The 57,671-nt window shown below is 39.2% G+C and carries 45 protein-coding genes and 1 pseudogene (1 of these 46 cut by a window edge); 23 read left to right on the forward strand and 23 right to left on the reverse strand.

The features are described 5' to 3' along the window. The first annotated feature begins 74 nt into the window (after positions 1-74). The 3 genes from rodA to BTO22_RS14390 all read left to right on the forward strand — a co-directional run bounded on the left by rodA (position 75) and on the right by BTO22_RS14390 (position 3,436). Entirely contained in the window at positions 75-1,154 is a 1,080-nt protein-coding gene (rodA, locus tag BTO22_RS14380; RefSeq protein ID WP_105056072.1) for a rod shape-determining protein RodA, read from the forward strand. A 127-nt stretch (positions 1,155-1,281) separates the two neighbouring features. Next, positions 1,282-2,505: a sodium/glutamate symporter gene (gltS, locus tag BTO22_RS14385; protein ID WP_105056073.1), complete on the forward strand. Its 1,224-nt coding sequence runs from the start codon at positions 1,282-1,284 to the stop codon at positions 2,503-2,505. Between the two features lie 265 nt (positions 2,506-2,770). Continuing rightward, positions 2,771-3,436: a DedA family protein gene (locus BTO22_RS14390; protein ID WP_105056074.1), complete on the forward strand. Its 666-nt coding sequence runs from the start codon at positions 2,771-2,773 to the stop codon at positions 3,434-3,436. A gap of 86 nt (positions 3,437-3,522) precedes the next feature. Here the strand turns inward: BTO22_RS14390 and gnd are convergent, their stop codons facing one another. The 6 genes from gnd to lolC form a co-directional block, all read right to left on the reverse strand. Beyond that, entirely contained in the window at positions 3,523-4,971 is a 1,449-nt protein-coding gene (gnd, locus tag BTO22_RS14395; protein WP_105056075.1) for a decarboxylating NADP(+)-dependent phosphogluconate dehydrogenase, read from the reverse strand. Positions 4,972-5,004: 33 nt separating this feature from the next. Further along, positions 5,005-5,727 carry a 6-phosphogluconolactonase gene (gene pgl / locus BTO22_RS14400; protein WP_105056076.1) on the reverse strand — a complete coding sequence of 241 codons (723 nt, stop codon included), beginning with the start codon at positions 5,725-5,727 and terminating at the stop codon, positions 5,005-5,007. Further along, a complete protein-coding gene (zwf, locus tag BTO22_RS14405) occupies positions 5,724-7,226 on the reverse strand; it encodes a glucose-6-phosphate dehydrogenase (RefSeq protein WP_105056077.1) in 1,503 nt (500 codons plus the stop codon). Before zwf ends, pgl begins: the two co-directional genes overlap by 4 nt. Before the next feature lie 160 nt (positions 7,227-7,386). Further along, on the reverse strand, positions 7,387-8,631 hold the full coding sequence (lolE, locus tag BTO22_RS14410; RefSeq protein ID WP_105056078.1) for a lipoprotein-releasing ABC transporter permease subunit LolE: 1,245 nt from the start codon (positions 8,629-8,631) through the stop codon (positions 7,387-7,389). Continuing rightward, positions 8,631-9,347: a lipoprotein-releasing ABC transporter ATP-binding protein LolD gene (gene lolD / locus BTO22_RS14415; protein WP_105056079.1), complete on the reverse strand. Its 717-nt coding sequence runs from the start codon at positions 9,345-9,347 to the stop codon at positions 8,631-8,633. Before lolD ends, lolE begins: the two co-directional genes overlap by 1 nt. After that, positions 9,340-10,548, reverse strand: a complete 1,209-nt coding sequence (gene lolC / locus BTO22_RS14420; protein WP_105056080.1) for a lipoprotein-releasing ABC transporter permease subunit LolC — start codon at positions 10,546-10,548, stop codon at positions 9,340-9,342. Before lolC ends, lolD begins: the two co-directional genes overlap by 8 nt. 172 nt (positions 10,549-10,720) lie before the next feature. Here lolC and BTO22_RS14425 point away from each other — a divergent pair, with 172 nt between their 5' ends. The 5 genes from BTO22_RS14425 to BTO22_RS14445 all read left to right on the forward strand — a co-directional run bounded on the left by BTO22_RS14425 (position 10,721) and on the right by BTO22_RS14445 (position 16,994). Next, positions 10,721-11,290, forward strand: coding sequence for a PilZ domain-containing protein (locus tag BTO22_RS14425; protein ID WP_105056081.1), 570 nt, complete (start codon positions 10,721-10,723; stop codon positions 11,288-11,290). Between the two features lie 15 nt (positions 11,291-11,305). Beyond that, a complete protein-coding gene (mfd, locus tag BTO22_RS14430) occupies positions 11,306-14,761 on the forward strand; it encodes a transcription-repair coupling factor (protein WP_105056082.1) in 3,456 nt (1,151 codons plus the stop codon). Positions 14,762-14,845: 84 nt separating this feature from the next. Beyond that, a complete protein-coding gene (locus tag BTO22_RS14435) occupies positions 14,846-15,742 on the forward strand; it encodes a peptidoglycan binding protein CsiV (RefSeq protein ID WP_105056083.1) in 897 nt (298 codons plus the stop codon). Positions 15,743-15,860: 118 nt separating this feature from the next. Next, entirely contained in the window at positions 15,861-16,484 is a 624-nt protein-coding gene (locus tag BTO22_RS14440; protein WP_181044659.1) for a thiol:disulfide interchange protein DsbA/DsbL, read from the forward strand. A gap of 81 nt (positions 16,485-16,565) precedes the next feature. Beyond that, complete coding sequence (locus tag BTO22_RS14445; RefSeq protein ID WP_374954024.1) at positions 16,566-16,994, forward strand: FKBP-type peptidyl-prolyl cis-trans isomerase; 429 nt, start codon at positions 16,566-16,568, stop codon at positions 16,992-16,994. 91 nt (positions 16,995-17,085) lie between these two features. Here the strand turns inward: BTO22_RS14445 and BTO22_RS14450 are convergent, their stop codons facing one another. Further along, positions 17,086-17,691, reverse strand: coding sequence for a class I SAM-dependent methyltransferase (locus tag BTO22_RS14450; RefSeq protein WP_105056086.1), 606 nt, complete (start codon positions 17,689-17,691; stop codon positions 17,086-17,088). Positions 17,692-17,956: 265 nt separating this feature from the next. Between BTO22_RS14450 and BTO22_RS14455 the strand changes: the two genes are divergently transcribed. The 9 genes and pseudogenes from BTO22_RS14455 (at position 17,957) to BTO22_RS14495 (ending at position 28,801) form a co-directional block, all read left to right on the forward strand. Continuing rightward, complete coding sequence (locus BTO22_RS14455) at positions 17,957-18,571, forward strand: thioredoxin domain-containing protein (RefSeq protein WP_105056087.1); 615 nt, start codon at positions 17,957-17,959, stop codon at positions 18,569-18,571. A 138-nt stretch (positions 18,572-18,709) separates the two neighbouring features. Then, complete coding sequence (hutC, locus tag BTO22_RS14460; RefSeq protein WP_105056088.1) at positions 18,710-19,414, forward strand: histidine utilization repressor; 705 nt, start codon at positions 18,710-18,712, stop codon at positions 19,412-19,414. Positions 19,415-19,697: 283 nt separating this feature from the next. Next, a complete protein-coding gene (hutI, locus tag BTO22_RS14465) occupies positions 19,698-20,924 on the forward strand; it encodes an imidazolonepropionase (RefSeq protein WP_105056089.1) in 1,227 nt (408 codons plus the stop codon). After that, the gene (hutG, locus tag BTO22_RS14470; protein WP_258132604.1) at positions 20,914-21,897 is read left to right on the forward strand and encodes a formimidoylglutamase; all 984 of its coding nucleotides are present in this window, start codon (positions 20,914-20,916) and stop codon (positions 21,895-21,897) included. Before hutI ends, hutG begins: the two co-directional genes overlap by 11 nt. Positions 21,898-21,939: 42 nt before the next feature. Further along, positions 21,940-23,628, forward strand: a complete 1,689-nt coding sequence (gene hutU, locus BTO22_RS14475; RefSeq protein WP_105056091.1) for a urocanate hydratase — start codon at positions 21,940-21,942, stop codon at positions 23,626-23,628. A gap of 102 nt (positions 23,629-23,730) precedes the next feature. Beyond that, a complete protein-coding gene (gene hutH / locus BTO22_RS14480; RefSeq protein WP_105056092.1) occupies positions 23,731-25,263 on the forward strand; it encodes a histidine ammonia-lyase in 1,533 nt (510 codons plus the stop codon). Between the two features lie 173 nt (positions 25,264-25,436). After that, a pseudogene (locus BTO22_RS14485) lies at positions 25,437-26,746 on the forward strand (MATE family efflux transporter). Positions 26,747-26,761: 15 nt separating this feature from the next. Beyond that, a complete protein-coding gene (locus BTO22_RS14490) occupies positions 26,762-27,007 on the forward strand; it encodes a DUF2164 domain-containing protein (protein ID WP_105056093.1) in 246 nt (81 codons plus the stop codon). 165 nt (positions 27,008-27,172) lie between these two features. Continuing rightward, positions 27,173-28,801, forward strand: a complete 1,629-nt coding sequence (locus BTO22_RS14495) for a methyl-accepting chemotaxis protein (RefSeq protein ID WP_105056094.1) — start codon at positions 27,173-27,175, stop codon at positions 28,799-28,801. A 77-nt stretch (positions 28,802-28,878) separates the two neighbouring features. On the opposite strand, the gene copI is transcribed toward BTO22_RS14495, so the two are convergent. The 5 genes from copI to BTO22_RS14520 form a co-directional block, all read right to left on the reverse strand. Further along, positions 28,879-29,430, reverse strand: a complete 552-nt coding sequence (copI, locus tag BTO22_RS14500; protein ID WP_105056095.1) for a copper-resistant cuproprotein CopI — start codon at positions 29,428-29,430, stop codon at positions 28,879-28,881. A gap of 102 nt (positions 29,431-29,532) precedes the next feature. Continuing rightward, entirely contained in the window at positions 29,533-32,658 is a 3,126-nt protein-coding gene (locus BTO22_RS14505) for an efflux RND transporter permease subunit (RefSeq protein ID WP_105056096.1), read from the reverse strand. Then, complete coding sequence (locus BTO22_RS14510) at positions 32,655-34,124, reverse strand: efflux RND transporter periplasmic adaptor subunit (protein WP_105056097.1); 1,470 nt, start codon at positions 34,122-34,124, stop codon at positions 32,655-32,657. Before BTO22_RS14510 ends, BTO22_RS14505 begins: the two co-directional genes overlap by 4 nt. Before the next feature lie 10 nt (positions 34,125-34,134). Continuing rightward, on the reverse strand, positions 34,135-35,469 hold the full coding sequence (locus BTO22_RS14515; RefSeq protein ID WP_105056098.1) for a TolC family protein: 1,335 nt from the start codon (positions 35,467-35,469) through the stop codon (positions 34,135-34,137). Positions 35,470-35,572: 103 nt separating this feature from the next. Continuing rightward, positions 35,573-36,001, reverse strand: coding sequence for a hypothetical protein (locus BTO22_RS14520; protein WP_105056099.1), 429 nt, complete (start codon positions 35,999-36,001; stop codon positions 35,573-35,575). A gap of 190 nt (positions 36,002-36,191) precedes the next feature. On the opposite strand from BTO22_RS14520, the gene BTO22_RS14525 reads away from it, so the two are divergent. Then, positions 36,192-37,217 (forward strand): acyltransferase family protein, encoded by a 1,026-nt coding sequence (locus BTO22_RS14525; protein WP_105056100.1) that lies wholly within the window; start codon positions 36,192-36,194, stop codon positions 37,215-37,217. Positions 37,218-37,269: 52 nt separating this feature from the next. On the opposite strand, the gene BTO22_RS14530 is transcribed toward BTO22_RS14525, so the two are convergent. Next, entirely contained in the window at positions 37,270-38,118 is an 849-nt protein-coding gene (locus BTO22_RS14530) for an alpha/beta fold hydrolase (RefSeq protein ID WP_105056101.1), read from the reverse strand. A 208-nt stretch (positions 38,119-38,326) separates the two neighbouring features. On the opposite strand from BTO22_RS14530, the gene BTO22_RS14535 reads away from it, so the two are divergent. The 4 genes from BTO22_RS14535 (at position 38,327) to BTO22_RS14550 (ending at position 43,352) form a co-directional block, all read left to right on the forward strand. Continuing rightward, the gene (locus tag BTO22_RS14535; protein ID WP_105056102.1) at positions 38,327-39,511 is read left to right on the forward strand and encodes an NnrS family protein; all 1,185 of its coding nucleotides are present in this window, start codon (positions 38,327-38,329) and stop codon (positions 39,509-39,511) included. Positions 39,512-39,668: 157 nt separating this feature from the next. Further along, complete coding sequence (nagE, locus tag BTO22_RS14540) at positions 39,669-41,132, forward strand: N-acetylglucosamine-specific PTS transporter subunit IIBC (RefSeq protein ID WP_105056103.1); 1,464 nt, start codon at positions 39,669-39,671, stop codon at positions 41,130-41,132. 212 nt (positions 41,133-41,344) lie between these two features. Beyond that, the gene (locus BTO22_RS14545; protein ID WP_105056104.1) at positions 41,345-42,022 is read left to right on the forward strand and encodes a response regulator transcription factor; all 678 of its coding nucleotides are present in this window, start codon (positions 41,345-41,347) and stop codon (positions 42,020-42,022) included. Then, the gene (locus BTO22_RS14550) at positions 42,003-43,352 is read left to right on the forward strand and encodes a sensor histidine kinase (RefSeq protein ID WP_105056105.1); all 1,350 of its coding nucleotides are present in this window, start codon (positions 42,003-42,005) and stop codon (positions 43,350-43,352) included. The genes BTO22_RS14545 and BTO22_RS14550 overlap by 20 nt, the downstream gene beginning before the upstream one ends. A 6-nt stretch (positions 43,353-43,358) precedes the next feature. On the opposite strand, the gene BTO22_RS14555 is transcribed toward BTO22_RS14550, so the two are convergent. The 5 genes from BTO22_RS14555 to cmoM form a co-directional block, all read right to left on the reverse strand. Continuing rightward, positions 43,359-43,976 carry a DNA-J related domain-containing protein gene (locus BTO22_RS14555; protein WP_012535632.1) on the reverse strand — a complete coding sequence of 206 codons (618 nt, stop codon included), beginning with the start codon at positions 43,974-43,976 and terminating at the stop codon, positions 43,359-43,361. Between the two features lie 112 nt (positions 43,977-44,088). Next, positions 44,089-48,561 (reverse strand): chromosome partition protein MukB, encoded by a 4,473-nt coding sequence (gene mukB, locus BTO22_RS14560; RefSeq protein ID WP_181044660.1) that lies wholly within the window; start codon positions 48,559-48,561, stop codon positions 44,089-44,091. Then, a complete protein-coding gene (gene mukE, locus BTO22_RS14565) occupies positions 48,558-49,301 on the reverse strand; it encodes a chromosome partition protein MukE (protein WP_060993849.1) in 744 nt (247 codons plus the stop codon). Before mukE ends, mukB begins: the two co-directional genes overlap by 4 nt. Continuing rightward, positions 49,282-50,619: a chromosome partition protein MukF gene (mukF, locus tag BTO22_RS14570; RefSeq protein WP_105056106.1), complete on the reverse strand. Its 1,338-nt coding sequence runs from the start codon at positions 50,617-50,619 to the stop codon at positions 49,282-49,284. The genes mukE and mukF overlap by 20 nt, the downstream gene beginning before the upstream one ends. Before the next feature lie 25 nt (positions 50,620-50,644). Next, positions 50,645-51,424 carry a tRNA uridine 5-oxyacetic acid(34) methyltransferase CmoM gene (gene cmoM, locus BTO22_RS14575; RefSeq protein WP_061030411.1) on the reverse strand — a complete coding sequence of 260 codons (780 nt, stop codon included), beginning with the start codon at positions 51,422-51,424 and terminating at the stop codon, positions 50,645-50,647. A 135-nt stretch (positions 51,425-51,559) separates the two neighbouring features. On the opposite strand from cmoM, the gene elyC reads away from it, so the two are divergent. Further along, positions 51,560-52,423 carry an envelope biogenesis factor ElyC gene (elyC, locus tag BTO22_RS14580; RefSeq protein WP_060993852.1) on the forward strand — a complete coding sequence of 288 codons (864 nt, stop codon included), beginning with the start codon at positions 51,560-51,562 and terminating at the stop codon, positions 52,421-52,423. A 109-nt stretch (positions 52,424-52,532) separates the two neighbouring features. Here elyC and kdsB read toward each other — a convergent pair whose 3' ends face one another. The 5 genes in view from kdsB to BTO22_RS14605 are tightly spaced (at most 34 nt apart) and all read right to left on the reverse strand, a layout consistent with a single transcriptional unit that may run on beyond the window. Next, positions 52,533-53,300, reverse strand: coding sequence for a 3-deoxy-manno-octulosonate cytidylyltransferase (gene kdsB, locus BTO22_RS14585; protein WP_105056107.1), 768 nt, complete (start codon positions 53,298-53,300; stop codon positions 52,533-52,535). Next, positions 53,282-53,479, reverse strand: coding sequence for a Trm112 family protein (locus BTO22_RS14590; protein WP_105056108.1), 198 nt, complete (start codon positions 53,477-53,479; stop codon positions 53,282-53,284). Before BTO22_RS14590 ends, kdsB begins: the two co-directional genes overlap by 19 nt. Next, on the reverse strand, positions 53,460-54,467 hold the full coding sequence (gene lpxK / locus BTO22_RS14595; RefSeq protein ID WP_105056109.1) for a tetraacyldisaccharide 4'-kinase: 1,008 nt from the start codon (positions 54,465-54,467) through the stop codon (positions 53,460-53,462). Before lpxK ends, BTO22_RS14590 begins: the two co-directional genes overlap by 20 nt. Then, positions 54,467-56,215 (reverse strand): lipid A ABC transporter ATP-binding protein/permease MsbA, encoded by a 1,749-nt coding sequence (gene msbA, locus BTO22_RS14600; RefSeq protein ID WP_060993856.1) that lies wholly within the window; start codon positions 56,213-56,215, stop codon positions 54,467-54,469. The genes lpxK and msbA overlap by 1 nt, the downstream gene beginning before the upstream one ends. Positions 56,216-56,249: 34 nt before the next feature. Continuing rightward, positions 56,250-57,671 carry the 3' portion of a DNA internalization-related competence protein ComEC/Rec2 gene (locus BTO22_RS14605; RefSeq protein WP_105056110.1) on the reverse strand. Its footprint extends 885 nt past the window's final position, so the window shows 1,422 of its 2,307 coding nt (coding positions 886-2,307); its start codon lies off the right edge, out of view; its stop codon occupies positions 56,250-56,252.

A 57,671-nucleotide genomic window follows, 5' to 3' on the forward strand; every position in this document is an offset into this window, starting at 1 on the left:
CACTAATTTTTAAAACTCTTATGCATTTAAAATAGTAAATGTGTTTTCTTCCCCGTTATAAAGAGCACTGACTTATGTTCAAATATACCCCCCGAATTGACTATGCTTTACTCGTTGCTATTCTACTCTTAATGCTATTAGGTACCTTAACGGTATGGAGCGCAAGCGGTTTTAGTGAGCCTATGCTAGAGCGACACCTCATCCGGGCCTTAATTGCGGTTGGCTGTATCATTATCATGTCATCAATCTCACCACGCACTTACGAGCGAATAACACCTTACTTATATGTATTAGCCGTTATTCTTCTATTAGGTGTCATTATCGCTGGTGATAGTACTAATGGTTCTCAACGTTGGTTAGTTATTGGGCCAATCCGATTCCAACCTTCAGAATTGGTTAAGGTCGCTATCCCATTAATGGTTGCTTGGATTTTAGTTGCTGAAGCTGGCCGTCCTGATATCAGAAAAATTATTATTTGTTTGCTTGTTACGGCAGTTCCTGCTGGATTAATCTTTATTCAACCAGACCTTGATGGCGCTATCTTTACCATTATCTACGCCCTGTTTGTTCTCTATTTTGCAGGGATGAGTTGGAAAATCATAGGCTCGTTTCTTGGCGGAATTGCAGTCATAATCCCTATATTGTGGATTTTTATAATGGAAGCGTATCAAAAGAAACGAGTAACTCAATTTCTTGACCCTGAATCTGATCCACTTGGCGCTGGCTATCAAATAATTCAATCTTTAATTGCGATAGGATCAGGTGGTATCCGTGGTAAAGGTTGGACAAACGCCACTCAAGGTCAACTTGGCTTCATACCTGAAAGCCATACCGACTTTATTTTCTCTACTTATGCAGAAGAATGGGGTTTTTTTGGGTGTGTACTACTATTAAGCCTGTATCTATTTATTACCGGTCGAGTAATTTGGCTAGCTTATCAATGTGATTCTTCATTTAATCGCCTAGTCAGTGGCACTTTTGCTCTGAGTTTCTTCTTGTACGCTTTTATTAATATGGGAATGGTAAGTGGTATTCTTCCTGTTATGGGAAGCCCTTTACCTTTCTTCAGCTATGGTGGAACGGCAATGATCACTCAAGGGATCTGCTTTGGTATTATTATGTCTTTATGTCTAAATAAGTCCTATAAACCTTAATTGATTAAAAAGCTATTAGAATATTTATTATGAACATAAATATTTATAGTGACATTATCAATAAGTTATCATAATCTCGATCTTCCTAGTCACACCCATTGGTTTGATATTACATTTCGAGCTACCTATGACAAACACTATATCTATCGGCGCATTAGAATCATTTCTAATCGCCATTTCAGTGCTTTCCCTTGGCCACTTCATCAACTCTAAAATTGGGGTATTCAAAAAATACAATATCCCAGAGCCGATTGTTGGTGGCTTAATTGTTGCTTTTTCTATTACTGTTTTGCATTTTCAGGGGATCAGTATTGAATTCTCTCTGCCATTGCAGAATACGTTTATGCTAATGTTTTTCAGTACCGTAGGTCTTGCCGCTAACTACACTCAGTTAATTAAAGGCGGAACGAAGGTTTTCTTATTCTTAGCTGTCGCCTCTTTTTATATCTTAATTCAAAATGCCGTAGGTGTAGGTCTTGCCAGCGCAATGGGATTAGATCCGTTATTAGGTCTAATTGCGGGTTCAATTACATTATCTGGCGGACATGGTACTGGTGCCGCTTGGTCACAAACCTTCGCAGAAAACTATCACTTAAATACACTAGAGTTAGCTATGGCCTCTGCTACGTTTGGCTTAGTAATGGGTGGTTTAATCGGAAGTCCTATTGCTCAAAAACTAATTCAAAAACACAACTTAGAATCAGAATACGGCACAGGAGTTGATACACATACTCGTTTTCCCGAGCTAGTGACCTACAACGAACGTGAAGAAGATAAAGTAACGGCAAAGAAAGTTATTGAAATGCTATTTATCATGTTGTTATGCGTTGCTGGTTCACAACATTTAAGTAGTTTTGTGAATAGCTTTGGTATCACTTGGCTTAAGATTCCTGATTTTGTTTACGCTCTATTTATTGGTGTTTTCATTACCAATATTTTTGAAATAACAAAGGTTCGTAAAATTGATACTGATACTGTTGATATATTAGGTACAGTCTCTCTATCACTCTTCTTAGCCATGGCGCTTATGAGTTTAAAATTATGGAATATCTTTGATCTCGCTATCCCATTCTTGATTATTTTAACCATACAAACCGGAGTGTTAGCGCTGTTCTCTTACTTTGTTACTTTCCGTGTGATGGGTTCAAACTATGATGCAGCGGTCATGGTCGGTGGTCATTGTGGATTTGGATTAGGAGCAACGCCTACTGCTGTAATGAATATGGGATCACTCGTTTCTAGATTTGGCCCCTCACCTCAAGCCTTCATGGTTGTTCCTATTGTTGGTGCCTTCTTCATTGACATTACGAATCTAATTATTCTTCAAGCGTACATTAGTTTTATTGGGTAAAAATAAAATAAGCTAATTTATTGTCCATATAGTTAACGCTTTCTAAGTGAATGATTTTTAATTAAAGATCATTCACTTTTTTCTTTTTAAAATATATATATACCTGATTAAAAAGAAAAAAACGAGATTAGTGATGAGCGTCAAATACTTAATATGAACTTTTTATGACAGTGATTTTTTATAGTGACTTTACCAACCACTTACCTTACTCTCGATCATTCTTATTCAACAAGTTAACTACTTGAATTTCGTCTGGAGAATGACGATGTTTGATTCATTTATTTCGATTTTAACGGCTCTTTGGCAACAAGATTTTACTATTTTACAAAATCCAAACAGTGCAGCGATGATTTACTTCTGTCTAATCTTATTTATTTGGCTAGAAAGTGCCTTTATCCCTGCTGCGCCACTTCCTTGCGACAGTGTTGTTATCCTTTCTGGTTCTTTAGCTGCCGCTAATGTGATTAGCTATCCGGTGATTACTGCAGGCCTCATTATGGCAGCTGCTATTGGTAGCCAATTAGCATTTATTCAAGGACGCTGGCTACATAAATTTCCAACCATTCAAAAATGGATTAATGCAGTACCACCACATAGATTGCAAACTGTCGATTCTTTACTTGCTAAGCATGGCCTTATTGCTTTGTTTGTTGCTCGATTTATTCCTGTTGTTCGTCCCCTCTTACCATTAATGATGGGACTAAGAATGCAAAAAGCGGCTCGCTTTCATTACTTTGCTTGGATGAGTGCCATTATTTGGATTTTATTGCTTACTGGTTTTGGTTACTCTCTTTCTTTTTTACCTGAAAAGCTGTCTAAATACATTACGATGGCTTTAATGGCAGCTCCCGTAATTACCTTAGCTATCGCATTAGGTAGTTTTGTTAGTGGCTATTGCTTAAAGAGATATAGACGTAAAAAATTGTATTAAAATCTACCTTTATATAGATAAGTAAAACAAGCCCTTAACTCATTATAAGTTAAGGGCTTTTAAATTAGTAATTAGGTAAATTTAACTTACGAATTGTAAGTGGTAGATGAAACATCGCCACCTTTTCCTGTCCAATTAGTATGGAAAAACTCTCCTCTTGGTTTATCTAAACGTTCATACGTATGAGCACCAAAATAATCACGCTGAGCTTGTAAAAGGTTCGCAGGTAAACGAGCCGTTGTATAACCATCTAGGAATGTTAACGCTGAGGTCATACAAGGCATTGGGATACCAACTTCCATCGATTTAGCTGCAACTTTACGCCATGCAGATAAACAATCTTCTAAAATCCCTTTAAAGTAACCATCTGAACCTAAAAATGATAATTCAGAGTCGATATCATAAGCATCACGAATATTGCCTAAGAATGCAGAACGAATAATACAACCACCACGCCACATAAGCGCTACGTTACCATAATTCAAATCCCAACCATTTTCATTTGACGCTTCACGCATCAACATAAAACCTTGTGCATACGAAATGATTTTTGAAGCAAGTAATGCTTGTCGTAATGCGTCAATCCACGCTTTCTTATTTCCTTCAACAGGGACGATTGTTTTATTAAATAATTGCTCTGCTTCTACCCGTTGATCTTTAAGTGTTGATAAACAACGAGAGAATACAGACTCTGTAATTAAAGTTAATGGTATGCCCATATCAAGCGCGTTGATACCCGTCCATTTACCTGTGCCTTTTTGTCCTGCTGTATCCAGAATTTTCTCAACTAATGGAGCACCATCAGTATCTTTATAACCAAGAATATCTGCAGTGATCTCAACCAAGTAGCTATTTAATTCCGTTTCATTCCAATCCATAAAGACAGATTGCATCTCATCATGCGTCATGCCTAGGCCATCTTTCATGAACTGATATGCTTCTGTAATTAATTGCATGTCACCATATTCGATACCGTTATGCACCATTTTCACAAAATGGCCAGCACCGTCGTTACCAACCCAATCACAACAAGGTTCATTACTCTCTGTTTTTGCAGAGATAGCTTGGAAGATTGGTTTTACAAATGGCCACGCTTCTGGTGAACCGCCAGGCATGATTGAAGGACCAAAACGCGCACCTTCTTCACCACCAGAAACACCGGTACCGATAAAGTGAATGCCTTTCTCACGAAGAGCAGCAACACGACGGTTAGTGTCTGGGAAATTCGTGTTACCACCATCTATAATGATATCGCCTTTGTCTAGAAGCGGGACAAGCTTGTCGATAAAGGCATCAACAACATCACCAGCACGAACCATTAACATAATTTTACGAGGAGTTTCTAGCTTCTCGACTAACTCTTCTAAAGAATAAGCCCCTACAATATTGGTTCCTTTTGCTGGACCCTCTAAAAATTCATCTACTTTTGCAGCCGTTCGGTTATGAGCAACGACGTTAAAACCATGGTCGTTCATATTTAAGATAAGGTTTTGGCCCATTACTGCTAAGCCGATTACACCGATATCACCTTTCATATATTTCTCCAAAATTTGTCTTGTGCAAGCACTCTATTTATTAATGATTTGCGCTGCTGCATCTAAATCTAAAAACCACTCAGTTTGACCCATTGTTGATTGGATCTTTGCTGCCGGATATGACAACTGCTCTGCTGGTGTTGTACTAATCTCGTGTACGATGTCTGCCTTGCCTTTTCCTAGAACTAAATAGCTAATACGTTTTGCGGCTTGCAATACTTTGGTTGTTTTTGAAACTCGACGCTGACCTGATTCTGGATGAACAGCAACAAGGCTAAGATTTGAATCACTATAGTCGGTAACGTTTGGAAACAAAGAGGCCGTATGTCCATCAGCACCAACACCTAGTAAGATCCAGTCAAATACTGGAATACCGCCTTGTTGGGGAATAACATCACGCATTTCTTGTGCAAAACGAACCGCTTCTTTTTCTGGATCATTTTCACCTTGAATTCGGTGAATATTGTCTTCTGGGATTGTAATATGTGAAAACAACAACTCATTTGCTTCCCCATAATTACTTTCAGCATCATCAGGGGCTACACAACGTTCATCCCCCCACCAAAAATGGAGATTCTTCCATTGAATACTCTTCGCGTAAGGTTCTGATGCTAATAATGAAAACAGCATCTTAGGCGTACTGCCACCAGAGAGTGATACATGTACTGGTTTGCCTTGTTTACTTAACGCTTTTAATTCATCAGCAAGGCTAATCACAACTTGTTCTGGTGTTTGAAATATTTGATGATTTATCATAATTCACAATAATCCGTATCAGTTAAGTTTTTACAAGGAAAACGCCATGCTCTATTGTCTCGTTCTAACAATTGATCGGCTTCTTTGGGTCCCCACGTTCCACAGGCGTAGCCAAATAGTGATTGAGGGTCTTGTTTAAAATCTAGTATCGGTTGCACAAACTTCCAACATGCATTCACCGCATCACTGCGAGCAAAGAGTGTTGCATCACCGTTTAACGCATCTAAGAGTAATCTTTCGTATGCGGTTAACATGGTAGTTTCAGTTAACGACTGATAATGAAAATCCATTGATACGTCTTTCACTTTAAAACCAGAACCAGGCTCCTTTAAGCCAAAACGCATTTGTATCCCTTCATCAGGTTGAATACGGATCACTAATTTATTTTCTGGTGCATTTGCAGCAAACGCTGGGTGTGGCGTTTTCTTAAAATGAACAACGACCTCAGTCACGCGAGTTGGAAGACGCTTACCAGTACGAACATAAAAAGGAACCCCATTCCAACGCCAATTATTGATGAACATTTTCAAACCGACATAAGTTTCTGTTCGAGAATCATCAGCAACGCCATGTTCATCACGGTAACTTGGCAAAAACTTACCTCTTACTTCAGATTCAGTATATTGACCTAATACGAGATTATTTCTTAAATCATCTTCTGAAATAGGCTGTAAACTTTGCAATACTTTTGCTATTTCATCACGCATCGCATCCGCATTAATCGCTGATGGAGATTCCATACCAACCATCGCAAGTACTTGCAATAAATGATTTTGGAACATATCACGCATAGCACCAGAGCCATCGTAATACCCACCACGCTCTTCTACACCAAGAAACTCTGACCCCGTAATCTCTACATATTCAATGAAATTACGATTCCACAGCGGCTCAAACATGACATTAGAAAATCGTAAAACCAATAAATTTTGAACCGTTTCTTTACCTAAATAGTGATCTATGCGGTAGATCTGGTGCTCTTCAAAATGCTGATGAATTTCTTTACCTAAGCTCAGTGCTGATGCCAGATCATAACCAAATGGTTTCTCTATAATTAGACGCTTCCAACCATTTGACTCATCACTTAAACCATGAGCTGCCAAACATGATGGAATAACACCGTAAAGACTTGGTGGAGTCGCTAAATAGAAAAGTGTATTTTGTTGTTCAAGTTTATATTTTTCAGCTAAAAAATCTAACTTTAATACTAACTGAGCGTAATCTTGAACTTCTGAAGTATTTAACGCTTGATAGTGCAGATGCTCACAAAACTTAGCTAATGTGTCAGGATCCGTCTTCTCCATCTCTTGCAGAGAGTTCTTCATTTTTTCTCGATACGACTCATCATCATATTGAGTTCGGCTAACGCCTAAAATAGAGAAAGAATCAGAAAGTTGATTGCTAGCGTATAAATGATATAAAGCGGGAATAAGCTTTCGATAAGTTAAATCACCAGAAGCCCCAAAAATTACAATGGTATTGTTGTCCGATATTGTCATTATTTTTCTATCCGGTAGACATCAAAGTATTTATCTATGATAGAAACAATAACGTAATTTTACTAATCAGTTTTAGTTATTATATTGATAGGCAAAACCTAACAAATACAAAAAAGGCCTCTAATCGTTTTAGAGACCTTTTATTCAAACAATGCTTTCTCTACTTAGAACTCAATACCGTAGCTGGATGTAATCGACTTGCTCGTCTAGCTGGGTACCATGTTGCAATAGCACTGAGAACAATTGCAGTTCCTGTTACGATAGCAACATCACTCCACACCAATTCTGATGGTAAAAAATCAACGAAATAGATATCACCAGATAAAAACTGGTGCCCTATTAATGATTCTAACCCTTTAATCATCGGCGTTAAATTTAAAGCAACAAAGGAGCCAAGTACCGACCCCGCTAAACTTCCTGTCACACCAGAGAAGATCCCTTGGCATACAAAAATACGTTTAATTAACCCATCATTCGCACCCATGGTTCTTAATATCGCAATATCCCCAGAACGATCTTTCACTGCCATCATGAGAGTTGATACGATATTAAAACAAGCAACACCAATAACGAGCACCATAACAAGATACATAATTGAGCGAACTAATTGGATATCTCGGTATAAGTAACCGTATTTCTGAACCCAGCTGCGTAGGTAAACATATTCCGTTAATGTTCCCCCTACCTCACGGACAATATTTTGAGCATCTAACACGCTACTAACTTGTAATGACACCCCAGTGACACTGTCACCTAAATTAATGTACTGCTGTGCATCTTTGAGAGGAACAATAGCTAAACCATGATCAACCTGCCCACCTAATGAGAGTAACCCAACCACCTGCAAACGTTGACGCTTGGGAGAACGAAGTTGCTTACTTGCATTTTCATCTGGGATCATCGCAGTGATCCAGTCGCCAACGTTTACATTTAATGTATCCGCCACGCCTTTACCTAAAATAACGCTTTGTTTATTTGCTTCGAATTTATCCCAAGCGTCTTTATCAATAAATTGAGGTAACTTAGATACTGATGTTTCTAATAAAGGTTCAACTCCTCGAACTTCAACCGCTTTTAATTTACTCCCTCTTTCAAGTAAGGCAGTAAACCGAACATAAGGAGCTGCACCAGTAACTTTTGGGTGCTTCTTTGCTTGGATCATCATGGTTTGCCAATCTGATACTGGTTTTTTAACCCCTTCTAGCTCAGCATGAGGGATAACAGATAACACACGATTTTGCAGCTCACGCTCAAAGCCATTCATTGCAGAGAGGCCGATAATGATAACGGCTACACCAATAGCGATACCAAGGGTGGATGAAATCGAAATAAACGACACCATTTTATTACGCTGCTTCGCTCGCGCAAAACGGCCACCAATAAAAAGAGAAAGCGGTGAGAACATTACGCCTCCTGCTCTTGGCTTAACGTAGAACGAATTGTTTCGGTAATAAAACGACCGTCTTGCATGCTTAATTGCTTATCTAATTTTCCAGCTAATTCATTATCGTGCGTAACCACTAAGAAAGCCGTCCCTGATTCTTGGTTCAACTCACGCATTAAATTATAAATATCCAATGCTGTTTTATGATCCAAATTACCTGTCGGCTCATCTGCAAGAACTAAAGCAGGTTTATTAACTAACGCACGAGCAATTGCAACACGCTGGCGCTCACCACCTGACAGCTCAGAAGGACGGTGTTCGATACGATGAGCTAAACCTACTTTCTCAAGTAATTCTGTCGCACGTTGCGCAGCTTCTTTCTTATGAACACCACCAATTAACAGCGGCATTGCCACATTTTCTAATGCACTAAAGTCAGAAAGAAGATGATGAAATTGATACACAAAGCCAATATGCTGATTACGGATTTTCGCTTGTTTATTAGCACTTAATTTCGTCAGTTCATTTTGTTGAAAATGCACAGTACCAGCCGTTGGCTCATCAAGCGCACCAAGAATGTGCAGTAATGTACTTTTACCAGAGCCTGATGAACCAACAATGGCAACTAATTCACTTTCATTAATTTGAAAATCAACGCCTTTAAGCACTTCCGTTTCCATTGTGCCTTCTTGGTAAACCTTACGAATACCCTGACAAACTAATAATGGATTACTCATATCTCAATGCCTCTGCTGGTTGTACGACTGCCGCTCGATAAGATGGGAATACGGTCGCTAATAAACTTAATAAAATTGCTAGAATAATGACTACGCACACTTGTAATGGTTCAACCTGAGCTGGTAAAGAGCCACCGACAGTAAATAGAGATAAGCCTAACGTTGAAAGGATAACATTAATATTACTGGCAAATAATGCACCTAATGTACCACCAACAATCGCACCAATCACACCACTGCTTGCTCCTTGAACCATAAAGATAGAAAGCACTTGGTTACTCGTCATGCCTTGAGTTTTTAATATCGCGACTTCTGCTTGTTTTTCCATTACCACCATAATTAAGGCAGAAATAATATTAAACGCCGCGATGGCAACAATAAGACCAAGCATTAAGCCCATCATGTTTTTTTCCATTTTCACGGCTTGGAACAACTCCCCCCTTTGATCACGCCAATCACTCCACGTCATGTTGTTTTCTAAAGGCAGTTTAGCCAGTTCTGTTACTTGAAACGGGTCATCGAAAAATAAGCGCCAACCTGTGATATTGCCTTTTTTCAACTTCATTAAACGAGCAGTGTCTTGAATATTAGCAACCATAAGTTGACCATCAACATCTGAGCCTGTATTAAATACGCCCACAACTTTAAAATTACGCTGACTCGGAATACGGCCTAGTGGCGTATATTGGCTTGCATTTGTCACCATAATGCGAACCGTATCACCATAACGAACGCTCAACTCACGCGCTAACTTTGAACCAAGAAAAATGCCATATTCACCCGCTTTAAGTTGACGAACATTGCCTGAAATTAACTCATATGCAATAGGGTCATATTCATCTGGGTCAATTCCAACCAACATACCTGCACTCAAGCCTTTTGCACTTTGAATAATCGCTTCACCGCGAACCACTGGAGTAACTTGGGTAACATGAGGTAAAGCTGCTACGTAATTTCGATCATCTTCAGAAGGGGTTATTTGATCATCAACCGTCGATATAACCGCTTGTGGTAATACACCAAGGATCCTATCCTTTAATTGAGCTTCAAACCCATTCATCACTGACAGTACCGTCACTAACGATAACACGCCAATAGTAATGCCTGCGGTAGACATATAAGAGATAAAACGACTGAACCTATCACCAGAACGTCCTCTTAAATATCGTAACCCTATAAATACTGATACTGGATGAAACATAAATTCTCTCAATCATGCTTTTTGAAGCTATAATAATGAATACAGTCTATCACGTAAAATACTGGTATTTATTCCTTTTTTTGCTCTTTTGTTCATCATACTTACCGATTAAACACTTGCTGATACTCAGTGACTTCGCCATAATCAGTAAATAATAAATAGAGGGATGCTTATGTCACACGATGAATACTTTTCGGTTCACTACGATTTAACTATTAATGTAGAACCGCTTGCTATGGATGTAATACTGCCAAACATTGAAACGTTTGAACGTGAAATCCCTGCCCCATTTAGAGTTGCTCAAGAGTGTAGTTCTCTTGATGACGTCTCAGAAAGCGAACTTTCTTTCTTGAAGCTAGATGATGGTAAACGCCTTGCTAGCTATCTAAACAATCAAAATCAGAAATTGAATTTGCTGCTGTCCTATCTGTTAATTCAGCAAGATAATGAAAAATACCGTCACAAAACCTCAAGCTTTGGTGCGAGTAAGTTTACTTTTGAAAGTAAGGCAGCACTTAATTTGACTCAAAAAGCCAAAGTAAAACTCTTTCTTGAGAATCCACCGTCAGCAATTTACTGTTATGCTACAGTAACTCAATGCATCGAGACTGAAACAGGCTACAGTATTGAAATGGCTTATGAGCTTCTGCGCGATATCGATCAAGATTTACTGATCAAAGCCGCTCTGTTTCAGCAACAAAAAGTACTTAAACTTCGTGCTCAAGAACGTAACTTAACCTAATAACTGAATATCCTGATGCCTATAAAAAACTTACTGTCATTACCGTTACCAACGAAAGCCAATGATACACGCTCAATTGGTAACCTTACGGGTTCTTCTCTAGCTCTTGCTATTGCAGAGATTGAACAACAACACACTGGTCCTGTCGTGGTTGCCGTAACTGAGCCGCAATTGGCATTTCGTTTACAAAATGAAATTAACCAATTTAGCCAACACTCAGTTGAAGTCTTCCCTGATTGGGAAACGCTTCCATATGATAGTTTTTCACCGCATCAGGATATTATTTCTGACCGTTTATCACGTCTGTATCATTTACCTCAGCAAAAAGATGGCACACTAATCGTTCCTGTGAGCACCTTATTGCAACGTCAATCACCGCAATCTTTTCTGCATAAGCATGCGTTAGTGGTGAACGTAGGTGATCGTCTTTCGTTTGATAAACTAAAATTACAGTTAGAAAAATCAGGTTATTTACACGTTGACCAAGTCATGAGCCACGGTGAATACGCAAGCCGAGGTTCTATTCTTGATTTATTCCCAATGGGTAATGCTCACCCATATCGCATTGATTTTTTTGATGATGAAATCGACACTATTCGTCAGTTTGACCCTGAAAATCAGCGCACGATTGAAGAAGTAAAATCAATCAATTTATTGCCTGCTCATGAATTCCCAACTGATGAGGTTGCGATTGAAGATTTCCGCATCCGTTGGCGTCAACGTTTTGATGCTCGTCGTGAGCCCGAGTCTGTTTATCAACAAATCAGTAAAGGCGCTTGGCCTGCAGGTATTGAGTACTGGCAACCACTGTTTTTTGATGAAACAGAAACTCTATTTGATTACCTACCAGATAACACATTATTGGTTACTATTGGTGATATAGAAAAAGCAGCGAATGATTTCTTAGCGGATGCTGAATATCGCTATGACCAACGACGCGTTGATCCATTGCGCCCTCTTCTACCAGTAAACGAATTGTGGCTTCAAACCACCGATATGTTTGGCCTCTTCAAACAATATCCGCGTGTAAAACTGGCAAAAGAGCCTGAGATTGTAAAAGCAGGCCGCTTTAACCCTGATTTATTAGAACTGCCAGAAATTGCAATTCAGCACCAAAATAAAGAACCTTTTGCACAATTTCGTCAATTCTATGAGAAATTCAGCGGTCAGGTTATTTTCTCTGTTGAATCTGAAGGTCGCCGTGAAGCATTACTTGAATTACTTGCTCGTATTAAACTAAAACCAGCTATTTGTGATTCAATGAAAGACGCGGTTGCCCATAAGAATAAAGCAACCTTAGTGATTGGTTCTGCTGAACGAGGCTTTATTCTACAAAATCCTTGTGTTGCATTTATTTGTGAAAGCGATTTACTGGGTGAGCGAGTAATACAACGCCGTCGCCGCGGTGACAATAAATCAATCAACAGTAATACCTTAATCCGTAATCTTGCTGAACTTAAGATTGGACAACCAGTTGTACATTTAGATCATGGTATTGGTCGTTATATGGGTCTTCAAACATTAGATGTTGGTGATATGCCAGCAGAATACATGATGTTGGAATACTTAAACGAAACCAAGTTATATGTTCCAGTATCTTCTTTAAATCTGATCAGTCGCTACTCTGCAGGTGCCGATGAAACTGCACCAATCAGTAAGCTAGGCAGCGAAACGTGGAGTAAAGCACGTCGTAAAGCCGCTGAAAAAGTGCGCGATGTTGCGGCAGAATTGCTTGATGTCTATGCAAAACGAGCAATTAAGCCTGGTTTTGCCTTTAAGCAAGACCGTAATGCTTACGCTGATTTTAGAGCAAGTTTCCCATTTGAAGAAACACACGACCAAGAAATTGCCATCAACGATGTGTTATCCGATATGTGTCAAGCCAAAGCAATGGATCGCCTAGTTTGTGGTGATGTAGGTTTTGGTAAAACAGAAGTCGCAATGCGTGCAGCATTCTTAGCAACACACAATGAAAAACAAGTGGCAGTATTGGTTCCAACCACCCTACTTGCTCAGCAACATTTTGAGAATTTCCGAGATCGCTTTGCTAACTTCCCAATCCGTGTTGAAGTACTCTCTCGCTTTAAATCAGCCAAAGAACAGAAAGAGATTTTAGCTGCCACAGCGGAAGGTAAAGTAGACATCTTAATTGGAACTCACAAATTACTGCAAGACAGTATCAAATTTGAAGATCTTGGTTTACTGATCGTAGATGAAGAGCATCGCTTTGGTGTCCGTCAGAAAGAAAAAGTAAAAGCAATGCGCTCAGACGTAGATATTCTAACGTTAACCGCAACGCCAATTCCAAGAACCTTGAATATGGCAATGAGCGGAATGCGTGATTTATCAATCATAGCAACACCACCTGCTCGTCGATTAGCGATCAAAACCTTTGTGCGAGAAAAAGCGGATGATGTGATCAAAGAAGCGATTCTTCGTGAAATCAAACGTGGTGGTCAGGTGTATGTTCTGCACAACAATGTAGAAACGATCCAAAACGCTGCGGAAGAGATTGAAAAACTGATACCAGAAGCTCGAGTTACCTTAGCTCACGGACAAATGCGTGAACGAGAACTAGAACGTATCATGGGTGATTTTTATCATCAACGCTTCAATGTTCTTGTGTGTACAACAATCATCGAAACCGGTATTGACGTTCCAACAGCAAATACCATCATTATGGATCGTGCCGATAAATTAGGTTTAGCACAACTTCATCAATTACGTGGTCGTGTCGGTCGTTCGCATCACCAAGCGTATGCCTACCTATTAACACCTCATCCTAAAGCATTAAGTAAAGATGCCATCAAACGTTTAGATGCTATCGCATCATTGGAAGATTTAGGCGCAGGTTTTACACTAGCTACGCACGATTTAGAAATCCGTGGAGCAGGTGAATTATTAGGTGATGGTCAAAGTGGTCAAATTCAATCTGTTGGTTTTACCCTTTATATGGAAATGCTAGAGCAAGCAGTTGAAGCCTTAAAAGAAGGTAAAGAGCCATCGTTAGATGATTTATTGCGTGAACAAACAGAAGTAGAGCTTCGCTTACCTGCATTAATTCCTGAAGATTACATTCCAGATGTAAATACACGACTGTCTTTATATAAACGAATTGCAAGTGTGGTAAGTAATAGTGAGCTTGATGAACTCAAAGTAGAAATCATTGACCGCTTTGGCTCATTACCAGAAGCAACTCAAACATTATTAGTCAGCTCTGAAGTGAAAATGCTTGCTGCATCATTAAAAGTGAAAAAATTAGAAGCCCATGGCAATGGTGGTTATATTGAATTTGAACCTACTGCTGACATAAACCCTATGTTCCTTGTGTCATTATTGCAAAAAGACCCGACAGGTTTTGCTTTGGATGGACCAACTAAGATTAAATTTATAAAAGACTTAACAGAGAGACAAGTGCGAATTAAATACGTAATAGACTTGCTCAATTTGTTTTACGAAAATAGAATCTAACTATTAGATTGATAATAATATAAAATATTAAGCCTCACCTATGGATAGCCGAGACTTTATGAGAAGCATTTTACCGGAGTTTGAATGAAAAAATTTATATACGCGTTGATTTTACTAGCAAGTTGGCCTTCATTTGCTCGTCAATTTGACATTGAAGTCATCATTTTTAAGCGCAATGTTGAGCCATCCTCTTTCCAAGAATCATGGCCTGATATTCTTGCCCCTATTAACTTAGAGCGTGCTTTCTCATACCGCGATAAAAAAATGATGAGCAGTAATGGTGCATCACTGCTTCCTTCTGGTTACTACAAACTAAATGAAGCTTATACTAAACTGCAAAATCATGCTGGATTTAAACCGTTAGTACATGTCGCTTGGCGCCAAGGTGATTCAGGCTCATCTCGTTCTCCTATCTTCCACATCCAAGCTGGACAAGATTTCTCTGACCGCTTTGTTGCAGATGGTAGAACAATTGAAGATGCAAAAGCAGACTTATCACTAACCCCTCTTGATGCGCCAGAGCCAACACCGGCATTAGTTGAAGGAAGTGAAACACTTGAACCAGAAAGTGTCGCAACAGTGAAATCAGGGCCTCTTCTAGAGCTAGATGGTACGATGCAAGTTTATGTACAGCACTATTTATACGTAAATACAATCCTTGATCTAAAAGTACCCGGTCAACATGAATTTATCGTTAATACCCCAAAAGAAGAAAGTGACGAAGTAGCAACAGAAACGGCATCAATAACTTCTGACGATACAATCACTGAAAACAAAGCAGTAGAAACAGGTATTACACCAGTTGAAAATCCAAATGCGAATGTTCAGCTAGGTCTCCTAGAAGACGTAACGCCTGAAACTGAAGTAAAAGAGTTCTTAAAATCTTACCGCATGGAAGAAAAGCGTAAAATGCGCAGTGGTGAAACTCATTACATTGATCACCCATTAATGGGAATGATCATCCAGGTACGTAAAGTATAATAATATAAATTCTTTACACAATTTTACTAAAATAGGACGACATTTGTTGTCCTATTTCATTTCTACTTTCTGAAAATCATGCTATTTTCATTCATAATCATAATCAATGGAAATTTACATGAAATCAATTATCAAACCATTATTGCTCATCCTTTCTTCTTCCCTTTTTCTAACAGCGTGTGGTGATACTAATGAACCAAAAGAAGGCGTTCAGTATGAAGTGCTTTCTACCACCTTACCAACTGACTCTATTGCACCAGTAACCGAAGTTTTTGCCCTATCTTGTGGCCATTGCCGTAACATGGAAAACTTCTTACCTGTGATTAGCCAAGAAGCTGGTACAGATATAGACAAAATGCACATCACTTTTAACCAATCAGCACATGTTGCTGCTATGTTCTACTATGCTGCAGAAATGCAAGTAGAAGGCACACCCGATCACGCATTTATGGAAGACTTATTTGCAGCAACTCAAATGGGTGAAGGGACAACTCTAACCCAGCAACAAGAAGCATATTCTAAAGCATTCACTTCTCGTGGCCTTACAAGTCCTTACGAGTTTAATGAAGAGCAACGTGATATTTTGATCAAAAAAGTAGATACTGCAAAAATGCTTTCAGAACAATCAGGTATCAGCTCTGTTCCTACTTTTGTGGTTAACGGTAAATACAACGTATTAATTGGTGGTCATGACGATCCTAAGAAAATCGCAGAAACTATCCGTTACCTATTAGAAAAATAATTAACTCGAATAAGTATCTTAATATAAGGAAGTATCGTGTCTAAAATCATCATCACAATTGCAGTTATCATTATTGGTTATATGCTGTTTCAACACTTTGTAAATAACCCAAAAGCAGCAAAAGAGAACATTGAAATTGGGAACGCATTTTTAGCTGAAAATGCAACAAAAGAAGGCGTTCAAACAACGGCATCTGGTCTTCAATATCTTGTACTTCAAGAAGGTACAGGTACTGAACACCCGACATCAAAGAGCAAAGTGAAAGTTCATTACCATGGTACGACTATCAATGGCGACGTATTTGACAGCTCAGTTGAACGTGGTGAACCAATTGAATTTGGTTTAGGTCAAGTAATCAAAGGTTGGACAGAAGGTGTTCAATTGATGGTTGTTGGTCAAAAGATGCGTTTCTTTATTCCGAGTAATTTGGCTTACGGCAATCGTGCTGCGGGTTCTATTCAACCTGGTTCAGTACTGATTTTTGACGTTGAGTTATTAGACTTTAAATAATCAATACAAAAGAAACAAAAACTTATTACATTCTATAATGGCTAATCTTTTGATTAGCCATTTTTGTCTCTAAACATTAATGAAGCTAGCTTTACTTACGCATGACTATCGTAAAATCTTCATTAGTATAACCAGTAATTAATTCACTATTTGGGCATAGACTTAAACAATAATTAAGTACCAGCTCTGGATTATGTGCTTCCAACAAACTTGAAGATTCAAAATGATCACTATTCAATAAGTTAAAAATGACTGCCTCTTCTGCCTTCTCATACATAATTCTAATTACTTTTGCATGATACGTTTTATTTCTTGCTCGATAATTAAGCGAACCACTCGCCACCACGATATCAACAATTGGTAATGTGGTTGATGAAAAATCCCCTTTAATAAACTCACAATTGATTTGCTGCTTAAAATTGGCTTTTGCTTGCCTAATAAAACTACTTTGTTGATCTACCCCAATATAAGATTTCACACAGCAGCTCATATCAAGAAAGGTTTTAAAATCCCCATAGCCACAGCCCAAATCTAGTACGCGTTTATTATCAAAATTTAATGCGTTAACCATGGTTTTAAAACGTAAAAACTGAGATTCAGTTGAACTCCAACCTAAGCTTCTCGCATGGTCACCTGAAAACTGCTTCTGTCTTTCATCATGAAAAAGACGAATACTTAACCTATCTAATAAATGCATTACATTAAACTCTCTACCTTAACGTTCAAGAGTCTACTACGGCACATTAAATTTTCACAATATAACGTCTAAAACAACATGAAAAAGAATCAATCCCTATTGATACAAGGCTTTATTAGTCTAAAATCCATTCTGAATTAAACTTTCTTTACTTTTTCGCTGATAACGTTTTATAAAAATATGTTACGTTTATTGTTCTACTTCAATTTTCACGCATTTAAGCTTCGGTACTCTTTCCCCTTCACTATTATCCACGAGAGTTCCAATGAAATTCATAAAACCATTTCTACTTATCTTATCTATTAGTTTGTTTTTTTCAGCATACAGTTACAGTGGAGAACCCAAAGAAGGCGTTCAATATGAAACCCTATCTTCACCGTTAAAAAGCGAGGTATTATCCCCTGTAACAGAAGTCTTTTCTCTTTCTTGTCACCCATGTCGTAATATGGAAAACTTCTTACCCGCAATTAATCAAGAGCTAGACACTAACATTGATAAAATGCACATTATTTTCAATCAATCAACTTACATGACGGCAATGCTCTATTATGCCGCTGAAATTCAAACTAAAGGCACTCCTGATCATTCATTCATCAATGACTTATTTTCAGCTACTCAAGATTATCGCTCCGCTAAAGAGCAACAACATGCATACGAGCAGGCATTTATCTCGCGCGATCTGACTAGCCCGACTAAATTGAGTCGTGAGCAAATCAACATTTTGACTAACAAAGTAAAAAATGCAAAAGCGGTGTCGGAAAAATCAAGAATCAATGCGGTCCCTACTTTTATTGTTAATGGGAAATACACAATTATTCTCGGTGGTCACGCAAATCCAAAAGAAATCGCAGACACCATTCGTTACCTGCTAAATAAATAACCCTACCTAAATAAGAGACGGTTCTTATTGCTCCGTCCTTTTTATTATTTCGTATAGAGAACATTTCTAACATAATGAACTTGCAACTCTGTTTAAAAATTGCTTTATTTGTATAGTCAATTTAATAAGTAGACTATTATGACTCAATCGCCACGCTACCAACAAATAAAGCAATACTTAAATGAAAAGATTCAAACCCGAGCTTGGCCTGTTGGTTTTAAGATCCCAACCGAAGTTGCATTAGCGAATGAATTTTCGGTTAGCCGAATGACTGCCAATAAAGCAATTAAAGAATTAGTTTCTGAGGGATTATTAAAACGAACACCACGGCTTGGAACATTTGTTTGCCACAAAAAAGCAGAGTCTCCCCTAATGGAGATTCGTAATATTGCAGAAGAAGTCCGTCAACGTGGCCATCATTACAGTTGTAAAGTCATAAAAATAGAAACCATGTTAGCGCGTAATGATATTGCTCTCCATATCGGGGTTCGTAATGATACCAATATTTATTTTACCCAAATAGTTCATTATGAAAATGATATTCCTATCCAAGTTGAAGAACGCTGGGTTAATCCAATTTTTTCACCTAGCTATATAGAGCAAGACTTTACGAAGCAAACACCTAACGAATACCTTGTACAAGCCTATCCTCTTAGTGATATAGAGCACACGGTTGAAGCCATTATCCCACCATTTCATATTACCCAGCTCCTAGAGATGAATAACAATACACCTTGCTTATTACTCAATCGCAGAACGTGGAGTAAAGACAACCTTATAAGCATTGCGCTGTTATATCATCCAGGAGAAAGATATAAACTCACCTCTCGCACCAAGGTGTAATTATAGTATTCCCTACAAGCAGACCCTCTATGCCTAGGCGTTCAGCTATAGGCATGTTGAATAATAATGGAACCAATAATCTCATCACCTATTCGCTAATTACCTCTTAATTTCATTTTTCTAATTATTTATCATCCTCTCAATTCTTAGTATTTAGTGGTTATAAATTGCTCTTATGATCACAATTCCATTACATCCTATCTTGTCTTTCTTTTCAAAACCGACTATTAATTTGTATATACATATTAAGCTTTAATTATATTGGTCATCATAGGAAGTGTATATGGACAGACTATTTACCAACCTCAATCTCGTCACAATGCAATCACCTCTTTCTAATCCTAGTGATGGTTACCAAGTGATAAAGAATGCAATGATTGGAGTTACGAATGGAGTAATTGAGTACGTCGGTCCTGCTTGTTCTGAAATATTTCACGGTCACCCAGACATCGTTGATTGCGAGCATGCCTTAGTCACTCCAGGATTGATTGATTGCCATACACATCTTGTTTTTGCTGGTAATCGAGCTAATGAATTTGAATTACGCTTACAAGGTATCCCATATGAAGAAATAGCAAAACAAGGTGGAGGGATTTTATCAACAGTACACGCAACTCGCGAAGCCACCGAAGATGAACTTTACCATTTAGCAGTTCAGCGTCTAGAAGGGTTAAAACGTGACGGTGTAATTACTATTGAGATTAAATCAGGTTATGGATTAACGCTTGATGATGAAATAAAAATGCTTAGAATAGCCAAACGTATTGCTGAACTTCCAGATATAAAAGTCTCTGCCACATTGCTTGCAGCTCACGCCCTTCCTCCTGAATACAAAAATAACCCTGATGATTACATTACGCTAATTTGTAACTCCATTATTCCGACAGTAGCAAAGGAAAAATTAGCGGGTCATGTTGATGTATTTTGTGAGGGCATTGGGTTCTCCACTAAGCAGTGTGAACGGGTATTCAATGCTGCATTAGAGCAAGGTCTAAAAATTAAAGGTCATACTGAGCAGTTATCGAATCTTGGCGGCAGTGCATTAGCCGCTTCAATGGGCGCCTCTTCGGTTGATCATATTGAATATCTTGATGAAGATGGGGTCAAAGTATTAGCACAGAATAATACTGTAGCAACCCTTTTACCTGGTGCCTTTTATTTCTTGCGAGAAACCAAACTCCCACCAATTGAATTACTGCGTAAACATCAAGTTCCCATGGCCATTGCCACTGATTTCAACCCCGGAACATCACCTATAGCTTCGCTTCGTACCATGATGAATATGGCTTGTACTTTATTTAAATTAACCCCTGAAGAATCCTTACGAGGTGTTACTTGCAATGCAGCTAGCGCTCTTGGGTTACAACAATCCCGCGGAAGAATTGAAATTGGTATGGAGGCTGATTTCGCATTATGGCAGCTCGATTCTCCTGCAGAACTGTCATATCGCTTAGGCGTACCCGATCTTCTCGCTCGTGTCGTTGATGGAGTCCTTTTTCATGAAAACTAAGCCAATGATTGATATGTCGGTATGGCAAGGCAGAGTTGATCTGGAAGATGGAGAACTCGGTTTACGTTGGCATCAAAAAATTACACCATTTGAACATTCCAATAAACACGGAATTGTCTTGTTTGGCTTTGCGTGTGACGAAGGTGTTTTGCGTAATAAAGGCCGTATTGGTGCTTATTCCTCTCCACAAATCATTCGTAGTTCATTAGCAAATCAGGCATGGCATCATTCAGGTGATATTTTTGATGGTGGTGACATTAACTGTGATGATAAAGATCTCGAAAGAGCACAATGGTCACTTGGTAAAAATGTAGAAAATGCACTCTCACATCAAAACCAAGTCATTGTTTTTGGTGGCGGTCATGAAGTGGCATGGGGATCATTCCAAGGTATAGCTCATCATTTAACAAAAACAGAAGCACTACCACGCATTGGAATCATAAATTTTGATGCTCATTTTGATCTAAGAAACCCACCACATCAAGGGGTCGGTAGCTCAGGCACTCCCTTTCATCAAATCGCTCAATATTGTGAAGCGAATGGATGGCCATTTAATTACGCCTGCTTAGGGTTAAACCGAGGCAGTAATACTCAAGCCCTTTACCAAAAAGCGGATGATCTGGGCGTGCTTTATTTTGATGATACAGAAATGACGCATGCTAATTTTCCGGGAATCCAACGTGGTTTATCCAATTTTATTGACCAAAATGATTACCTCTACCTCACGATAGATATCGATGTTTTTCCAGCATCAATGGCTCCCGGAGTGAGTGCTCCAGCGGTTCGTGGGGTTTCGCTCGATATAATTGAACCTTTAATCTGCCATATTTTAAAGGCTAAAAATCATCAAGGTAACCCAAAATTACTCTTAGCGGATATGGCTGAGTTTAACCCTAATTTTGATATTGATAACCAGACAGCGCGCTTGGCCGCAAGGCTCGCTTGGACCATTACTCATGGAATGAAAGCGTAATGCTTTTATTTTCAGAACTATTAACTCGCAAGGAGAGCAACAATGACACATGCATCGCCATCTAACCCTAGATTGGATGAGACTCGTACTATTATTGCCCCAACAGGTACAACACTCACCGCTAAATCTTGGCTAACCGAAGCCCCACTTCGTATGTTAATGAATAACTTACATCCTGATGTAGCAGAGCACCCTCATTCTCTGGTTGTGTATGGTGGTATTGGTCGTGCCGCGCGAAATTGGCAATGCTACGAAAAAATTGTAGAAGTGCTGACTCGCCTTGAAGACGATGAAACCTTGATGGTGCAATCAGGAAAACCTGTTGGTGTGTTTAAAACTCACACTAATGCCCCACGCGTTTTAATTGCCAATTCCAACTTGGTTCCTCATTGGGCCAATTGGGAGCACTTTAACGAACTCGATAAACAAGGTTTGATGATGTACGGTCAAATGACGGCTGGCAGTTGGATCTACATTGGATCTCAAGGCATCGTTCAAGGGACTTATGAAACCTTTGTTGCAATGGCAAAGCAACATTTTGATGGCAAGGCACAAGGACGTTGGGTTCTTACTGGTGGGCTTGGAGGTATGGGTGGTGCACAACCGCTTGCGGCAACCATGGCTGGCTTTTCAATGATTGCGGTAGAGTGTGATGAGTCCCGTATCGATTATCGCCTCCGTACTGGCTATGTTGATCGTAAAGCCACCACATTAGATGAAGCTCTTGCCATTACTGAAGAAGCAAAACAAACGGGTGTGCCAATTTCAGTGGGTTTACTAGGTAATGCCGCTGATGTCTATGCAGAAATTGTTCAACGCGGCATTGTGCCTGATGTAACAACCGATCAAACCTCTGCACACGATCCTCTCAACGGCTATATTCCTCAGGGTTGGTCAATGGAACATGCTGCTGAAATGCGTTTAAAAGATGAATCAGTAGTCGTATCAGCGGCTAAAAAATCAATAGCAATTCAAGTTCAAGCTATGCTGGATTTACAAAAATCCGGCTCTGCAACTGTCGATTACGGTAATAATATTCGTCAAATGGCCTTAGAAGAAGGTATCGCTAATGCCTTTGATTTTCCGGGGTTTGTACCTGCTTATATTCGTCCGCTATTTTGTGAAGGGATTGGTCCTTTCCGTTGGGCGGCACTTTCTGGTGATCCAGAAGACATCTATAAAACCGATAAAAAAGTAAAAGAACTCATTCCTGATAACCCACATCTGCACAACTGGCTTGATATGGCGCGTGAGCGTATTCAATTTCAAGGATTACCTGCACGTATTTGTTGGGTTGGTTTAAAAGATCGTGCCCGTCTCGGTAAAGCCTTTAATGAAATGGTAAAAAATGGAGAGCTAAAAGCACCGATTGTCATTGGTCGAGATCATCTTGATTCAGGCTCGGTTGCCAGTCCAAACCGTGAAACCGAAGGCATGATGGATGGCTCGGACGCAGTATCTGATTGGCCGCTATTAAATGCTCTACTTAATACAGCTTCGGGCGCTACTTGGGTATCTCTGCATCACGGCGGTGGTGTAGGTATGGGGTTCTCTCAACATTCAGGCATGGTGATTGTGTGTGATGGCAGTGATGATGCGGCAAAGCGTGTGGGTCGAGTACTTCATAATGATCCAGCCACCGGCGTCATGCGTCATGCGGATGCCGGTTATGACATCGCAATCAATTGTGCTAAAGAGCAAGGCTTAGATTTACCGATGCTATCTGAATAAAACCAACAGACATAAACTCTACATTTCAATTTTAAAAATAATTATAAAGAATACCAACCTAGCGACACGAGTTGGTATCACAACCATAACGAGAAACGAACTATGTATTCATTAGAAATTATCCCAGGCAAGTTATCTCTAAAACAATTACGTGAAGTGAGCCGCCAGCCGACTCAACTGTCATTAAGTCCAGATGCATTACCCGATATGATCACCAGTGCCGAGGTGGTTGCTCAGGTGATCCGAGACGGTAAAACTGTTTATGGCATTAATACAGGGTTTGGTTTGCTCGCCAATACCTGCATTGCAGAAGAAGATGTAGAAACCTTACAGCGCAGTATTGTTCTCTCCCATGCTGCTGGTATCGGTGAGTTCATGAATGATGCCACCGTGCGCTTAATGATTACGCTTAAAGTAAATAGTCTTTCGCGTGGTTATTCTGGTATTCGCCCATCCGTCGTTAATGCATTAATGCAATTGGTCAATTCAGAAGTTTATCCGTGTATTCCTAAAAAAGGCTCTGTGGGGGCTTCTGGTGATCTTGCTCCTTTAGCTCACATGAGTACCGTTTTACTAGGCGAAGGGGAAGCTCGTTATAAAGGCGAAGTGATTTCAGGACAAAAAGCCCTAGAAATAGCAGGATTAACTCCAATAACACTGGCTCCAAAAGAAGGATTAGCACTACTCAACGGAACTCAAGCCTCTACTGCCTTTGCTTTAGAAGGCTTATTTGCGGCTGAAGATCTTTATGCTGCAGCCACCGTATGTGGCGCAATGTCTGTAGAAGCCGCACTTGGAAGCCGTAAGCCGTTTGATCCACGAATTCACCGCGTGCGTGGACATCGTAGCCAAATGGATGCCGCTTTAGGTTACCGTCACTTATTAGGCCAAAGCAGTGAGATCGGTCTTTCTCATCAATGCTGTGAACGAGTACAAGATCCCTATTCATTACGTTGCCAGCCCCAAGTGATGGGCGCTTGTTTACAGCAAATAAGAAATTCGGCAGACACGCTAGAAGTGGAAGCGAATTCAGTGTCAGATAATCCTTTAGTCTTTGCTGATGATGGTGACATTATCTCTGGCGGTAATTTTCATGCTGAACCTGTTGCAATGGCCGCTGATAATCTTGCTCTCGCGATTGCTGAAATTGGCAGTTTATCAGAACGTCGAATGGCGCTTCTAATTGATAGTGGTTTAAGTAAACTTCCTCCATTCTTAGTTGATAATGGCGGAGTAAACTCGGGCTTTATGATTGCTCAGGTTACCGCAGCTGCACTAGCCAGTGAAAACAAAACATTAGCTCACCCAGCTTCTATAGACAGTTTACCAACCTCAGCCAACCAAGAAGATCACGTATCAATGGCAACTTTTGCTGGCCGTCGCCTAGGGGATATGGCGGAGAATACGCGTGGTATATTAGCCGTAGAGCTATTGGCATCAGCACAAGGTCTAGACTTTAGATCACCAAATAAGAGTTCAGTACGTATTGAAGAAGCCAAAAGCATGCTGCGTGAACGTGTCGATTTCTATGATAAAGACCGTTACTTTGCACCAGACATAGCTAAAGCTAATACCTTACTGCTAGAAGCAAAGTACAACGCCTTAATGCCTGACTCTTTGTTGCCGAGTATTTAATAGATTTTTTAATTAAATATAAGGTTTCTATTCTCCGCCTCTATGAATAATTACAAGCATTTATTTTCATAGAGGCTTTTTATCATAAAATTAAAAGTAATCAGGCTCCTATTTGTGTCTTACTCTATAATCAGTACAATGGCCAACCAATAGCTAACGAGCACTTAATCATCATGCCAACCTCTTCCCTCTCAAAACAACTTTTTCAAATGACCTGGCCAATGATGTTTGGTGTACTTTCTTTAATGAGCTTTCAATTAGTTGATAGTGCCTTTATTGGTCAGTTAGGGATCCTTCCTCTTGCGGCCCAAGGCTTTACTATGCCATTACAAATGGTGATTATTGGTCTTCAAGTTGGTCTAGGTATTGCAACGACAGCAATAATAGCGCGCGTTCTTGGTGAAAAGAATAATGAAAAAGCCAGACAACTCGTGGCCTAGTCATGGTATTAGGTGCCGTCATGGTATTTACTATGTGCCTATTGATTTGGTTTTCTCGCGGAACAATACTGAATTTACTTGGTGCACAAGCGGATGTATTTCACGTAATAGATGATTATTGGCCAATATGGTTAGCAAGTTGCTGGACTGGCGCTATGATCTATTTTGCTTACAGTGTATGTCGTGCCAATGGAGATACAAAGCTACCTGGTTTAATGATGGTAATAACCAGTATTATAAATATGATACTAGATCCTATTTTCATCTTTCATTTTAACTTAGGACTAAACGGGGCAGCATGGGCAACCATTGTCTCTTTCTCTATTGGGTTCTGTATCATCCTCCCTTCTATATTTAAACGTCACTGGATCTCTTTCTCTTGGGGAAATTTACCAATACTTCACTCTATAAAAGAATTAAATTCGGTTATGTCTCCTGCAATGATGAGCCAATTACTGCCACCACTCTCTTCAATGATGGCTACTAAAATTATTGCAAGTTTTGGAGCAGCTGCAGTAGCAGGTTGGGCCATGGCTTCACGTATCGAGTTTTTTGCTATTGTGATCGTACTTGCTTTAACCATGTCAATTCCCCCAATGGTTGGGAAAATGCTTGGTGCTAAACAATTTAATGAAATTCAAAAGCTGATCAAAATTGCAGCTAAATTTGTCTTAGCTTGGCAAATCAGCCTCGCTGTCTTATTGTTTGTAATTGCCAAGCCATTAGCTAATTTATTAAGTACGGACACCAATGTAATGGCCGTTATTCAATCTTATCTTATGTGGGTGCCTGCCAGCCTTGGCTCTTTAGGTATTTGCATGCTGATGGTTTCCGTTTGTAATGCGTTAGGTGTATCAATCCGGGCTCTCACTATTTCGATACTTAGATTATTCGTCTGCTTTTTACCTATGATATGGCTCGGTTCTACATTATTTGGGCTGCATGGCGTTTTCATCGGGGCATTAATTGGTAATACAATGGCAGGGATAATGGCTTGGATAATGTACACTCAAGCGATTAATAAACTTCAAAATAACGATTAGAATTAAGGGAATATCATGACAACAATTACATTACCAAAAAACAAACGAGATGAGTTAGTACAAAAATTTCAACACTATTTTGAACAAGAACTAGATACTGAGCTTGGTCAGTTTGACGGAGAGTTTTTATTGGACTTTATAATTAAGCAAACCGGTCCTGTTTTTTATAATCAAGGATTAGCCGACGCTCAAACCATTATAGAACGTAAAACACAAGATATTGCTGATGAAATCTATGAAATTGAAATAATTGAAAATTAGTATCATTAGAACAAATACTTAACTGATACATCAATGATTAAAGGCAAAAAAAATCATAACTTGTTACAATTACTATCGACAAAACCGTGACAAAAGTCTAAAATTTTCGAAAACATGACGTAAATATTACACAATTTACTTTTCTTTCAAAAATAAGAGGCTTAAATGCAATTTTCTTTAAAAAATACGTCGATACGTATTCAAATATTATTACCCGTCATCCTTACTGCTCTAGCCTTATTCATTTCTCTAGGTTTTACTGCTTCTACCTTGGAAGAAGAACAAAACATCATTGCAAGCAACACTAATTCTTTTGTCTTTTACAAAGATCAACTTGCTAAAGTCGATGATATCGTTTATCCGTTACGTATAGGTGCTGTTTATGCTATTTATGATACAAGTCGTCGTGACAACTTTACAAACGAGCTAAAAAGTAAAGTAAGTAGCATTAATGCTTTGCTTGATGAAATGGAAGAAAGAAAAACATTCGCTCGTGACGTAAAACAAGTCCGCTCTAATATTAATGATTACGTTCAGTTTTCACATAAAATTGTTAATTACTTAAACAAAAAAGAAAGTGGCGCTACCGTTAATGAAAATTATAGCAATTTAATCTCTCAGTACCGTGATATCGGAAATCTCATGATTGAGTCTATCAACAGCCTTTCTCAACAAGTAAATAAACTTTCTGATATTGCTATGCAAGAAAGTTATAAAAAAAACACACAAGTTAAGTTTAATGCTAGTTTAAGCATTTTAGCAGTGTTTATCCTTTCAATGATCAGTGCCTGGTGGTTATCCGGCCTTATCGTTACCCCTATCAAAAAAATCCAAGTTATCATTCGTCGCTTAGCAGAAGGTGATTTAACCGTTCGCGCTGACGCTAATGGTGATAATGAAATTTCTGAATTAAGCAAAGACATAAATACAACCGCAACTCAACTACAAACGACTGTTGAAGCACTATCTCGTATCAGTGAAGATGTTGCAGCAGCATCAACTGAATTGGCAGCTGTAATGACAGAATCAGAAGTAAATTCACAAAAAGAACTCAGTGAAATTGAACAAGTTGCCTCTGCTGTTAACGAATTATCCAGCACTGCTGATAATGTAAGTGATAACGCCTTGTCAGCAGATAGAACAGCTCGTGATACAAACAAACTTGCTCGCTCTGGTTTAGATATCTTTACTCAAAGTAATCAAGCAAGCGAAGATATGGCAAATGCACTAACCGATGCTGCAGTGGTTGTTAATCGCTTAAAAGAGCAATCGGAACAAATCAATAATGTTGTCGAAGTAATCCGTGGTGTTTCAGAACAAACAAACCTTCTTGCATTGAATGCTGCCATTGAAGCTGCGCGCGCAGGTGAATCTGGTCGTGGTTTTGCCGTAGTTGCTGATGAAGTCCGTCTGCTTGCTGCTCGTACTCAAGAGTCAACTAAAGAGATTCAAACTATTATTGAATCACTACAAGAACAGTCAGGCTTAGCTAATGACAGCATGCAAACCAGTCTTGATAAACTTGAATTAAATAAAGAGTTAACAGCAAAGGCGGGTGATGCTCTAGTTAGCATCACTGAATCAATTACCGCTATTAATGACATGAATACTCAAGTTGCTACTGCTGCCGAAGAGCAATCTCAAGTCACTCAAGACATTAACCGTAACGTGGTGAATATGTCTGAGCTTGTAAATCAAAATGTGACAGGCATTAGCCAAAGTGCTAGTGCAAGTAATGAATTATCTCGATTAGCTGAGCAACAAAAAGAGCAATTGGCATTCTTTAAGTTGTAATTTTTAGATAAAGCCTTGATATAAAAAAAGCGGTAAGGCCACCCACCTTACCGCTTTGTCATATTAAACGTAACTACTTATAACGTCACTTTCTTTACCATTCCCGCTTCTGCGTGCCCTGGAATATTACACGCAAACTCTACCTTATTGTCACCATGGAAATGCCATGTAATCTGTTTTGCTTTTCCAGGTTGGACGGTTACGGTACTGCCACTGTCATGTGCATGACCCGATGTCATTTTTTTCATCATTTCACGATGTTCTAATTGCTCAGATTCATTACCAATAGCAAACTCATGGTCAATTTTACCTGTATTCATGATCACAAATTGCACGATATCATTAGGTTCAATATCGACTTCTTTCTTAAAGGTAATTTTCATATCATCAGATAGAATAACGTGTACAACTTTGTTTGGTTTCATACCTGTTGCTGGCATACCTACCGCATTCATATCCTTCATAGACATACCTTCCATCTTGTTCATATCCATGTCTTTCATATTCATTTTTGAATGGTCCATTCCTTTCATATCCATTGAACCGTGATCCATTTTGCTGTGGTCCATCTCTGCCATTGCCGAACTTACGACCAATGATAGTGCGATTGCTAATACTGTCTTTTTCATTTTAATCACCTTTTATCTAATTATTTATTGCGTGACTTATTCCCACCACGGGTACAAGTCACTCATGTTTTTATTTCAAATAGTTATATTTATGCTTTATTTTTAAAAGCCTTGGCACTGACGCTGTTTCCATAATTTGAATACCGCAGGAATAACCACTAGGGTCAATAACAATGCTGACGCCATTCCACCAATCATTGGTGCCGCAATACGTTGCATGACTTCAGACCCTATTCCTGAGCCATACATGATTGGAATTAAACCAATAATCACTGTTAATACCGTCATCATTACAGGACGAACACGTAAGCCAGCTCCTTCTTTAATCGCTTGTATTAGCGCTTGTTGAGTAAGCTCTGTATTTTTCTTTTGAGCATTACTCTGTTTTTCACTCCATGCTTGGTTCAAATACACCAGCATGATCACACCGATCTCAACCGCAACACCAGACAAAGCAATAAACCCTACACCAACAGCTATCGAGAAATTAAAGTTTAATATATGCATTAGCCACAGACCGCCAACCATAGCTAACGGTAATGTTCCCATGATAATTAACACTTCACCCATTCGTTTAAAGCTTAAATACAAAAGCAGCATAATAATCGCGATAGTTACTGGAATAACCGTCGTTAATTTCTCTTTTGCTCGTTCCATGTATTCGTATTGACCAGACCAACCAAGAGAATAGCCAGCAGGTAAATCCAATTGGTCATGTACTGCTTGTTGAGCTTCGTGAACATAAGAGCCCAAATCTCGACCATCAATATCGACAAATACCCAACCATTAGGTCGTGCATTTTCTGTTTTTATCATCGGAGGACCATCTTCATAACGAATATCAGCGACATCAGCTAAAGCAATTCGAGCGCCATTTGCTGTGATCAATGGTAAGTTCTGCAATTTAACGACTGAATCACGATACGATTGCGGGTAACGAACATTAATTGGATAGCGCTCTAGCCCTTCAATCGTTTCACTTACATTCATCCCACCAACAGCCGTTGAAATGACTTGTTGAATCTCTTTAATGTTCAACCCATATCGAGCGGCTTGACGACGTTTAATGTCTATATTCACATAACGTCCACCAGCCACACGTTCTGCATAAACCGAGGTGGTTCCTTTAATGTTATTTAGGATAGGTTCGAGATCTGCACCAATTTTCTCAATTATTTTCAAATCAGGACCTGCTATCTTTATCCCTATTGGCGTTTTAATTCCTGTCGCTAACATATCGATACGCGTTTTGATTGGCATTACCCACGCATTCGTTATTCCAGGAAATTGAATCAATTGGTCCAGTTCTTTTTTAATTGACTCAGTAGTTACGCCGTCACGCCATTCGTCTTTTGGTTTAAATTGAATCACTGTTTCTATCATGGTTAATGGTGCCGGATCGGTCGCTGTTTCTGCTCGACCTACTTTTCCCCACACGGTATCGACTTCTGGAACGGTTTTAATCAATTTATTGGTTTGCTGTAATAACTCACGCGCTTTACCAATAGAGATCCCTGGATAGGTTGTTGGCATGTACATTAAATCGCCCTCATCCAATGGAGGAATAAACTCACTGCCCATTTTAGAGATTGGGTAATAGGACGATCCCATTAATATAACCGCAACCAAAAGTATCGTTTTCGGAAAACGTAAACTCAAATTCAATAATGGTCTATATAGCGCCACTAGCGTTTTGTTTATTGGGTTTTTGTTCTCAGGCAATATTTTACCTCGAACGAAATAGCCCATTAATACCGGTACTAAGGTAATTGCTAAGCCAGCAGAAGCTGCCATTGCAAAGGTTTTTGTGAAGGCTAATGGAGAGAACATCTTCCCTTCTTGGCCTTCTAATGCAAACACAGGAACAAAACTTAAGGTAATGATAAGTAGTGAGAAAAATAGTGGTGGGCCAACTTCTTCTGCTGCTTTTCCTATTACCTTCCAACGGTTTTCATCCGTTAGTGGTGTTTTCTCTATATGCTTATGTACGTTTTCTATCATTACAATAGCACCATCAACCATTGCACCAATGGCAATTGCGATACCACCTAGTGACATGATATTGGCATTGATGCCCTGCCAATGCATAACAATGAACGCACACAGGATCCCAACAGGCAGACTTAATGCAATGACCAACGAAGAACGAATGTGGAATAAGAATAAAGCACAAACAATGGCAACGACGATAAACTCTTCAGCCAGTTTCTCCCATAAATTCGTTACTGCATGGTCAATAAGCGTAGAGCGATCATAAGTCGCTTTGATTTCAACTCCTTCTGGTAAGCCTTTTTGTAATTGAGCTAATTTCTCTTTTACATTTGAAATAACGTAACTGGCATTCTCACCAAATCGCATTACTATCACACCACCAACAGCTTCGCCTTCTCCATTAAATTCAGAGATACCACGGCGCATTTGTGGTCCAAGATTAATATCTGCGATATCACCAAGTAATAAAGGCGTTCCCTTATCGGTTACTTTGAGCGGTAATGATTCTATGTCTTCAATACTACTTAAGTAACCCGATGTACGGACCATATGCTCCGCTTCAGCGACTTCGATAACCGAAGCGCCCGCCTCTTGATTCCCATCTTTAATGGCTTTATTAATTTGTTGCAGCGTTAGATTATAAGCTCGCAATTTATCAGGATCGATTTCTACCTGATATTGCTTCACCATTCCACCTACCGTAGCAACTTCTGATACGCCATCGACAGTTTGCAGTTCATATTTTAAAAACCAATCTTGTAAGCTGCGTAATTCCGCTAAATCGTGCTTACCGGTTTTATCTTGTAATACATAACTGTATACCCAGCCCACCCCTGTCGCATCAGGCCCTAATGTGGGCTTTGCTTCTGCAGGTAATCTAGGCGCAACTTGGCTTAAATACTCTAACACCCTCGAACGCGCCCAGTACATGTCGGTATCATCATTAAAAATGATATAAACATAAGAATCACCAAAAAATGAAAAACCACGAACCGTTTCCGCCCCCGGAACCGCAAGCATGGCGGTAGTTAACGGGTAAGTCACCTGATCCTCCACCACTTGAGGTGCTTGTCCTGGGTAGCTGGTTTTAATGATCACTTGAACATCAGAAAGATCAGGCAAAGCATCAACTGGTGTATTCTTTACACTGTAAATTCCTGCAACAACTAAAGCAAAAGTCGCAACCAGAACTAAAAATCGATTTTTAATCGACCAACGAATAATGACGGGGATCATAATAATGCCCCTTCTTTCTCAATCTCAAGTAATTGATATTCATCATTTACTTTTTGAACTAGAAACTGAACCGCTTCACCTTCTTGAAAAGATGTCAAATCAATGCCTTGCTCTACAGAAAAGTTCATTTCACCCGCTTCCCAATCCCATTGTGATACGGCTTTATGATCAAAAGTAACCATGCCAAAATCTGCCATTAGCATAGTAATATTGCCAGAAACCCAAACACTGTTTTCAGGGCCATTAATTCGGCTTAGTTCTGCGGTCTTACTTGATTCAGAATCCAACAAGAATTGAGCAGATGTAACGACTTTATCTTTTTCTTTCAACCCCTTAACTATTTCTACTTTATTGCCTGCTTCACGGCCGGCGATAACTCGAGCTGAGCGATATTTGCCATTACCTTCATCTAATACTACTCGCGCCATGCCATTTGAACGTATAACTGCTTGGCGAGGAATGGTTAATACCTCTTCTTTTGTTTTAGGGTGAATAGTGATGTTAGCGAACATATTCGGTTTCAATGCACCATCTTGGTTATTAAATTTTAAACGCATACGCATGGTTCGTGTTTTTGGGTCCAAAATCGGATAAACATAGTCAACTTCACCTTCCCATGTTTTTCCAGGAACGGCATCTAATGTCATCACCGCTTTGTTACCAGAAGATAACCAGTGAGCCTGACGCTCAAAGACTTCAGCATCTACCCAGACATTGTCTAACGGCCCGGCACTAATAACGATTTGAGAGGGTGATAAATAACCCCCTTCTCGAATATTTAAACTTGCAATTACACCGCTTGAAGTGGCTTTTATCTCTATGTTTTTATTTGCTTTACCGCTTCTAACAATAGAATTAACTTGAGCTTTATCCACCCCGAGTGAATGCAAACGCTCTCTTGCACCTTTGACCAGTCCTTTTCGACCGGTTCGATACGCGTTTAGTAGTTCTTCTTGTGCTTTAACTAGTTCAGGTGAGTAAAGCGTAAATAACACATCCCCCTTATTTACCTTTTCACCTATTGCATTAATATTTAGCTTATCAACCCACCCCGCGGCACGTACGTTTACTTGCCACAACTTACTTTCATCAAACGCGATATAACCCACAGTATCTATATTTGGAGACAGGATCGTTTTCTCAACAAATGCACTTTTTACGCCTAAATTGTTCACTACGCTTGGATCTATTATTACGGTTCCTGCTGGTGACTTCTCACCTTGTGCATCGTCGGCATAAACAGGCACTAAATCCATCCCCATTGGTGATTTACCCGGCTGATCTCTACGATAATTAGCATCCATTGGAGCAACCCAATACAAAGGCTTACTGCTTGATGATCCGCTATTTTCTTGAGCCGTCATCGACATTGCGCTCATTGTGTGTCCCGAGTATAAATTCATGCTCGTTGCACCAACGACACCGCCAATAACAATTGAAAGTAATGCTATTTTAATTGGTTTCATATTCTCTTCCTTAATGCTCAGACGGGATTATTTGTGGTGCAGAAACGGTGTAATCAAAGCCATTTAAATAAAAGGCTAAGTTACTGTATGTTTTATTTAAATCACTGAATAAACGCTGTTTCTCTAACTCAATACTCAGCTCATCATTGGCTGCGGAAATCACATCATTAAATTGCGCAGTATTATTTTCATAACCTCGTTCTACCGCTTTGGTTCTTTCTTTTGCTTGAGGTAATAATGTATTGTTGTAACGAGAAAGACGTTGTTCAAAATTCACTTTATCCACCAGCAATGAATTCACTTTGGCATTCAATTGTCGCAATAACACATCACGTTGTGACTTCGCAGAGCCTACTTGATATTGTGCAGCCGCATAATTTTGGTCTTGACGTTTATCGGTAAACAGAGGGATATCCATCGTTAAATAAGCGCTGACTAAATCAGAGGCGGGTTGCCCTCCCATTCCATTCGCTTGACGATAACCGTACATGACCTCGACACCAAATTGAGGAGAGTAAGATTCATTAGCAATATCCACTTTTGTTTTAGTTGCCGTGATCGTTAACTCACTCATTTTAACGGTTGGATTTTCACCTAATAAGTCATAATACTCAGTATCTTGAGGGGATTTACTCGCTAATAGTCGATTTAAGGTAGACCACTCTAGTGGTGTTATGTCTTTTGATTTTTGATCCGCTAAGTTAGGTAGCCATTCGCTAAGCTGCGCATAAATTCGCCCTTGTAATTGACGATTTGTTTGCAACTTCTCATCGAGTCGAGTTAGCTGAAGCTGTGCTTGAAGAAGATCCTGACTTTCACTTTTACCAATGGCGTAATTGGTATTAATGTACCTTTCCATTTCAGACAAGAGCTGACGGTTTTCATGCAAAATTGCTTCTGCTTTTTGTAAGAAGCCTAGCTCTATCCACAGTTGGGTGATTGTATTTGCTACATCGAGTTCTCGAACTTGAATTTGCATCGCCATCACATCAGCTTGCTGCCCGGTTTGTTTTTGCTGTAAGTCTAAACTTGAGCCTCGCCCAAACTTCTGCATAAGTCCGACAGAAATATTAGTCATTGGATCTTCATCAAACTTAAAGCTATCGACAGGTAAGCCACCAAAGCCGACTTTGAGGGTTGGATCGGCAAGCGTTGAACTTGCAATACCCGTGGAGCGTAATGCTTGTGATTGCGCGTATATTTGCTCTCGACTTGCATCTGAAGACAATGCTTGTTCAATGAGCTGTGTCAATTGACTTTCTGCCAAGGCTTGACTTGAAAGTACGAGCGAGATCATTGAAGCTAACCACACTTTTTTAGAGCGGGTTCTTAGTATATTTTTCATGGAATCATTCCAATAATGGCATGATCATAAAGACGGATCATTACCATGATTAAACCGTAAATAAGCGTTAAAAATCTTATTTAGTTAATTGATTTAATTGGAATTATGCTATTGGGGGGCGGTAAAGCGAAGAAGAGGTAAATGAACGTGTTTGCTCATTATAATGGTCGTAGCTGATAGCAAGAGCTAAAGAATTAATATGTGTTTTTAACCCTATAGGTAGGGAGTAAACAGACACAACACATACAGTTTTACAACAGCTATCCCCTTTATCTGAACAATGGCTGCTGTTATTCATAGACATGGATGACATATCACATTGAAAATAACTACTCTGGGGATCTTCTTGCGAATGACAATCAGGCATACAGTCACTCATATCCTCCATGGAATTTGAGCTGTGAGCTTCATTCATCTGCGTATTCATCATCATTCCTTCCATTTTCATTGGATAGCTATAAGCAACACTGGATAGCACTAATGCCATCAGCGTAACGCTTGTTACCAACCATTTAGAAAAAGAAGTGAACACAAATCATACCCAGTAATAATGAACTGAGTAGATAATAATGCTTCCACTAGGGGTAAGGTCAATGATTTTATGTGAAAACTCTCTCATTTATGGAAACACACAGTGTTAAAACCTCAATGAATTAACCTAACGCATATATTTTATTAAAAGTACTTGATAAATTACGCAAAAATTCAAGGATGTTCTTTTAATGGAAAACTCTCATAAAATCGCGAGCTTAGAGCTTGGGCGACTGTTCGCTCTGTTTGCGATTATTGCTTTGCATTCTCAAATCTTCATGACGTATTTATTAGTCGATGATGTTCCCGTTTTTGGTTATGCTTTTAATCAACTGACCCGTTTTGCTGTTCCCTTCTTTTTTATTCTGTCTGGTTACTTGATCCAACCTAAGTTATCAACATCACCGTTCAATACCCTTAAACACTACTCATCACCATTATTGAAGATTTGGCTAGTGTGGAGTGCTTTATGCTTAGCAATGCCATTTAACTGGCAACGAGCGGCAACTGATGGTTACTTAATTGAGCGTACTGGTTACTGGAATTGGCTAACGACAAACCCTTTAAATGCTTTAATGGAAGGAGGTATGGTGCATTTATGGTTTATACCTGCACTAGTTATGGCTGTTGCGATTATTGCCTTACTGATACACCTAAATAAACAGTCATTAATTATCCCTGTTGCAGTGATCTTATATGTGTATGGTGTTATGGGCGGTAGCTACCAGACTCTCACCGAAGTATGGACTCCATTTTTTACTCGTAATGGTCCTTTCTTTAGTACCTTAATGGTTGTGATTGGCTTTGAACTTAGACGTCGTAACATAACCCTATCCTCAACTAAATCAATGTTATTGCTAGTTATCGGTTTTGTTATTCATTTTGGCGAGGCGTATTGGTTAACTAATTATGATGTTGCATTTAATCTTCATGATTTCTTAATGGGAACGCCATTAATTGGAATTGGGTTATTTTTGCTATTGTTATCTAAACCTAGCATAGGAAACCATCCTCTGACTTTTATACTAAGTAAACATGTACTTAGCATTTATGTATGTCATTTGTTGTGTGTAGTCGTGATGCTGAACATTACAGGAATGCTGGGGATGACATTAGCAATGCGAGATTTTATGATTGTTTTTGGAACAGTCGCTTTGTCGACTTCATTTGTTTTAGTTATGGGTAAAACATTATTAAGACGCTTATTATTTAGATAACAAATCACGATACCTAAATTATCTCTGTGGTTACTTAGGTATCGTTAATTTGTTATTTATTCAAATCATCAAAAGCCTTCATCGCTTCTTTGCTTGACATCACTCTCCCATGCCCTTGGTTTTCTGTTGGGTATAGGGTGACATGTTCAATATACTCAGAAGCCGATTTAGAGAGATCAAAACTGCTAAATCTGTCTTTCTTATCATGCACTATAATGGTTTGACTGGTACGTTGTTGTAAACGCTGATAAGGATTAAAACTATCAATAGAACGTTGATATTTATCTTCTATGTCGCCCACAATCGCTTTAAACAATTTGATTGAGTAGCCTGAACGCTCGATACTTCGAAATAGATTCTCGGTATAGTTCAGTACTGGTGCAATTAAAAGCAGTGGTACCTGTTCTAATTTTACATGATGACACTCTAAAACTGCTGCTGTACCCATACTATGAGCCACCACACCAACCACATTTTCTTTAGCATCTAATACTGCATTTATCCCTTCAATAAAGGCGGGTAAATGGGCATGCTCACCTCCACTCTCACCATGAGCTGGATGATCAAAAGCAACCGCAGTAAAACCTTGGGAAGCTATATGCTCCATTAGTGGAAAGAACTGACTAGAATTACCCGACCAACCATGGGCCATTATCCACACAGGACCAGAACCAAGTTGATAAAGGCTAAGTTCTCCTTCTGGTGAGTTTAACTTACTCTTTATTAACCCTTTTGGTTCTGAGTTTTTTGGCTTGGTTCTCACAGGGGTCAATAATAACTTTCGCCCCATTTTCTTTGCGTGACTTGGAATTAATAAATGGTGTAAACGAGTAACTGCATTTAAAGCACTGCGTTTAAAGCTGAACTTTTTTTCTGTTCCAAAATAGATGTCCTGACTCATGATTTCTTCCATTCTTCATTATTATGCTCTTATCTTATATAAAGCGTATTTATTGTCGAGTAATCGATCTATTTTCTAACAATTAGATCACAAATAGGGTTTTAGCGATTTAGAACTAAGCTCAAAATTAAACGTGCATAAAAAATACATGTTATTATTTTTGCTATCGGTTATACTTATTTTGTCGTTATGAATTGAGAACAAGCACATGATAAATATCACAGATAAAGCTGTCGAAGAAAAAATCCCACCTATTCTACGTTTAGGTTTTCGACCTTTCTTTTTATTAGGCAGCATCTACGCCATTATTGCTGTTGCTGTATGGGTATGGGCATTTCAAACAGGCCAACCAACTTATTTAAATGTACCCGCTCTTTGGTGGCACGTACATGAAATGCTATTTGGTTTTTCTATGGCAATTGTCGCTGGTTTTGTACTAAGCGCGGTTCAGAACTGGACTGGCGTTAAAGGGACATCTGATAAACGACTCGGTTTTATTGTCTTTTTATGGCTGTTACCAAGAGTTTTATTCTGGACTTCAGCTCCACTTTGGTTAATTTCAAGTATTGAAGCTTTGTTCATGCTTGCTATTGCGTATGAGGTTGGGTTTCGAGTTATTAAAACCAAAGGCGTTCGTAACTTTTTCTTTATTCCTCTATTTTTAGTCGCTATTGCAGCGAACTTCGCTAGCTATGCAACAATTAAAGGCATGCCGCCTTTCACATCTGCAGCGGTTTGGGAATCTATGCTTTGGTGGTTTACGCTATTAATCTCAGTAATGGGCGCACGAGTGATCCCATTCTTTACTGCTCGACGTTTTCAGTTTGAAAAAGCACAGCCAATGATGTGGTTAGAAGCCTTATGCAATATTCCTCTGGCAATGCTATTTATTCTGAGCTTTTTTCCTCTTACCTCAGCAGAGATTAGTCCGTATTTAATGGTAATTGCAGGCTCTGCACAATTAGTTCGTATGGCTCGTTGGAAAGGCCACAAAACACTGAGTGAACCGTTAGTATGGTCACTTCATGCGGGTTATTTATGTATTCCATTAAGTTTATTAATTCGTGGCTTTGCAAGTAATGGATTCATCTCACATACCGCGATTCACTTATTTGCTATTGGGGCGTTAGGCGGTGTTATTTTAGCTATGATCGCTCGTGTCACTATGGGGCATACTGGGCGTGAAATCTATAAAGGCCCCGTCATGTGGCCTGCTTTCTCTGCCATTATTCTTGCAGCAATAGTTCGTTCTGTCGGGGTGATGATTTTCCCTGAATACATGATAGATATGATCAACATTGCCGCTGTACTATGGGCATTCGCATTTGGCTTATTTGTTTGGCATTTTGGTCCTATGCTATGCAAAAAACGAGTTGATGGTCATCCTGGTTAATTTTTAGCGCAAATAAACAAGATCTAACTCACACATTAATTAAATTACTGTCAACATTAACAATAGTTAATGTTGACACAATCTTTCCTTAATCTTCCCCTCTGTATTCTTCTCTTAGTTTAAAAATAATTATGATTTTTACTTTGAGGAATACAATATGAATGTATTAGGTTACATGCAAAAAGTAGGTAAAGCGCTGATGGTTCCTGTCGCTACGCTTCCTGCGGCTGCGATATTAATGGGTGTTGGTTACTGGATGGATCCAACAGGCTGGGGTGCTAACAGTGTATTCGCTGCTTTTTTAATTAAATCAGGCGGAGCTATCATTGATGTAATGCCGATGCTATTTGCCATTGGTGTAGCGTTTGGTTTAAGTAAAGACAAAAACGGTTCGGCGGCACTAGCAGGTTTCATATCTTTTACCGTTGTTACTACCCTTCTTTCTCCTGCGGTTGTTGCTCAGCTTGAAAACATCCCTTTAGATCAAGTTCCCGCAGCGTTCGCTAAAATCAATAACCAATTTATTGGTATCGTAGTGGGTATTATTTCTGCTGAAATTTACAACAAATACTCTACGGTTGAGCTACCAAAAGCACTTGCTTTCTTTAGTGGCAAGCGTCTAGTTCCTATCTTGACATCAATTGCTGGTATGGCTCTATCATTCGTACTTCTTTACGTATGGCCTGCTATTTTTGATGCACTAATCTCTTTTGGTACTCAACTACAATCAATGGGTGCTGTTGGTGCTGGTCTGTTCGGTTTCTTCAACCGTTTAATGTTAAGTGTTGGCATGCATCATGCGCTTTACCCTGTGTTCTGGTTTGACGTTGTTGGTATTAATGACATTCCAAACTTCTTAGGTGGCGCACAGTCTATTGCTAATGGCACTGGTATTCCTGGTCAAACAGGTATGTACCAAGCTGGCTTCTTCCCTATTATGATGTTTGGTCTTCCTGGTGCTGCACTTGCTATGTACCACTGTGCAGAAAAACGCAATAAAGCCGCTGTATTCTCTATCATGCTTGCAGCTGCAATGGCGTCATTCTTTACTGGTATCACTGAACCGCTAGAATTTAGCTTCATGTTCCTTGCTCCATGGTTATACCTAATCCATGCAATCTTAACGGGTCTATCTCTATTCATCGCTGCAAGCATGGAATGGATGGCTGGTTTTGGTTTCTCTGCAGGTTTAGTCGATTTTGTACTTTCAAGCCAAAACCCATTAGCGGTTAAATGGTACATGTTGATCCCACAAGGTCTTGTATTCTTTGTTCTTTACTACACCATCTTTAGATTCGCGATTAAGAAGTTTAACTTCCTAACTCCAGGTCGTGGTGAAGACATGAATAAAGATGACTCTGTAGAAGAGAACATTACCGATGTAACGAATGCCTACATTGAAGCAATTGGTGGTGCAGACAATATTCTAGAAGTAGATAACTGTATTACTCGCCTACGTTTAACAGTAAAAGACTCTGGCCTTGCTGATAAAGATAAACTGAAATCAATTGGTGCAGCAGGTGTTGTTCCAATGGGTAAAGGTGGCTTACAAGTTATCATTGGTTTAGGAAAAGTAGATAAAGTTGCTGCTGAAATGAAAGTCATTTTAAAAGCCGAATAACAATCTAATTAAGTACGAACCATGCTTAGTTAAATTGATATAAGCTCCGTAATATTCGTACCAGATGTTATGAGAGTACAACTCAAGAGCCTTAATTCTTCCCCCTTTAAGGCTCTTTATGATGTATTCCTATTTTCGTTATTTTCAAAACTAGTTATCTAATCACTCTCTTTTTCTTGCTACAATGTCTAAACTAAATATAGAGAATACTTATGAAAATATTGGTTATTGAAGACGATCAAACCACCCGTGACTTTATTGCAAAAGCATTAGAACAAGAAGGCTTTATTGTTGATAGTTCTGGCGATGGTAAAGAAGGCTTAATGATGGCGATTAGCTGTGAATATCAGTTAATTGTATTAGATCGCATGCTTCCTAACCTTGATGGTTTAAAGATTTTGTCTGCTATTAGAGCGACAGGCAACAATACCCCTGTTCTTATTCTTAGTGCATTAGATAGCGTAGACCAACGTGTCGAAGGTTTAACCGCGGGTAGCGATGATTATCTAACTAAACCTTTTGCTTTAGCTGAACTGCTCGCTCGCATTAATATTATTCTGCGCCGTAATCGTCCAGTTGAGAATACGTTGAATGAAATACAAATAAACAACCTAACGATTAATCTTCGCTCTCAAAAAGTAACGATAAATAACACCCCTGTCGCCTTACAAAATAAAGAGTTTATTTTATTACGTTTTCTTGTAGAGCATATCGACGAAGTCGTTTCTCGTATGCGCTTATTTGAGGCTGCATGGGATTATCATTTTGATCCTAAAACCAACGTCATTGATGTTCATATTGCTAAATTGCGTAAAAAACTAGAACACGGTGGCGCAGTAAACCTGATCGAAACGGTACGTGGAGCGGGTTATGTTATTAGACAAGCGTGATGAGCTGTATCGCTCATCCATCTTAAAACTATTAATCTGGTTTGCTGTCGGCTTATTCTTGATGATGGCTCTTCTTCTTTATCAACTGTATTCCACGTCTCTGCATTTATATAACCAAAACCTTGATGATTGGCTACAGGGCGAAACCTCACAACTTCAATCCATAGCAAATAACGAAGGTATTGAAGGTGTTCAGCAAAGTATTGATAATAGTAAAGATAATAACCGCTACATTTATCAAATTGTAAACCATGCCTTCCCAATACCAACAAATACATCGTCAACCTCTTACCCTGTTATTGCACAGATCAAACAATATCAGGCCAATAATGATTTACCCAATATGAGAGCAACAAGAATAGAACTTCCTGATGGATCTCTCCTAACGGTAGGTATTGATCAAGAGCGATATTTAAGTTTTAAAAAACAACTAGATAGTTCTGTTATTTGGGGGACTTTCTTCCCCTTTATCGCTTTATGCTTAATCGCAATTCTAATTGCCGTATACATTCTTAAACGCTTAAATCTTGTCAATCAGACCATGAACCGAGTGATGCTAGGTGAGCGTAATGTTCGCTTAAAAGTCGGCCCTGATATGAATGAATTTGATTTACTGGCTTTACATTTGAATAATATGCTAGAGCAAATGGAACAGAGTGAATCTAAACTTAAATCATTAACTGTAGATATTGCTCATGATTTAAGAACCCCAATGGGCCGCATTAAACTACGGATTGAAGATCTTTTATATGATAATACTGTAAGCGATTATCATCAGGATAAATTAGAAAACATACAATCCGATTTCTCCCTTCTGCTTGATACCTTCAATGGCATGATGGAGTTATATCACTTAGAAAATGGCGGAACTCCTGTTAATAAAAAACACTGTGAGTTGAGCAAAATAGTACAAGATGCCATCGAATTTGCAGAGCCTACCGCATTAGACAAACAACAAAAGTTATATTTGACGATAGAAATGCCCTGCCCCTTATACGCTAACCCAAGCCTACTTTTTCGTGCCGTATTTAATATCATCGATAATGCAATTAAATACACTCATGAAGGCGGTGTAATTGAAGTCATTGTTGATTGCTTTGGTGTCGTTGTTGCTGATAATGGTATTGGAATTAAGCCCGAAGACAGAGAACGAGCTTTAGGTCAATTAGTTAGATTAGATCCGAGTCGCACTCAGCACGGGTTTGGTTTAGGACTCGCATTAGTTAATACGGTCATGAAACTACACGATGGACAGATCAGTTTAAGTGATAATTATCCAGGATTAAGAGCTCGATTGCTGTTCCAAGAAAAATTAGAACCTGAGTTATAACAACCTCTATCTCAATATATTCCACGCTTCACACATTATTCTAAAGGTATTAGCATCACCGGTTTCTCTGTCTGGGTGGTGCTTCATTCCTAGTTTTCGCCACTGCCTACGGATCTCCTTTGTCGTTGCACTTTCTGATAAGCCAAATAACTTTAATGCTTGGTGACGATCCATCGTTTTAATACTATTCCCACCAAGATAACGTCGATAACTACTCCAAAACTCATTTAATAATCGTTTTACTTCATCTTCATTCGCTTGGTAATTTGACCAATCTAAATAGTATTCACGCAAAGGATGTGTTTTATCTATAACGCATTCCGCTTCTGTTGTTTTTGAAACTGGAAACAACAAAATATTCATGGATTCTACTTGTAACCATTGCTCTGGATACAGCTCACTTTGCAATTGATAAAGTGCATTCATGATCAAAAAATTGCGTTTAAATAAGTCTTTCTCAGGATTTTCATCTAAATGATTAAGTAATCCCTTCTCCATCAGATGAGTTGATAACGTATGCACTTTCCATACTTGTTTTGACTCTTGCAACACCTCAAATAATGACCACACTAATGGGTTTTCAAATTCACCATTAGCGTTATCTATGTTTGTGTTTTCTGTCAATTTTTCATCCTTTTTATTATTTAAAGTTAACGGTAGAAGCTATGCAATTATCTTTCCAAAAAAAATGGCAGCCATTCCTAACTGCCATTCACTTATCAAAATTATTTAACGCTTATTCTGCTATCTCTACTTCTTCTAGCGTTTGTTGAGTACGGCTTGCTGCTGACTCTTGTCCAAAACCTTTTAGGCCCACCACATGAACGTGCTCACGATCTTTAAAGATCTTACGAACCAGTTTATAAGTCGTTCCTTTCTCTGGGCTGATGTTCTCTGGTGCCGCGATTAATAATTGCATATCCAAACGGTCACATAATTCAAATAACGTCGCGATAGATTTACCATCCAGACGTGCCGCTTCATCCAAGAACAGTAGACGACAAGGCATAATGTCTTTACTACGAAGACGACGAGACTCATCTTCCCAACTTTGGATAACCATTAGTAGGATAGCTTGACCCGTACCAATCGCCTCACCTGTTGATAATGCACCCGACTCTGCTTGTAACCAACCATCTGCACCGCGGTTTACTTCAATGTTTAGCTCAAGATAGTTACGGTAATCCAGTAACTCTTCACCGAGTGTTTGTGGTGAACGTTGGCCAACATCGATATGTGGGTTAATACGTTGGAACAGTTTCGCAATCGCTTCTGAGAACGTAAAGCGAGGGTTACCAAATAGATCTTGGTGTTGTGCTTGATGCTCAGACAGACCCGCTAATAGCGTTGCGTGCGTTTCACGAATACCTACATTTAGACGAACACCCGTTACTTGACCAAAACCAATTTGTGATAAACCTTGGTTCAACATACGAATACGGTTTTGCTCACGCTGAATGGTCTTACGAATAATGTTCGCAACACTTTCAGAGCTTAGTGCTAAACGGTTTTCACGAGACGTCAGCTCTTCAGTCAGACGACCAAGCTCAGTTTCCATCTCTTCAATTGCTTCAACTGGATCATCTGTATGGATGATATCTTGGCGAATACGCTCACGAAGATGCTGATAAACCGCAATATAGAATAGAACTTTACGCTCTGGTTTACTTGTGTCTTCAGAGGCACGTAATGAATCACGTAGGTCTTCATTATCTGCAACTGCTAGACGAAGTGCACCTAATGATTTATCCGACATTGAACGCAGTTCTTCTGCACTTAAATACGCCAATTCACGCTTATGTAGACGACGTTCAACATCATTTTCACGAGCTAAACGTAGAACTGAACACCAACCGGCTTTTGCGTTAACCACAAAGGTACGTAGCTCTTTGTACAGTTTTTCAACTTTACGAGATTGCTTAACTAAACCTTTGATCTCAAGCTCGTTTGATGTAATGCCTTTTTCTAGCTCACTCTTACGGCCACGAGAACTGTGTAGACGCTCGTTCAATTCACCCTTACGAACTTCAGCACGTTCTAGTGCGCTTTGGTCTGCATGAACACCAAACTCTTGCAGTTCACGCTTGAACTCTTGAACTGTTTCTTGTTTCGCTTGATGTGAACTCTTAAGCGAAGCCATTACTTGGTTGTATTGGTTTGCTTGAGCTTGTGATTGCTTTTGTTGCTCTTTCGCTTTAGTACGCGCTTGTTCTGCTTGTACTAATTTTGCTTTAAGTTGTTCGTTTAGTTCACTGCTCTTATTAAGTAATGCAACCGCATCTTCATAACCGAAGTGATGGCGGCGCTCTACTAAATCAGAAATAGCAAACAGTTGCGCTTTAATGCTTTGTAGCTGTGTATCAATTTGCTCATGTTCAGCTTTTAGTGCATCAAATTGCTCAGGATCCACTTCTAGAGCGCGTTGCAAGCTTTCTAACTCAGCAATGGCTTTACCATTTTGGCGTAGGAAACTTTCTGCTTCTGATACTTGCTCAACTTGAACACTGATCTCTTCAAAACGCTCTGTGATGGTTTCATCTTCAAGAACATTAATGTGCGGTGCAATTTTAGCTAATTGAGACAGAGCCTCTTTTGACGCTAAGATTTGAGATTTATGTTGTTGCTCAGTCGCTACAAGCTCATTTAATTGACGACTCGCTTGTGATAATTGCTCACGTGCTTTTTTCAATTCAACTTCTGGATCGGCATCAAACGCCACTGCTAGGTGTGTCGATACGAAACCATTAAAGCTTTGGTATAAACGTTGCAATTTTTGTGAATCAAATGCAGCTTTTGCGTGCTCTTCAACGGCGATTTCACGCTCTTCACGTAATGTATCTAAACGTTGCTCACGAGCTGCACGACCAAACAATGGTAGCTCAGGGAAACGAGAATAACGCATTTGGCGATCATTTAGATGAACACAAACCGCATTCTCCATTTCATCCGCATCAAATACGCTGTCATCAAACGCGTCAATGTCGCCTTCAATGATATAAAGATCATCTGGGCAATCCTCAAGATCAACCAGCTTGTCTTTAATACCAGACAAGTCAGAAACAACAATAGCATGACGAGCAGGACCGTAAAGCGAGCTGAAGTATGGCGCATCACTTAATGTAATATCATCATAGATTTCAGAAAGCAATACCCCACCTAATGTATCAGCAAGGCCTTTAAGACGAGCATCACCACTACCACCAGGGGCAGCTAAGCGTTCAATCTCACTATCTAATTCTTCTTTACGAGCAGCAAGACGATCTTTGTTGGTAGAGAGTACACGCTCGTTTTCTAACGTTTCTTGCATCTGGCTGATAACCATGTGGCTATCTTCTAGTTCAATACCACATTGGTCATTAAGCTTATTTAAAGCATCGTTAGCAGCAATCCATTTAGGTGCAATTGACTCTAAACGGTGAGCTTCAGAACGAAGTTGTTGCTCTTGACGCTTTAGCTCTGAGCGTTTATCAACGATGTTTTCTTGTTGTTCTTGAACCGTCTCAAGCATCTCTTCATGACGAGCTTGCTCTTCTTCAAGTACGATTTCAGAATCAATCGTGATATTAAAACGTTTTGTGTATTCAGTTGCTAATTCTTGGGCTTGACGCTGTAGACGCACTGAACGCTCAAGATCTTTGTATTGTGCTTTAAGCTGCTCTGCACGCTCTGCAATATTAGTAAACTGTCGAGCTTGCTCAATTAAGGCTTTTGCCTTATCTGATGCGTCATTACGCTCAACATGACCAGCAATTGAAGTCACTAATGCTAAACCACGTTCAAATTGCTGAACAGCTGCAGAAGAAAGGTCCAACTTATGTTTAATCGCAAGAAGTGCTGTTGTTTGACGCTCTTCTTTTGCTTTTAATTCAGATTGAAGATCAATTGCATTGTTTTGCGTTAGTTCATCATTCGCTGTCAGCTGCTGTGCTTTCTCAAGTGCTTTAACCGCTTGTTGATATTGAAGCGCACGAGTCTGCTGCATATCCAACGCTTGTTGGTAGTCAGCAAGTTGTGTTTTAAGGCTATCAACTTCTTCTTCAGTTAGTTGTGCTTGCTCTTCTGACATTGCAAGTTGTTCAGCGGCTTCTTCCACCACCATTACTTGCTCTTCTAGACGCTCGGTTAGCTCTTCTAGATCTTCAGAATAACGCTCAATCTTCTCTTGTTGGCGAACGGCTGTTTGCACTAATTGAAGGTGATCTGAGGCAGCTTGATAATCTTGCTCAAGACCTGATTCAGAATCAGTCAGTAGCTCTAGTTCACTCTGCATGTTATTTAATACAGAAGATAAACCGACTAAACTGTTTTGCGCATTCATTAACTCAACACGGTGCGTTAATGTTTGCTCAAGTTTTTTACGACGATCATTCGCATGACGCATGTAATCTGAAGCAACATAGTTAGTTGATTCAGTAATTAAATGTTTAAATAAGTCACGATCAGACTGAGTTGTTTTGATCGCTTCTAATGTCATACGGTTTTCACGTAGTGCCGCTTCCATATCTTGGAAAGCTTTCTTAACACCACCATTTTGTGGCAATAAGTAATCACGTAAAGAACGCGTGATCGCACTTGAGATACCACCGTATAAAGACGCTTCGATTAAACGATAGAACTTAGAACGATCACTGGTATTACGAAGTTTCTTAGGCAGAACACCGTAATCAAACATTTGTGCGTGATAATCAGTAACTGAATTAAACGCTTTAAACTGAACACCTTCGTATTCTGCAACAATGTCTTTTACTTCATTAATTTGACGAACACGTGCTTGATTATCAGACACTGCCTCGATCATTAAATCAGTTGGTTTCACATGACTTGGAAGACCAACGATAATGAAAGGTTTAATGTCTACTTTCTTATCACGGCCAGCAACTTGCTGTAATTTAACAGCAAAAAGAACACGTTGATTACGAGAGTTTACAACGTCTAGTGCCGCATAACATGCACCCGGCTTTAATTTACCGTGTAGACCTTTATCACGAGACGCTTGTGAGCTACCCGCTTCAGTGGTATTACGGAAATGAAGCAGCGATTGGTCTGGAATTAATGTTGTGATAAACGCGGCCATAGTGGTCGATTTACCAGCACCGTTACCACCAGAAAGTGTCGTTACTAGATTATCAATATCAAAGGTACGTGCAAAAAAGCCGTTCCAGTTAACCATGGTGAGTGATTGATATTTACCACGTTCAATCATGCTCATGCATCACCTTCCAATTCTAATTCATGCTGCTCTTCAGCTGGCGTATCATCTAACTTTGCTGTTTCATCAAGATCAAAGCTTGATTGGCTTGATTCTTCCTGATGAACTACCACTGCTTCACCGTCACGGATCAAGCGTAATTGTGCTTCTTTCATATCATCATTAGAGCGAACATCTGCACCAAAACGGAATACCGCTTCACTAATACGGAATTTACCTTGTTCACCTACTTGAATGATCATACCTAGACGCTTTAAACGGCGTAGTGAAGTACGAACTTTATCAAACAGCTTTTCTTTATCTAAATCTGAACCAGATGCACGATTTGTTACTAACTTCATTAGCTTTTGTTCATCAGCTAATACTAATAACTCATCAAACAACTCTTGGTTAGTAAAGATGCCTTCGTGAGCCAAACGCTCTGGACTTAGATATAAGAAACACAAGACTTTACCAACCAACATGTCTATCTCAGCCAATACACTACGTGCAATGAAAGAGGTAGATCGCGGACGTAAGTAAAAGAAACCTTCTGGCGCTTTTACTAATTCAGCATGATAACGTTGGTAAAACATACCAAGCTCATGTTCAAACTCACACAATAAACCATGGTTATCTAAATCTTCGCTGGCAATATGGCGACCAGAACGCAATAAACTGTCTAATGCTGGGAATAATGGATTAGCAATCGCTTTTGCTAACTTCTCAGGCATGAATTCTTCAATATTTGTTAATGACATTTGCTTGTACCTTCGCACCGAATTCGTTAATAGATTGCCAATCAGGTTGAACGGCTTGGAAATCGGCTTCTGAATAACCGAGACGCACTGCTTGATCTACCACGATACGGGCAAGATCAAAGTGCTGAGAATGAGGATAAGTCGTTAGGTAGTTTTTAAGCATTGTACCTAATTCCATCGCTTCACCCGTCGCTTTATGACGCTGAAGCATTTCACTCACTTGTTCTGCTAAGATATCTGTGATTACACTTAATTCTTCGTATTCCATTTCATCTGGAACAATACCGGTAACTTCGTCGTCACGCAGGATTAAGGCTTCATCACGCATATCTCGTAATCGTTCTGTATCGGCATACGTTAACAACCAAGGCGCATCAAAATAGCCTTTAACTGAATCACGCAAACGTTGACTGAACGCACGGTTTTTATCCATATCAATCGCAGTACGGATAAATTTATGTACGTGTCTGTCGTAGCCAATCCATAAATCAATCGCTTGTTGCCCCCAACTTACAATGCGGTCAAGTTTCATTTGCAATGAATACAGCAAGGCATCAATAAACTCTAACTCTTCATTACCATAAACAATTTCTTGAATATTCAGTAACTCCGTTTGAAGTTGATCACCCGCCGCTTGCAATGAATCTTGTAATTCACGTAGATTGCCAGAGGTTTCATCAAGCAGCTTTTCACAGCTAGAAATCGCTTCACGCCAATTTTGGTTTAGCAGCTCTGCAATTTCTTCTTTAACTGATTGTTGTTGCTCATCCATGACACGTTGGTTTAGATCGATACGATCAAAGATCTCTCCAACTGAATATTTCAGAACTCCGAATACGTTTTTACGCCAGTGCTTTGCTTCGCCACCTTTTTCAGCGGCTTGCGATGCTTTCTGGATCTCTTCTGCTACCATCGTCAACTGAATAGAAAGCTTCAATTTAGAGAATTGACGGTGGCGCACGTAGTAATCGGTAATACCAATCGCTAATGGTGTTAGACGATAGATGTTCATTCCATCGGTACTTTCACCACTAAAACGGCTAATTAATCGTTGTTTTACTAATTCATTGATTGCATTGTTCGCACGAAAAGCAATGGTGTCATTGGATTGTCCAAATAAACCACTGATGATACCAAACGCATCGTGAAGTTCACCTTCACCTAGTTCATCATCAAATCTTTCATTACTGAGAACAGCAATGGCCAACAAAAATGCCAGACGCTCGGTCGGCAAGTTCAATGAGAAATCGTGCTGCTTTACCCAGCCAACCAGTTCATCAACCGTTTGGTCTGTAACAGCATTAGAAAACTCACTCATTGTGTATCCTTTGTGTACATCATTATTATTTTCTCTTCGCCCATACGTGAATATAACGACCAAGAGAGAGATAAGGTTCTTGACGGCATAACTGCTCTTCTAGTTTAAGCACATCTTCGATTTGATAGTCTCCCATGTATTCCATGTTACCAATGTAATCATGAAATGAGCGAATACCCGACTTTCCTTGAATTTCATAACCAGCGTCTTCAATCCACTGGTAAACCTCATTTGGCATTAAGCCTTTTTGTGGTTGTAACTTAAACCGTTTTCTATGTGGCATGCCATCTAAAACATGAGGAATATTGCCACAAATCACATTTTTCAATACTAAACCGTGATGATTATAAAACATAATCGAGGCATACCCACCCGGTTTTACTTGTTCTAATAAAATATCCAATGCAGCTTTCGGATCTTCTAACCATTCCATAACAGCATGAAAGAGTAGAATATCAACCTTACCCACTTCGTGTTGTTCAATTTCTTGTACAGCAGAGTGAATAAATTGATATTGAGCCAATAAACCATTGTCTTGAACCGATTGTTTCGCTAACTTCAACATTTCTGAAGAAATATCACATAACGTCACCAAATGTCCTAACTGGGCAATTTGTTGAGATACTTGACCAATCCCCCCACCAGCATCTAATACAGTAAGTGGCGCAGAACTTGCTTTACTATTAGCTAAGATGGTTTCCATATCTTGCCATACAATAGTTTGACGGATCTCGCCTTTGTCAGAACCATAAATGTTCTTAGCAAATTTGTGGGCGATGTCGTCGAAATTACGGTCTTTATTCACAGTGGTTAAGTTATGATATTATCTATTGGAAACAAGCATTGTCGCATAAGAGCTCAAGGAAGTAACAGCATGACGCTGTTTTTTGCTCTCAAGTGGTGGTTTTTCATTCTATATCAGCGGTAATAGTCAAAAAATATGTTTGAGTTAAAGAAGTTTGTATCATCAATGCTGATGCCCTTACCTGGATTACTCCTAATTGGGTTCATCGGTCTATTCATTTTATGGTTTTCAAAAAGGAAAGGATTTGCCTCTTTTTTACTAACATTGTCTCTTGTGGGGATTTTCATGCTGTCTTTTCAGCCAATCACTGCCCCATTATTAACAACAACTGAGCGCATGTACCCCTCATTCATCGCACCTGATGTGCCTGTTGAATATGTTTTGGTTTTAGGGAACGGTCATGTTGTTGATGATGAAATTTCTCCCATTTCCGAATTATCTCGTGCAGCTGTTATGAGGCTAACAGAAGGGATCCGTATCTACCGTATGTATCCTGGAGCGAAATTAATCTTATCAGGTTACAGTGGTGGAACAACGGTAAGCCATGCGCGTATGATGGCCCGTGTAGCCCTTTCTCTTGGTGTAAATAAATCAGATATTCTTTTATTAGAAAATGCTCGAGATACTCACGAAGAGGCGATTCAAACCCTTAATTCAGTAGGTAAAAGCAATTTAGTCCTTGTCACTTCTGCTAGTCACATGCCAAGAGCAATGAAAGAGTTCCACAATTTAGGGCTAGCACCAACACCAGCACCAACAAATTACTTAGCGCACTCACAAATTAAACAACCGTGGGAAAAATATGCACCAAAAGCGAAGTATTTAGAACAATCTGAACGATTTTGGTATGAGCAAATGGGTCGCTGGTTTATGGATCTTAAAGATCTTTTAATGGCAAGAGAAGAACAAGCACAAGAAACAAACAAAATTGAGTTTGAAGACGTTATGGATAAAGTAGATGATATAACAGAATCTCTACCATTACCGAAAGGCAAATAGCAGCTTTAAACTATTGATATAAAAAAGCACGAACCCAAATTAGGTTCGTGCTTTTTTATACGTATCGATAAGTATCTGATTATTTTTACTTACTTTAGGATAATTACAATCATTTATCCGAATGAGTATTACTTAAAATGATAGATCTCACTTTTTCTAAATCTTCAGGTGTATCAACCCCAGCAGCCGGTGCCTCTTTTGCAACTGCTACATGAATTTTCTCACCGTACCAAAGCACACGAAGTTGCTCTAGGCATTCGATTTTTTCAAGTACGCTTGGTTGCCAATTAATATACGTATTAATGAAACCTGCACGATACGCATAGATACCAATATGACGAAGTAATGGGTTCGCAGTTAGTGATTCACCTTGTGCAAACGCATCACGATCCCATGGGATCGAAGCTCGACTAAAGTACAAGGCGTACCCTTCAGCATCAGTAACTACTTTTACAGCATTTGGGTTAAAGACATCATCTTCTTCATCAATGGTAACGGCCAATGTTGCCATTGGTGCCACCGAACCTGATAGGTTTTGTGCGACTTGTTGAATAATACTCGGTGGAATAAGAGGCTCATCACCTTGTACATTTACAACAATTTCATCTGCCGTAATCCCACATTTCTCAATAACTTCAGCTAGACGTTCTGTACCTGATTCATGAGCAGGGGAAGTAATGCATACATCACCACCAAAGCCTTTAACCACAGCTTCAATACGAGGATCATCTGTTGCTACGATAACACGGTCAGCTCCCGCTTTTGATGCTTGCTCATAAACCCATTGAATCATCGGCTTACCACAAATATCAGCCAATGGCTTACCTGGTAAGCGCGTTGATTGGTAACGAGCAGGAATTATAACTGTGAACGACATAGCTCTACCTCTTCCATTGTCATACGACGAGCTTCAGGCTCAAGCATTACTGGAATACCTTCTTTAATTGGGTATGCAAGACGATCAATTTTACAGATCAATTCTTGCTTATCTTTATCGTAGTTCAGTTTTCCATTACACACAGGACAAGCAACGATTTCAAGAAGACGATAATCCATATTGTTCTTTTACCTCTATAATTTTATCTAATATTTGTTGTGCTTTTTCTTCTGGGAATTTAGCATCAACAGGTAAATACCACCATGACGACTGAGCAAAGGACTGACACTTAACTGCATCTTTCTCTGTCATAATTAATTGCTCGCCATGCTGCATTAAATTTTCAATTTCTGTTGGTTCAAACGCTTTATGATCACCAAAGGCTTGAGTATGAACAACATCTGCTTTTAGTGATTTTAACGTCTCAAAAAAGCGTGGAGGATGACCAATACCCGCAAATGCAACCAAATTTGATAAAGAAGAAATATCACGTTTTTCACCCGTAACTAAATTAATCGCATTACTTGGTTCAAGCCGCATTGATATTTCATTATCTTTTGGGCGCTCTCCATTACAAATTAAGAAATCAACCGTTGATAAACGATCTACCCCCTCTCTTAATGGTCCTAATGGAATGTACTTCCCATTACCAAAACGACGTTTTCCATCAATGATAATGAACTCAACGTTACGCTGTAATGCATAGTGTTGCAAACCATCATCGGTAATAATTATATCAACACCTTGCGATTCAAGCACTTTAACGGCATCACTTCGCACAGGGGCAACCACAACATCCGCTTTGGTGCGTTGTTTTATCAATACGGGTTCATCACCTGAAATATCCGGTGTTGTCGTTTCAGTCAGTAAGTAAGGATAATACGGTGCTTTACCACCATAACCACGAGAGGCAACACCAACTCTGTACCCTTTCAGTTGAAGTTGTTCAACTAACCATACAACAACAGGAGTTTTACCATTCCCCCCCGCGGTAATATTTCCGACAACGACAACAGGAACAGAAGCTCGATAGCTTACTTTCTTACCCGATTGATAATCCGCTTTTCGTTTCGAAGCCAACCATTTAAATAAGCAACTTAGTGGCCATAATATTGGCCATAAAAGCTTTCCTAAAATATGATTATCAAACCAAATTTTCTCAATCATTAATCACCAAACTGAATGCGGTGTAACTGTGCATAAGCACCATCATGTGCAATTAGTTCAGCATGTGTTCCACGCTCAACAACTTCACCTTCATCGATGACAAGTATCTGATCCGCACTTTCAATTGTAGATAAACGGTGTGCAATAACTAATACGGTTTTGTCTTTTTGCAGCTCATCCAATGCTGATTGAATCGCTTTCTCTGATTCCGTATCTAACGCTGATGTTGCTTCATCAAGGATTAATACAGATGCATTTTGCAATAGAGCACGAGCAATAGCGATACGTTGACGTTGTCCGCCTGATAAACTTGCGCCGTTTTCACCTATCATGGTGTCAAAACCCTGCTCCATTTTATTAATGAAGTCAGAGGCATAAGCAAGTTCAGCCGCTTTTTCTATCTCTTCACGAGTAAACTTACCCTCTGAAGCATAAGAAATATTATTTGCTACCGTATCATTAAATAAATGCACATTTTGAGATACTAACGCAAAGTGTTTACGAAGGTTAGGAAGTTTATAGTCTTCAACTTTATCACCATCTAACGATATTGTACCCGAGTCAACATCGTAAAAACGGGTAAATAGATTCGCAATAGTACTTTTACCTGAACCTGAACGACCAACTAATGCAACTGTCTTTCCACTTGGGATATCAAAACTAATATTTCGTAACGCAGGACCTTCCGCCGTTGGATAAGTAAACGTTACATTTTCAACTTTAATTTCACCATCAACTTTTTCTTTAGTAATCACGCCATCGTCTTTTTCTTTATCCATATCCATTAATTCGAACAAAGTTTGACAAGCTGCCATACCTCGTTGGAAATCAGACGTCACACCGGTTAACGATTTTAATGGGCGAAGTAAGCCAAACATAGCAGAAAATACAACGGTAAATGTACCTGGGGTTAATGTTTCTTTAATTGAGTCAACACTTGCTAAGAATAATACCGTTACTAATGCGAGAGATGCGATCATTTGAATGATTGGATTTGCTAAGCCTTGAGCAACCACCATTTTCATTCCTTGTTGACGCATGTGATTACTGATGTTATCAAAACGCTCTGATTCAACTTTATGACCACCATAACTTAATACTACTTTATGGCCTTTCAGCATTTGTTCAGACGTTGCTGTCAATGAACCCATTGCTGTTTGCATACTCTTACTGATCTTTCTAAAGCGTTTAGAAACAAAACTAATAGCAAAGGCAACAACGGGGGCGACTATAATAAGCACTAAAGATAGCTGCCAACTATTCCAAAACATAAGACCAAGTAAACCAATAATACTTGCCGATTCACGGACAATATTAACTAACGCTTTACTGGTTGCAGAAGCAACTTGTTCTGAATCATAGGTAATACGAGAGAGTAAGCGACCTGTAGATTCTTGATCAAAGTAACTTACTGGCATATGCATAAAATGATTAAATATTTGACGGCGAATTCGCATTACTACGTTACTCGCGACCCAACTCATGCAATAGCCAGAAATAAAACCACTAAGACCACGAATAAACATCATAGCTAAAATAATAAATGGCATTTTCTTTAAGAAGTCTGAATCTGCACTGCCAAAACCTTCATCTAATAATGGCTTCAATAGCGAAATCATGTAAGTGTCACTTAAGGCATTAACAACCAGAGCAACAATAGCTACCCATAGTCCGGCTTTATAGAGAGAGATTAATGGCCATAAACGTTTAAATGTTACCCATGTAGATTCGTCTTTTTCAATAGTCATAAGTACTTATTCTTCATATACAATTACCTTTATTCTACTCTGAATTTAGATTATCGCCAAATAGCTTTCTGTACCAGACATTGTGATTGAGCAGTGAATAACCTTTAATCACCAAATTATTTTGGTCACTTGTAATATTGATCTGACCTAATTGAGCAGTATCTAACCATTTTATGTCTTTCTCTTCATATCGTTCTTGTATTGTTTTGCTCGGTAAATTCCAAGGGGTAAACCGCCCTGTAGACACAACTGCAATCTTCCCTTTCATCTCTTCTGTCCAACGAATTGTTGAAGAGCTATTAGAACCATGATGAGGTACAAGAAAAACATCCACATCACCAAAGTCATTTTGATTTAATATCAACATCTCTGAGATAGCATCAATGTCACCAGTTAATAAAAAAGTCCATTGTTCAACCTTAACTTTGATCACACACGAATGAGGATTATAAGCTCGTTTTACTCTCTTTGGAGGCCAGATCACGGTAAATAACATCTCTCCCTCCCGCCATTGTTCACCTTTAATACAATATTTATCGTTTACCCTTATCTCGCTAGTTCTAATCCATGCTGGATTGAATACATCAGTTAAGTATGTTTTTCCACCTGCATGATCATTGTCTGAATGACTAACAATCAAACCATTAATCGACTTAACCCCACGAGAATATAAAATGGGTTCAATAACACTTTCAGCAATACTGCCATTGCTCCATTTCATACCTGTATCATAAATGACGGTATGTCCTTGGTTTGATAATAGTACTGATAAGCCATGCCCGACATCCAGAAAATCAACTTGCCATTTTTTCTCTGGTTTAATCAAGACTGAACACAGTAATAAAAATACAAAAGGTTGAAAGAAATATTTCACAGGAAAGATGATTCTGACACCAATCAAACCAATGATAATAATAAGAATGCTATTCGTATGATGAGACAATACGAACCATGACTGATCTGCTTTTTCTGCCAACCACCATATTGGAGTTAATGACCAATTAGCTAAACTCCAAGAGAGTTCTGAAATAGAATAATTTACTTGCCCAGAGAGAACAGCAAGTAAGCTTAAAGGAACAGTGAGCAAGCTAACCCAAGGAACAGAGACTAAATTAATTATTGGTGATAAAAAACTGACTCCAGAAAAAAAGTAAGCCTGTATCGGTGCTAATAACACAAAGAGCCCACACTGGATAAAAACCACCTGACGCAGTTTCTCCATAAATGGACGAGATTTATTAATAAAGAATCGTTGGTAAAAATACAATGATAAAAGAACCACAGATACAGCGCTAAACGAAAGCCAAAAACTCATAGATAATGCTGAAAAGGGATTAATAACAAGGCATAACAATAAGCACCATAGAAATAATAAATGCTTAGGCCACTTCCAACGAAGAATCAAAACTAATGATACTAAAAGACAGGCAATCAATGCTCTTATTGTAGGTAAAGA

The sequence above is a fragment of the Aliivibrio sifiae genome, from assembly GCF_002954705.1.
GTDB classification, from domain to species: Bacteria; Pseudomonadota; Gammaproteobacteria; order Enterobacterales; family Vibrionaceae; genus Aliivibrio; species Aliivibrio sifiae_A.

Coding starts and splice junctions, on each gene's coding strand:
- rodA (WP_105056072.1), top strand. CDS start 75: ATGTTCAAATATACCCCCCGAATTGACTATGCTTTACTCGTTGCTATT.
- gltS (WP_105056073.1), top strand. CDS start 1,282: ATGACAAACACTATATCTATCGGCGCATTAGAATCATTTCTAATCGCC.
- BTO22_RS14390 (WP_105056074.1), top strand. CDS start 2,771: ATGTTTGATTCATTTATTTCGATTTTAACGGCTCTTTGGCAACAAGAT.
- gnd (WP_105056075.1), bottom strand. CDS start 4,971: ATGAAAGGTGATATCGGTGTAATCGGCTTAGCAGTAATGGGCCAAAAC.
- pgl (WP_105056076.1), bottom strand. CDS start 5,727: ATGATAAATCATCAAATATTTCAAACACCAGAACAAGTTGTGATTAGC.
- zwf (WP_105056077.1), bottom strand. CDS start 7,226: ATGACAATATCGGACAACAATACCATTGTAATTTTTGGGGCTTCTGGT.
- lolE (WP_105056078.1), bottom strand. CDS start 8,631: ATGTTCTCACCGCTTTCTCTTTTTATTGGTGGCCGTTTTGCGCGAGCG.
- lolD (WP_105056079.1), bottom strand. CDS start 9,347: ATGAGTAATCCATTATTAGTTTGTCAGGGTATTCGTAAGGTTTACCAA.
- lolC (WP_105056080.1), bottom strand. CDS start 10,548: ATGTTTCATCCAGTATCAGTATTTATAGGGTTACGATATTTAAGAGGA.
- BTO22_RS14425 (WP_105056081.1), top strand. CDS start 10,721: ATGTCACACGATGAATACTTTTCGGTTCACTACGATTTAACTATTAAT.
- mfd (WP_105056082.1), top strand. CDS start 11,306: ATGCCTATAAAAAACTTACTGTCATTACCGTTACCAACGAAAGCCAAT.
- BTO22_RS14435 (WP_105056083.1), top strand. CDS start 14,846: ATGAAAAAATTTATATACGCGTTGATTTTACTAGCAAGTTGGCCTTCA.
- BTO22_RS14440 (WP_181044659.1), top strand. CDS start 15,861: ATGAAATCAATTATCAAACCATTATTGCTCATCCTTTCTTCTTCCCTT.
- BTO22_RS14445 (WP_374954024.1), top strand. CDS start 16,566: ATGCTGTTTCAACACTTTGTAAATAACCCAAAAGCAGCAAAAGAGAAC.
- BTO22_RS14450 (WP_105056086.1), bottom strand. CDS start 17,691: ATGCATTTATTAGATAGGTTAAGTATTCGTCTTTTTCATGATGAAAGA.
- BTO22_RS14455 (WP_105056087.1), top strand. CDS start 17,957: ATGAAATTCATAAAACCATTTCTACTTATCTTATCTATTAGTTTGTTT.
- hutC (WP_105056088.1), top strand. CDS start 18,710: ATGACTCAATCGCCACGCTACCAACAAATAAAGCAATACTTAAATGAA.
- hutI (WP_105056089.1), top strand. CDS start 19,698: ATGGACAGACTATTTACCAACCTCAATCTCGTCACAATGCAATCACCT.
- hutG (WP_258132604.1), top strand. CDS start 20,914: ATGAAAACTAAGCCAATGATTGATATGTCGGTATGGCAAGGCAGAGTT.
- hutU (WP_105056091.1), top strand. CDS start 21,940: ATGACACATGCATCGCCATCTAACCCTAGATTGGATGAGACTCGTACT.
- hutH (WP_105056092.1), top strand. CDS start 23,731: ATGTATTCATTAGAAATTATCCCAGGCAAGTTATCTCTAAAACAATTA.
- BTO22_RS14490 (WP_105056093.1), top strand. CDS start 26,762: ATGACAACAATTACATTACCAAAAAACAAACGAGATGAGTTAGTACAA.
- BTO22_RS14495 (WP_105056094.1), top strand. CDS start 27,173: ATGCAATTTTCTTTAAAAAATACGTCGATACGTATTCAAATATTATTA.
- copI (WP_105056095.1), bottom strand. CDS start 29,430: ATGAAAAAGACAGTATTAGCAATCGCACTATCATTGGTCGTAAGTTCG.
- BTO22_RS14505 (WP_105056096.1), bottom strand. CDS start 32,658: ATGATCCCCGTCATTATTCGTTGGTCGATTAAAAATCGATTTTTAGTT.
- BTO22_RS14510 (WP_105056097.1), bottom strand. CDS start 34,124: ATGAAACCAATTAAAATAGCATTACTTTCAATTGTTATTGGCGGTGTC.
- BTO22_RS14515 (WP_105056098.1), bottom strand. CDS start 35,469: ATGAAAAATATACTAAGAACCCGCTCTAAAAAAGTGTGGTTAGCTTCA.
- BTO22_RS14525 (WP_105056100.1), top strand. CDS start 36,192: ATGGAAAACTCTCATAAAATCGCGAGCTTAGAGCTTGGGCGACTGTTC.
- BTO22_RS14530 (WP_105056101.1), bottom strand. CDS start 38,118: ATGAGTCAGGACATCTATTTTGGAACAGAAAAAAAGTTCAGCTTTAAA.
- BTO22_RS14535 (WP_105056102.1), top strand. CDS start 38,327: ATGATAAATATCACAGATAAAGCTGTCGAAGAAAAAATCCCACCTATT.
- nagE (WP_105056103.1), top strand. CDS start 39,669: ATGAATGTATTAGGTTACATGCAAAAAGTAGGTAAAGCGCTGATGGTT.
- BTO22_RS14545 (WP_105056104.1), top strand. CDS start 41,345: ATGAAAATATTGGTTATTGAAGACGATCAAACCACCCGTGACTTTATT.
- BTO22_RS14550 (WP_105056105.1), top strand. CDS start 42,003: ATGTTATTAGACAAGCGTGATGAGCTGTATCGCTCATCCATCTTAAAA.
- mukB (WP_181044660.1), bottom strand. CDS start 48,561: ATGAGCATGATTGAACGTGGTAAATATCAATCACTCACCATGGTTAAC.
- mukE (WP_060993849.1), bottom strand. CDS start 49,301: ATGTCATTAACAAATATTGAAGAATTCATGCCTGAGAAGTTAGCAAAA.
- mukF (WP_105056106.1), bottom strand. CDS start 50,619: ATGAGTGAGTTTTCTAATGCTGTTACAGACCAAACGGTTGATGAACTG.
- elyC (WP_060993852.1), top strand. CDS start 51,560: ATGTTTGAGTTAAAGAAGTTTGTATCATCAATGCTGATGCCCTTACCT.
- kdsB (WP_105056107.1), bottom strand. CDS start 53,300: ATGTCGTTCACAGTTATAATTCCTGCTCGTTACCAATCAACGCGCTTA.
- BTO22_RS14590 (WP_105056108.1), bottom strand. CDS start 53,479: ATGGATTATCGTCTTCTTGAAATCGTTGCTTGTCCTGTGTGTAATGGA.
- lpxK (WP_105056109.1), bottom strand. CDS start 54,467: ATGATTGAGAAAATTTGGTTTGATAATCATATTTTAGGAAAGCTTTTA.
- msbA (WP_060993856.1), bottom strand. CDS start 56,215: ATGACTATTGAAAAAGACGAATCTACATGGGTAACATTTAAACGTTTA.